General features: G+C 57.1%; 55 protein-coding genes (2 of these 55 cut by a window edge). 25 read left to right on the top strand and 30 right to left on the bottom strand.

Features of this window, described 5'->3' with window-relative positions:
* Positions 1–795, top strand: partial view of a bifunctional 2',3'-cyclic-nucleotide 2'-phosphodiesterase/3'-nucleotidase gene (locus IEX10_RS17535; protein ID WP_188678338.1) — the end only. It extends 1,185 nt beyond the left edge of the window; the window shows 795 of its 1,980 coding nt (coding positions 1,186–1,980); its start codon lies beyond the left edge, outside the window; it ends in the stop codon at positions 793–795.
* Between the two features lie 69 nt (positions 796–864).
* Here IEX10_RS17535 and IEX10_RS17530 read toward each other — a convergent pair whose 3' ends face one another.
* From IEX10_RS17530 to IEX10_RS17515, 4 genes are all read right to left on the bottom strand, one after another.
* The gene (locus IEX10_RS17530; protein ID WP_188678337.1) at positions 865–1,980 is read right to left on the bottom strand and encodes a M48 family metallopeptidase; all 1,116 of its coding nucleotides are present in this window, start codon (positions 1,978–1,980) and stop codon (positions 865–867) included.
* 17 nt (positions 1,981–1,997) lie between these two features.
* Positions 1,998–3,293, bottom strand: a complete 1,296-nt coding sequence (locus IEX10_RS17525; protein ID WP_229678614.1) for a DUF898 family protein — start codon at positions 3,291–3,293, stop codon at positions 1,998–2,000.
* Between the two features lie 131 nt (positions 3,294–3,424).
* A complete protein-coding gene (locus IEX10_RS17520) occupies positions 3,425–5,752 on the bottom strand; it encodes a DNA topoisomerase IV subunit A (protein WP_188678336.1) in 2,328 nt (775 codons plus the stop codon).
* A 96-nt stretch (positions 5,753–5,848) separates the two neighbouring features.
* The gene (locus IEX10_RS17515; protein WP_188678335.1) at positions 5,849–6,604 is read right to left on the bottom strand and encodes an SH3 domain-containing protein; all 756 of its coding nucleotides are present in this window, start codon (positions 6,602–6,604) and stop codon (positions 5,849–5,851) included.
* Positions 6,605–6,788: 184 nt separating this feature from the next.
* On the opposite strand from IEX10_RS17515, the gene IEX10_RS17510 reads away from it, so the two are divergent.
* From IEX10_RS17510 to cobO, 8 genes are all read left to right on the top strand, one after another.
* Positions 6,789–7,622, top strand: coding sequence for an SDR family NAD(P)-dependent oxidoreductase (locus IEX10_RS17510; protein ID WP_188678334.1), 834 nt, complete (start codon positions 6,789–6,791; stop codon positions 7,620–7,622).
* A 62-nt stretch (positions 7,623–7,684) separates the two neighbouring features.
* Positions 7,685–7,885 (top strand): twin transmembrane helix small protein, encoded by a 201-nt coding sequence (locus tag IEX10_RS17505; RefSeq protein ID WP_188678333.1) that lies wholly within the window; start codon positions 7,685–7,687, stop codon positions 7,883–7,885.
* 1 nt (position 7,886) lies between these two features.
* Positions 7,887–8,459: a cob(I)yrinic acid a,c-diamide adenosyltransferase gene (locus tag IEX10_RS17500; RefSeq protein WP_188678332.1), complete on the top strand. Its 573-nt coding sequence runs from the start codon at positions 7,887–7,889 to the stop codon at positions 8,457–8,459.
* A gap of 243 nt (positions 8,460–8,702) precedes the next feature.
* On the top strand, positions 8,703–9,464 hold the full coding sequence (locus IEX10_RS17495; protein WP_188678331.1) for an electron transfer flavoprotein subunit beta/FixA family protein: 762 nt from the start codon (positions 8,703–8,705) through the stop codon (positions 9,462–9,464).
* Positions 9,464–10,390 (top strand): electron transfer flavoprotein subunit alpha/FixB family protein, encoded by a 927-nt coding sequence (locus IEX10_RS17490; protein ID WP_188678329.1) that lies wholly within the window; start codon positions 9,464–9,466, stop codon positions 10,388–10,390. Before IEX10_RS17495 ends, IEX10_RS17490 begins: the two co-directional genes overlap by 1 nt.
* 138 nt (positions 10,391–10,528) lie before the next feature.
* Positions 10,529–10,939 carry a DUF1330 domain-containing protein gene (locus IEX10_RS17485; RefSeq protein ID WP_188678327.1) on the top strand — a complete coding sequence of 137 codons (411 nt, stop codon included), beginning with the start codon at positions 10,529–10,531 and terminating at the stop codon, positions 10,937–10,939.
* 63 nt (positions 10,940–11,002) lie between these two features.
* Positions 11,003–11,878 (top strand): 3-hydroxybutyryl-CoA dehydrogenase, encoded by an 876-nt coding sequence (locus IEX10_RS17480; protein WP_188678325.1) that lies wholly within the window; start codon positions 11,003–11,005, stop codon positions 11,876–11,878.
* Positions 11,879–12,013: 135 nt separating this feature from the next.
* Positions 12,014–12,622: a cob(I)yrinic acid a,c-diamide adenosyltransferase gene (cobO, locus tag IEX10_RS17475; RefSeq protein WP_188678324.1), complete on the top strand. Its 609-nt coding sequence runs from the start codon at positions 12,014–12,016 to the stop codon at positions 12,620–12,622.
* Positions 12,623–12,681: 59 nt separating this feature from the next.
* On the opposite strand, the gene IEX10_RS17470 is transcribed toward cobO, so the two are convergent.
* From IEX10_RS17470 to IEX10_RS20040, 5 genes are read right to left on the bottom strand one after another with little or no spacing between them, the layout of a single operon-like run.
* Positions 12,682–13,581: a hypothetical protein gene (locus IEX10_RS17470; RefSeq protein WP_188678322.1), complete on the bottom strand. Its 900-nt coding sequence runs from the start codon at positions 13,579–13,581 to the stop codon at positions 12,682–12,684.
* Between the two features lie 44 nt (positions 13,582–13,625).
* Positions 13,626–15,890, bottom strand: a complete 2,265-nt coding sequence (locus tag IEX10_RS17465) for a glycosyltransferase family 2 protein (RefSeq protein ID WP_188678320.1) — start codon at positions 15,888–15,890, stop codon at positions 13,626–13,628.
* On the bottom strand, positions 15,883–16,923 hold the full coding sequence (locus tag IEX10_RS17460) for a glycosyltransferase family 2 protein (RefSeq protein WP_188678318.1): 1,041 nt from the start codon (positions 16,921–16,923) through the stop codon (positions 15,883–15,885). The genes IEX10_RS17465 and IEX10_RS17460 overlap by 8 nt, the downstream gene beginning before the upstream one ends.
* On the bottom strand, positions 16,920–17,828 hold the full coding sequence (locus IEX10_RS17455) for a hypothetical protein (RefSeq protein ID WP_188678317.1): 909 nt from the start codon (positions 17,826–17,828) through the stop codon (positions 16,920–16,922). Before IEX10_RS17455 ends, IEX10_RS17460 begins: the two co-directional genes overlap by 4 nt.
* Positions 17,829–17,833: 5 nt before the next feature.
* Complete coding sequence (locus IEX10_RS20040) at positions 17,834–19,474, bottom strand: hypothetical protein (RefSeq protein ID WP_229678613.1); 1,641 nt, start codon at positions 19,472–19,474, stop codon at positions 17,834–17,836.
* A gap of 207 nt (positions 19,475–19,681) precedes the next feature.
* On the opposite strand from IEX10_RS20040, the gene IEX10_RS17440 reads away from it, so the two are divergent.
* Positions 19,682–20,218, top strand: a complete 537-nt coding sequence (locus IEX10_RS17440) for an NADPH-dependent FMN reductase (protein ID WP_188678315.1) — start codon at positions 19,682–19,684, stop codon at positions 20,216–20,218.
* 145 nt (positions 20,219–20,363) lie between these two features.
* On the opposite strand, the gene IEX10_RS17435 is transcribed toward IEX10_RS17440, so the two are convergent.
* On the bottom strand, positions 20,364–20,771 hold the full coding sequence (locus tag IEX10_RS17435) for a DUF1801 domain-containing protein (RefSeq protein ID WP_188678313.1): 408 nt from the start codon (positions 20,769–20,771) through the stop codon (positions 20,364–20,366).
* Positions 20,772–20,847: 76 nt separating this feature from the next.
* Here IEX10_RS17435 and IEX10_RS17430 point away from each other — a divergent pair, with 76 nt between their 5' ends.
* Together IEX10_RS17430 and IEX10_RS17425 are read left to right on the top strand one after the other, a co-directional pair.
* A complete protein-coding gene (locus tag IEX10_RS17430; protein ID WP_188678311.1) occupies positions 20,848–21,564 on the top strand; it encodes a helix-turn-helix transcriptional regulator in 717 nt (238 codons plus the stop codon).
* Between the two features lie 71 nt (positions 21,565–21,635).
* The gene (locus tag IEX10_RS17425; RefSeq protein ID WP_229678612.1) at positions 21,636–22,898 is read left to right on the top strand and encodes a lytic murein transglycosylase; all 1,263 of its coding nucleotides are present in this window, start codon (positions 21,636–21,638) and stop codon (positions 22,896–22,898) included.
* Between the two features lie 177 nt (positions 22,899–23,075).
* Here the strand turns inward: IEX10_RS17425 and IEX10_RS17420 are convergent, their stop codons facing one another.
* Both IEX10_RS17420 and zapE read right to left on the bottom strand, forming a co-directional pair.
* Positions 23,076–26,165 (bottom strand): ABC transporter transmembrane domain-containing protein, encoded by a 3,090-nt coding sequence (locus IEX10_RS17420; RefSeq protein ID WP_188678309.1) that lies wholly within the window; start codon positions 26,163–26,165, stop codon positions 23,076–23,078.
* A gap of 114 nt (positions 26,166–26,279) precedes the next feature.
* Positions 26,280–27,353 (bottom strand): cell division protein ZapE, encoded by a 1,074-nt coding sequence (gene zapE, locus IEX10_RS17415; RefSeq protein WP_188678306.1) that lies wholly within the window; start codon positions 27,351–27,353, stop codon positions 26,280–26,282.
* An 88-nt stretch (positions 27,354–27,441) separates the two neighbouring features.
* On the opposite strand from zapE, the gene IEX10_RS17410 reads away from it, so the two are divergent.
* Positions 27,442–28,695 (top strand): MFS transporter, encoded by a 1,254-nt coding sequence (locus IEX10_RS17410; protein WP_188678304.1) that lies wholly within the window; start codon positions 27,442–27,444, stop codon positions 28,693–28,695.
* A 31-nt stretch (positions 28,696–28,726) separates the two neighbouring features.
* Here the strand turns inward: IEX10_RS17410 and trhO are convergent, their stop codons facing one another.
* Positions 28,727–29,635, bottom strand: a complete 909-nt coding sequence (trhO, locus tag IEX10_RS17405; protein WP_188678302.1) for an oxygen-dependent tRNA uridine(34) hydroxylase TrhO — start codon at positions 29,633–29,635, stop codon at positions 28,727–28,729.
* A gap of 104 nt (positions 29,636–29,739) precedes the next feature.
* Between trhO and pncA the strand changes: the two genes are divergently transcribed.
* Both pncA and pncB read left to right on the top strand, forming a co-directional pair.
* Positions 29,740–30,348, top strand: a complete 609-nt coding sequence (gene pncA, locus IEX10_RS17400) for a bifunctional nicotinamidase/pyrazinamidase (protein WP_188678300.1) — start codon at positions 29,740–29,742, stop codon at positions 30,346–30,348.
* Positions 30,349–30,456: 108 nt separating this feature from the next.
* Positions 30,457–31,749 carry a nicotinate phosphoribosyltransferase gene (pncB, locus tag IEX10_RS17395; protein WP_188678299.1) on the top strand — a complete coding sequence of 431 codons (1,293 nt, stop codon included), beginning with the start codon at positions 30,457–30,459 and terminating at the stop codon, positions 31,747–31,749.
* A 15-nt stretch (positions 31,750–31,764) separates the two neighbouring features.
* Here the strand turns inward: pncB and arfB are convergent, their stop codons facing one another.
* Positions 31,765–32,178 carry an alternative ribosome rescue aminoacyl-tRNA hydrolase ArfB gene (arfB, locus tag IEX10_RS17390; protein WP_188678296.1) on the bottom strand — a complete coding sequence of 138 codons (414 nt, stop codon included), beginning with the start codon at positions 32,176–32,178 and terminating at the stop codon, positions 31,765–31,767.
* A 154-nt stretch (positions 32,179–32,332) separates the two neighbouring features.
* Between arfB and IEX10_RS17385 the strand changes: the two genes are divergently transcribed.
* Positions 32,333–32,683 (top strand): hypothetical protein, encoded by a 351-nt coding sequence (locus IEX10_RS17385; RefSeq protein ID WP_188678294.1) that lies wholly within the window; start codon positions 32,333–32,335, stop codon positions 32,681–32,683.
* A gap of 61 nt (positions 32,684–32,744) precedes the next feature.
* Here the strand turns inward: IEX10_RS17385 and IEX10_RS17380 are convergent, their stop codons facing one another.
* A complete protein-coding gene (locus IEX10_RS17380) occupies positions 32,745–32,987 on the bottom strand; it encodes an EF-hand domain-containing protein (RefSeq protein ID WP_188678292.1) in 243 nt (80 codons plus the stop codon).
* Between the two features lie 217 nt (positions 32,988–33,204).
* On the opposite strand from IEX10_RS17380, the gene IEX10_RS17375 reads away from it, so the two are divergent.
* Entirely contained in the window at positions 33,205–33,669 is a 465-nt protein-coding gene (locus IEX10_RS17375) for an RNA polymerase sigma factor (RefSeq protein WP_188678290.1), read from the top strand.
* A 318-nt stretch (positions 33,670–33,987) separates the two neighbouring features.
* On the opposite strand, the gene IEX10_RS17370 is transcribed toward IEX10_RS17375, so the two are convergent.
* Complete coding sequence (locus IEX10_RS17370) at positions 33,988–34,617, bottom strand: queuosine precursor transporter (RefSeq protein WP_188678288.1); 630 nt, start codon at positions 34,615–34,617, stop codon at positions 33,988–33,990.
* A gap of 186 nt (positions 34,618–34,803) precedes the next feature.
* Here IEX10_RS17370 and IEX10_RS17365 point away from each other — a divergent pair, with 186 nt between their 5' ends.
* Together IEX10_RS17365 and IEX10_RS17360 are read left to right on the top strand one after the other, a co-directional pair.
* A complete protein-coding gene (locus IEX10_RS17365) occupies positions 34,804–35,466 on the top strand; it encodes a DUF2268 domain-containing putative Zn-dependent protease (protein ID WP_188678286.1) in 663 nt (220 codons plus the stop codon).
* A 109-nt stretch (positions 35,467–35,575) separates the two neighbouring features.
* Positions 35,576–36,181: a TetR/AcrR family transcriptional regulator gene (locus IEX10_RS17360; protein ID WP_188678284.1), complete on the top strand. Its 606-nt coding sequence runs from the start codon at positions 35,576–35,578 to the stop codon at positions 36,179–36,181.
* A gap of 3 nt (positions 36,182–36,184) precedes the next feature.
* On the opposite strand, the gene IEX10_RS17355 is transcribed toward IEX10_RS17360, so the two are convergent.
* The 5 genes from IEX10_RS17355 to dapA all read right to left on the bottom strand — a co-directional run bounded on the left by IEX10_RS17355 (position 36,185) and on the right by dapA (position 40,335).
* Positions 36,185–37,369, bottom strand: coding sequence for an amino acid aminotransferase (locus IEX10_RS17355; protein WP_188678282.1), 1,185 nt, complete (start codon positions 37,367–37,369; stop codon positions 36,185–36,187).
* 21 nt (positions 37,370–37,390) lie between these two features.
* Positions 37,391–38,242 (bottom strand): 3-mercaptopyruvate sulfurtransferase, encoded by an 852-nt coding sequence (sseA, locus tag IEX10_RS17350; RefSeq protein WP_188678279.1) that lies wholly within the window; start codon positions 38,240–38,242, stop codon positions 37,391–37,393.
* Positions 38,243–38,365: 123 nt separating this feature from the next.
* Complete coding sequence (gene smpB, locus IEX10_RS17345; RefSeq protein ID WP_188678277.1) at positions 38,366–38,848, bottom strand: SsrA-binding protein SmpB; 483 nt, start codon at positions 38,846–38,848, stop codon at positions 38,366–38,368.
* Positions 38,848–39,366, bottom strand: a complete 519-nt coding sequence (locus IEX10_RS17340; RefSeq protein WP_188678271.1) for a P-loop nucleotide/nucleoside kinase family protein — start codon at positions 39,364–39,366, stop codon at positions 38,848–38,850. Before IEX10_RS17340 ends, smpB begins: the two co-directional genes overlap by 1 nt.
* Before the next feature lie 96 nt (positions 39,367–39,462).
* A complete protein-coding gene (gene dapA / locus IEX10_RS17335; RefSeq protein WP_188678269.1) occupies positions 39,463–40,335 on the bottom strand; it encodes a 4-hydroxy-tetrahydrodipicolinate synthase in 873 nt (290 codons plus the stop codon).
* Between the two features lie 148 nt (positions 40,336–40,483).
* Here dapA and IEX10_RS17330 point away from each other — a divergent pair, with 148 nt between their 5' ends.
* Positions 40,484–42,439, top strand: a complete 1,956-nt coding sequence (locus IEX10_RS17330; RefSeq protein WP_188678267.1) for a lytic transglycosylase domain-containing protein — start codon at positions 40,484–40,486, stop codon at positions 42,437–42,439.
* 6 nt (positions 42,440–42,445) lie between these two features.
* Here IEX10_RS17330 and IEX10_RS17325 read toward each other — a convergent pair whose 3' ends face one another.
* Together IEX10_RS17325 and mnmC2 are read right to left on the bottom strand one after the other, a co-directional pair.
* Positions 42,446–43,357 (bottom strand): DMT family transporter, encoded by a 912-nt coding sequence (locus tag IEX10_RS17325; protein WP_188678265.1) that lies wholly within the window; start codon positions 43,355–43,357, stop codon positions 42,446–42,448.
* 4 nt (positions 43,358–43,361) lie between these two features.
* On the bottom strand, positions 43,362–44,045 hold the full coding sequence (gene mnmC2, locus IEX10_RS17320) for a tRNA (5-methylaminomethyl-2-thiouridine)(34)-methyltransferase MnmC2 (protein ID WP_188678263.1): 684 nt from the start codon (positions 44,043–44,045) through the stop codon (positions 43,362–43,364).
* A 57-nt stretch (positions 44,046–44,102) separates the two neighbouring features.
* On the opposite strand from mnmC2, the gene IEX10_RS17315 reads away from it, so the two are divergent.
* Positions 44,103–45,182: an NAD(P)/FAD-dependent oxidoreductase gene (locus tag IEX10_RS17315; RefSeq protein WP_188678261.1), complete on the top strand. Its 1,080-nt coding sequence runs from the start codon at positions 44,103–44,105 to the stop codon at positions 45,180–45,182.
* Between the two features lie 3 nt (positions 45,183–45,185).
* Here the strand turns inward: IEX10_RS17315 and IEX10_RS17310 are convergent, their stop codons facing one another.
* Positions 45,186–46,001: an HTD2 family dehydratase gene (locus tag IEX10_RS17310; protein ID WP_188678260.1), complete on the bottom strand. Its 816-nt coding sequence runs from the start codon at positions 45,999–46,001 to the stop codon at positions 45,186–45,188.
* Between the two features lie 67 nt (positions 46,002–46,068).
* Between IEX10_RS17310 and IEX10_RS17305 the strand changes: the two genes are divergently transcribed.
* Both IEX10_RS17305 and IEX10_RS17300 read left to right on the top strand, forming a co-directional pair.
* Positions 46,069–46,470, top strand: coding sequence for a VOC family protein (locus IEX10_RS17305; protein WP_188678258.1), 402 nt, complete (start codon positions 46,069–46,071; stop codon positions 46,468–46,470).
* Positions 46,463–47,212, top strand: a complete 750-nt coding sequence (locus tag IEX10_RS17300) for a sulfite exporter TauE/SafE family protein (RefSeq protein WP_188678256.1) — start codon at positions 46,463–46,465, stop codon at positions 47,210–47,212. Before IEX10_RS17305 ends, IEX10_RS17300 begins: the two co-directional genes overlap by 8 nt.
* Positions 47,213–47,227: 15 nt before the next feature.
* Here IEX10_RS17300 and rnr read toward each other — a convergent pair whose 3' ends face one another.
* From rnr to IEX10_RS17275, 5 genes are read right to left on the bottom strand one after another with little or no spacing between them, the layout of a single operon-like run.
* Positions 47,228–49,450 carry a ribonuclease R gene (gene rnr, locus IEX10_RS17295; protein ID WP_188678254.1) on the bottom strand — a complete coding sequence of 741 codons (2,223 nt, stop codon included), beginning with the start codon at positions 49,448–49,450 and terminating at the stop codon, positions 47,228–47,230.
* Positions 49,451–49,507: 57 nt separating this feature from the next.
* On the bottom strand, positions 49,508–50,077 hold the full coding sequence (locus tag IEX10_RS17290; RefSeq protein ID WP_373287545.1) for a TIGR04282 family arsenosugar biosynthesis glycosyltransferase: 570 nt from the start codon (positions 50,075–50,077) through the stop codon (positions 49,508–49,510).
* Positions 50,078–50,094: 17 nt separating this feature from the next.
* A complete protein-coding gene (locus IEX10_RS17285) occupies positions 50,095–50,511 on the bottom strand; it encodes a GNAT family N-acetyltransferase (protein ID WP_308420717.1) in 417 nt (138 codons plus the stop codon).
* Positions 50,511–51,662 (bottom strand): succinyl-diaminopimelate desuccinylase, encoded by a 1,152-nt coding sequence (dapE, locus tag IEX10_RS17280; RefSeq protein WP_188678250.1) that lies wholly within the window; start codon positions 51,660–51,662, stop codon positions 50,511–50,513. The genes IEX10_RS17285 and dapE overlap by 1 nt, the downstream gene beginning before the upstream one ends.
* Before the next feature lie 52 nt (positions 51,663–51,714).
* Positions 51,715–52,389 (bottom strand): RluA family pseudouridine synthase, encoded by a 675-nt coding sequence (locus IEX10_RS17275; protein ID WP_188678248.1) that lies wholly within the window; start codon positions 52,387–52,389, stop codon positions 51,715–51,717.
* Between the two features lie 105 nt (positions 52,390–52,494).
* Between IEX10_RS17275 and IEX10_RS17270 the strand changes: the two genes are divergently transcribed.
* Entirely contained in the window at positions 52,495–52,905 is a 411-nt protein-coding gene (locus IEX10_RS17270; protein ID WP_188678246.1) for a nuclear transport factor 2 family protein, read from the top strand.
* A gap of 110 nt (positions 52,906–53,015) precedes the next feature.
* Positions 53,016–54,491 (top strand): matrixin family metalloprotease, encoded by a 1,476-nt coding sequence (locus IEX10_RS17265; protein WP_188678243.1) that lies wholly within the window; start codon positions 53,016–53,018, stop codon positions 54,489–54,491.
* Between the two features lie 45 nt (positions 54,492–54,536).
* Here the strand turns inward: IEX10_RS17265 and IEX10_RS17260 are convergent, their stop codons facing one another.
* On the bottom strand, positions 54,537–56,411 hold the 3' portion of the coding sequence (locus tag IEX10_RS17260) for a GcvT family protein (protein ID WP_188678241.1). It continues 573 nt past the right edge of the window; only the last 1,875 of its 2,448 coding nucleotides appear in the window; its start codon lies beyond the right edge, outside the window; its stop codon occupies positions 54,537–54,539.

Raw genomic sequence — 56,411 nt, 5'->3', positions numbered from 1 at the left:
GCGGACGATCCTTCCGTGCAAATCGTCTCTCAAGCGCAGACGTGGTACATTACCGAGATGATGAAAGGCACCGAATGGGAAGCCCTGCCGATCCTGTCCGCTGCTGCACCCTTCAAGGCCGGTGGACGCGGCGGGCCGGAGTATTACACCGATGTACCAAAGGGCGATGTGGCGATCAAAAATGTCTCTGACCTTTACCTTTATCCAAACACGGTGCGCGCCGTGAAGGTTAACGGCGCACAGGTTCGCGGCTGGCTGGAGCGTTCGGCAGGAATGTTCAATCAGGTGGAAGCGGGTAAGCCCGATCAAATCCTGCTGAACCCTGAATTTCCGTCCTACAACTTTGATGTGATGGACGGCGTGACCTATAAAATCGACCTCTCCCAGCCCTCGCGGTTTGATGCCAAGGGCACAGAGATTAACCCTGATGCGCAGCGAATTACTGATCTGATGTTTGACGGGAAACCAGTCACCGATGACATGGAATTCATCGTGGCCACCAACAACTACCGCGCCAGCGGCGGCGGCGCGTTTCCAGGGGCCAAAGGGGACACCATCGTCTTTGAAGGACCGGACACCAACCGCGATGTGATCGTGCGCTATATTGTCGAACAAGGCACCATCAACCCGACAGCCGACGGCAACTGGGGGTTCGCGCCGCTGGAAAACACCAGCGTTCTGTTTGATACCGGCCCCAAAGGGGCAGAGCGGATTTCCGATGTGAAGGGCGTTGATCTGGAACAGGCGGGCGACGGACCGGATGGATTTGCCCGCTACCGCATCACGCTCGGGTAATTTCTTCCGAAACAGGCTTGCATGACACCGAAAGGGCCGGATTTCCGGCCCTTTTCAATGCCAGCAGATTCAGTCGCAGATGTTTTGCAACGCCCGCCACTCGGTCTGTGTCAGAACCGGCGTGAAGGGACCGTCCCCAACCGCATCCGCAGCACGCGCCGCGTCCGCGCGGCCTTGCAGATCGGGGTGGCTCGCCAGATGGGACATGAAACCCGCCGTATCGCCATGTTCCTGTTGCAGCGTAATAAAAAACTGCGCGAAGGAATTGGCGGGCAGTCCCGCCGCCGCCAGCCGTTCATGGGCAAACACATCCGCGCCGGTTTCAGCCTGTTGTGAGTATTTTGCCGAGATCAACTGTTCAGCCAGCACCAGCGCCAGCGCGCCACCGGCAAAATCGCCGAACACCATCCCCAGAATACCCACCGATCCGGCAGAGCGCAGCATCAGCCGCGTCGGATCGCGGTTGACCACATGGCCCACCTCATGCCCCAAGACACCGGCCACTTCCTCGGGGGTTTGGGCCGCGTCAATCAGACCACGAAACAGTACCACCTGACCACCGGGCACAGCGAAGGCATTGATCATCTCGTGATCAAACACCTTCACCTTCAAATCATAGGGCACCTCTGCCGCGCCCACAATTCGCGCGGTCATTTTGCGCAGCGCCTGTGATCCGTTCGGACTTTCGCAGGTCATCTCCGCTTCATCGCCCCCCAGAAACGTGCTGATCTGGGCCAGCGCTGTGCGCCCCAAGGCGGCTTCTTTATCAGGGGGAATCATGGTGGCAAGCTGGTTGGCAAGCGATGGCAGGATCACGACCATGATAATCACAACTGACGCCGCCGCCCCGCCGGTCCACAGGAACAATTGTCGGAATTTGGAACGGGACACTTTGACCTTGGCCAGATTGGGCGCAATGGCGCGGATGATGTCTTCGGCGGGTCCGTGGGGCAGGATCAAACGGGCGATACCGTCCTGTCCCTGTCGCAAGACGATCCCTTCGTCCCGCGCCTGATCCGTCACCTCGCGCAGGTCAGCCACAGGCCAGATGATCTCGGGTCCGGTGTCGGGACAGATCACCAGAACCTCGCTGCCGTGACGGTGGTCGCGGTGGACCAGCACGCGGTGCTGGCGCGCCGAGGCCCCGTCGAAATACTTGCCCTTGGCCGGTTCTTCCGTTTCCACGCCCGTCCCTTTCGTTGTTAGATTGCCGCGCCCACATCCAGCGCATCGGCAAAGCCTTCGGCCTCAACCATTTCATCGCGGCTGCGTTGCTGGATGTCGTTCAGGGCGGCAGGGTTCAGGATTTGTGTCTCTTGCACGTAATGCTCCAGAACCGGCTGGCGCACGAAGATCAGGGCGAAAACACCGTAGAGCGTTAGCATCATGATGTAGCCCAAGATAGCCAGAAAAACCCCGATAGCCTCGGTCAGGCCGAATTGTTCAATGCCACCGAACTCTGTGAAATCCTCTAGCGCGAAAATGTCGGAAGACCCCAGAAAATTACCGGCCACAATGAAGAAAGCCGAAAACACCATGCCCGCGCAGGTCGACGACAGCAAACCGCCCAGAACGTAGGTCCAGAACACTTTGGACCCGCGCGGTGTGGCGTTGAACGCCACAGTATTGCCGAGCCGCTTGCTCCCTGCCATGATCCGAAAGGACGCGACCGAGTAGTAAACCACAGCGTAATAGAACCACAGTGCACCAAAGAACGACAGCACCAGCCAGACCGGCTGGCCTTGGGATGCAGCAAGCAGACCCGGTATCGCCATGGCCGCGGCGGCGATAAAGTAGTGTTTCATTGCGGGGTACAAATTCTGCCAGCGGCCGTGCTGCACGAACCGCGCATTGCCATACCACGTGCGGTCGATTTTATACTTCTCCAGCAGGAAAGTCTGGCGCGGCAGCAGTAAACCAAGGGACAGGATCGTCAGAATCCAGTGTCCTGTGGCCCGCCAGACATAGCCCCATGCCGCCGGTTCCACCCCAAAGCGCACGCCGCGCCACCGCGTGCGCGACAGGATATAACGCCGCGCGCGGTATTGGGCGTAAAAGATAAACGGTACCACCGCGACCAGCGTGGCCTGACTGGCAATAATTTGCAGCGCAGTGTCCTGCCCGCTGCCCGAACCGGACAGAAGCGAAAGACCTGCGAACATCAGCAGCAGTTGGAACAGCCCCAGATATACCGCCAGAAATGCCACCGCGATCAAGAAGCCGAGCAGCTTTTCCAACCCGTTGCCGGTGTATTCCATCGGATCACCACCGGGTGCTGTGGCTGACCAAAAGTACTTGCGCACACGGGTCTTGGCCCAAAACCGGTAAATCCCGAGCGTGATCAACGTCAGCAGTGCCGTTTTCAAACCGAGGCGAAACAGCGGCCCCTGCGTCCCGCGATATTCCACCGCCATAGGCGGATCAGCCGGTCCATCAGACGGACTATCCGCATGGGCGGTCAGGCGGGAAAACGGATCGTCGGACGTTGGGCTGCTCATGTTGGCCTTTCAGGAAATCTTGGGCTTCGGGGGATAATGCACGGCAAGCCCGAAACAGGAAAGCTGTAATCCACGGGCGCTCTGGGGATGGTAATCAACCGGCACATGATCCAGCGCCGGTTGATGTAATCTTAATCGGTGAACTTGTTGTCCCGCGGGAAGCCGCGCGGCGCCATGCGGCCCGCGCTCGCCCGTTTGCCAATCCACTCGTCAAGCTCGCTTTGTGTGCGGGTCCGCCCCGCTGGATCAAGCCAGCTCAACCCGTCTGCCAGATCAAAGGTTTTGGCATCGCTCAGTCCGCCGTCTTTATACTTTTGCAAGCGCACACCCTTGCCGCGACCCAGTTCCGGCAGTTCGCTGACAGGGAACACCAGAACCTTGCGGTTTTCGCCGACGCAGGCCACGTGATCGCCGTCAATCGGCGTACAGACCAACGCTTTGACTTCGTTGCGCACATTCAGCACCTGACGGCCCGTGCGGGTCTGGGCGATAACATCGTCCTCGGCCACAACAAATCCGTCGCCCGCACTGCTGGCCACCAGCAGTTTACGCCCCGGTTTGTGCAGAAACATAGTGACCATTTCCACTTCGTTGGGCAGCTCGACCATCAGGCGCACAGGTTCCCCCATGCCACGGCCGCCAGGCAGTGCGTTACAGCCAAGAGTGTAGAACCGCCCGTTCGATCCGAGCAGCAACAAACGATCCGTGGTTTCCGCGTGGAACAGGAAGCGGCCTTCGTCACCGTCCTTGAACTTCAACTCCTGCTTAAGGTCGATATGCCCTTTCATCGCCCTGATCCAGCCCATCGAGGAACAGACAACCGTGATCGGCTCCCGTTCTATCATGGCTTCCAGCGGCACCTCTTCAAACTCGGGCGCATCTTCCAGCAGCGTGCGGCGCTGACCACCTGGAGACTTCTTACCAAAGCGGGTGCGGGTCTCTTTCAGTTCTTCGATGATCCGCGCCCATTGCAGGTCTTCCGAACCGATCAGTTTTTCAAGCCCGTCGAGTTCGGCCCAAAGGTCTTCCCGCTCCTTGCGCAGTTCGATCTCTTCCAGACGACGCAAGCTGCGCAGGCGCATGTTCAGGATGGCTTCGGACTGCGGCTCGGTCAGTTGCTCTGCGTCCGGCCCGATCACATTGGAAGGCGCGGTATAATCTGCTTCGCTCATGGCTTTGGGGTGGTCTTTGGACCAATCCTCTAGCAGAAGGGCCGCTTTTGGATCTTCATCGTAACGGATAATGTCGATCACACGGTCAAGGTTGAGGAAAGCAATGATAAAGCCTTCCAGCACTTCAAGCCGCTTTTCAATCTTGTCCACACGATACTGGGAGCGGCGCAGCAATACATCGCGGCGGTGATCCACAAATGCGCGCAGCACTTCTTTGAGGCTGCACACTTTGGGTGTGCGGCCGTCAATCAGCACGTTCATATTCATAGAGAACCGCGTTTCCAGATCGGACTGGCGGAACAGGGTTTCCATCAGAACAACCGGATCAACTGTCTTGCTGCGGGGCTCCAGAACCAACCTTATGTCATCCGCACTTTCGTCGCGCACATCCGCGAGAATCGGGATCTTTTTGGCGTTGATAAGTTCGGCGATCTTCTCGATCAGCTTGGACTTGGCCACCTGATAAGGAATCTCGGTGACGACGATCTGCCACTGCCCGCGTGTCAGTTCCTCTTTTTCCCACTGCGCCCGCACACGAAACGCGCCGCGCCCCGTCCGATAGGCCTGCGCGATATTCTCGCGCGGTTCTACCAGCACGCCGCCGGTCGGGAAATCCGGCCCCGGCACATAATCCAGCAATTTTTCGTCCGTGGTCCCGGGTACTTTAATCAGGCGTATCGCAGCGGAGCAAAGCTCTTCGATGTTGTGGGGCGGAATATTCGTCGCCATGCCCACCGCAATGCCGGTAGAACCGTTGGCCAGCAGGTTCGGGAAGGAAGCAGGCAACACAACCGGCTCTGTCAAACGCCCGTCATAGTTATCGCGGAAATCAACGGCGTTTTCTTCCATGCCTTCCAGCATGGCTTCGGCCACGGCCGTCATCCGCGCTTCGGTGTAACGGGCCGCAGCGGGGTTGTCCCCGTCGATGTTGCCAAAGTTGCCCTGACCGTCGACCATTGGGTAGCGCACGTTAAAGTCCTGCGCCAGTCGGGCCATCGCGTCATAGATTGCTGCGTCCCCGTGAGGGTGGAAATCCCCCATCGTGTCGCCGCTGATCTTGGCAGACTTCAGATACTTGCCGTTGGAGGCCAGCTTCAACCGGCTCATCGCATAGAGGATGCGGCGATGGACCGGCTTCAATCCATCACGGGCATCCGGCAAAGCGCGGTGCATAATCGTGGACAGCGCATAGGTCAGATACCTGTCGCCAATCGCACGGCGCAGGGTCTCTACGGCAGTGCCACCACTGTTTTCAATTGAATCGGGATCATCAAACGTATCAGCCATGCAAATCGTGATATAGCCCCGCGAAATCCGCGTCCAGAACACAGTTCATCTTGACGCGAATTACTTGGCGGGGCGAATCTGCAATATCAGAGGCGTTTACGAAGCATCGCTGAGGAAGTCGCGGTGCATCCAAACCTCAAGACCGCTGGCGCTGACAATCACGCGGGACCAGTTGCCGTCGCGCTCACCGGTGTCTTCCACAATAGCGCCACGCTTCAGTTGGTCCAGAACCGCATTGTTAGTACCGGGTCCTGAGCGCGCATTCACAACGTTACCAGACACAGCCCATAACTTTGTCGGAACAGGCTCGACCGAGATCTCAGGTTCAGCCAGCACTGTCACTTCTGTGTTCAGTTCGGCCTCATCCTCTGCTGGCACGGCGGTCTGGGACGTGGCAGCGGTTTCAACCTTTGAGGAGGTACCAGAATTTACATCAGCACTGGCGATCGCGAGTGTCGGTTCAGCCACCGGATCGTTCTTCGCAGACGCAACTACAGTCTGAGCGCGTACCGCGTTTGGCTGCCAGCTCGCCGCCATAACGGTGAACGGCATTGTTGCAGGATCAGATGCCATGACATAACGCAGCTTGCCGGATTGGGCTTGGGGAGTAACTGGTGTTTGAAGTGAGGCCAGCTCAGCCGCCGCAACCGCCGCGTTCGCCGTTACCTTCAAATCCTGATCGGAACTGTCCGATACGATGTCTTTCCGATCAACCGATGCCAGTTCCACGTCTGCTCCGGCAGACCCTTTGGCCGCCTGAACCGATCCAACCGCGTTAATCGGTGTTTCGCTCCGGACGTAAAACACCGCCGCCAAACAAACCATAAATACTATGTTAAAAAAACGTGTCATGCGTCCCCCTTCCAGAACCTTTTCGCCAACCGCCCGCCACCCGTCGGAATAGGGGTTGACATGGAGCATGGGGCCAACTTTTCAAGAAAAACTTCACTAAACATTGATATAATTTCCGGCGTACTGGACCCTTCAAGCCTTCAAGAGTAAGCAACAGAATTCAAACTCAAGCGGGATATCGCCCATGCCTTCGAAATCCATTCTCATCACCGGCTGCTCCTCCGGCATAGGCTACGATGCGGCGCACACTTTACACAGAAAGGGTTGGCTGGTCTTTGCCACCTGCCGTACGCAAGAAGATTGCGACCGGTTGCGCGCCGAGGGACTGAACAGCTTCCGGCTAGACTATGATGACGAGACTTCCATCACCGAGGCGCTGCAAACCTGCCTGACGCAAACCGGCGGCACGTTGGACGCCGTATTCAACAACGGCGCGTTTGCGATCCCTGCCCCTGTTGAAGATCTTAGCCGCGACGCCCTTCGCCATATATTTGAAGCGAATTTCTTTGGCCATTTCGACCTAATCAATCAGGTCATCCCCGTGATGCGCAATCAGGGACACGGGCGGATTGTGAACTGTTCGTCCGTGCTCGGGCTTGCCGCGATGCGGTATCGCGGGGCGTACAATGCGACAAAATTCGCGCTGGAAGGCATGACAGATACCCTGCGGCTGGAACTGCGCGGCACTGGCATCTATACAATCCTGATCGAACCCGGCCCGATCCGCACCGATTTTCGTAAAAACGCGATCAAGCAATTCGAGCGCTGGATCGATTGGGAGAACAGCGAAATTCGGGATCAATACGAGGATAAGTTGCTGAGCAAGCTGAAGAAAACCAGTAGCAAACCGGATCGTGGAGAACTGGGCCCCGAAGCAGTGACCGAGAAACTGATCCACGCAATCGAAAGCGATCGCCCCAAGCCACGCTACTTTGTGACATGGCCGACCTATATGGCCGATATCCTGCGCCGCTTGCTGCCGACCCGCGCGCTCGACGGGATATTTGGACGCATGTAGCAGAAAGCTGTGGTCACGCGGCGCGAAGCGATTATGTCTAAAGCAAAGAGAGGCCTCCGCTTATGACAGTCTTTTACTACATCGTTATCTTCGCAATTCTTGCCGTGTTCATCGTTTTGATGATCGGTCTTGGTGCTTTCACCTCCGGCGGAGATTTCAACCGCAAGTACGGCAACAAGCTGATGCGCTACCGGATTATCGCGCAGGCTATTGCCATCATCCTGATCCTGCTGTTTGTTATCCTGCGCGGATCAGGGGGATAACATGGTTGTACTGAACAAGATTTACACCCGCACTGGGGATGGCGGGGATACGGCGCTGGGAAATGGCGCGCGGGTTGCAAAACACTCTGCACGGGTGACAGCCTATGGCACGGTGGACGAAACCAACGCCACGGTCGGCATGGCCCGCCTGCACGCCAGCGGTGATCTGGCCGAGGCGCTGTCGCGCATTCAGAATGATCTGTTTGATTTAGGCGCAGACCTTTGCCGCCCCGAAATGGATAAAGACGCCGACGCGGAATATCCCCCGCTTCGGGTGAACGATGAACAGGTGGACCGGCTGGAACGGGAGATCGACGGGATGAACGGCGATCTCACCCCGCTGCGTAGCTTTATCCTGCCCGGTGGCTCTGCCCTTGCAGCACATTTGCACCTGTGCCGGACCGTATTGCGCCGTGCCGAGCGGCTGGCTGTGGAACTGTCCACAGTTGAAAGCGTGAACCCTGCGGCGGTGAAATACCTTAACCGGCTGTCAGACTGGTTTTTTGTGGCCGGACGGGTGGCGAACAACAATGGCGCGGATGATATTTTATGGGTGCCCGGTGCGAACCGCTAGAAAATCAACAGCGCTCCGCGCGGGGATATTTGAAGAAAATGAACCCGCAGGCGGTGGCGCCTTGCGCGGTCCGACCGTGGTTTCCGAAACGTTCCTTATGGTTTTTGCCATAATAACTTGGCGTAAAACGGAGGCTCCGCGTCGATTTATCTCTATCGTTGCTGGCTGGTTTTTCGTAAATCCATTCAGGAAGATTCTTAATCCTGCTCCAATCCCGGAGCAATACAAACAGGAGAAACGCATATGAAGGTACTGGTGCCTGTCAAACGCGTGATCGACTATAACGTGAAAGTACGCGTCAAAGCGGACGGCAGCGGTGTTGATCTGGCGAATGTCAAAATGTCCATGAATCCTTTCGATGAAATCGCTGTAGAAGAAGCGATCCGTCTGAAAGAGGCTGGCAAAGCTGAGGAAATCGTAGCGGTTTCCATCGGCGTTAAACAATCCCAAGAGACCCTGCGCACCGCGCTGGCAATGGGTGCGGACCGCGCCATTCTGGTTGTAGCTGCGGATGATGTTCACACAGACATCGAACCTTTGGCCGTTGCAAAGATCCTGAAAGCTGTGATCGACGAAGAACAGCCCGGTCTGGTTCTCGCCGGTAAACAGGCGATCGACAACGACATGAACGCGACCGGCCAGATGCTGGCGGCGCTGACAGGTTGGTCCCAAGGCACGTTTGCCTCCGAGCTGGACATTGATGGCGACCACGCCACAGTGACCCGCGAAGTGGACGGCGGCCTGCAGACCATCAAGATCAAGATGCCTGCAATCGTAACGGTTGACCTGCGTTTGAACGAGCCGCGTTACGCGTCCCTGCCAAACATCATGAAAGCCAAGAAAAAGCCGATGGACGAGAAAACACCTGCCGATTACGGCGTGGATGTTGCACCCCGTCTGACGGTTGTCAGCACCGCTGAACCTGCTGCACGTGCGGCTGGTGTAATGGTTGCCGATGTGGCCGAACTGGTTGCGAAACTCAAAGACGAAGCGGGGGTTCTCTGATGGCTGTACTTCTACTTGCCGAAATCAACGATGGCGAACTCGCGCTGGACCAGACAGCCAAGGCTGTTTCCGCAGCGACGTCTCTTGGGGATGTGACTGTTCTGGCCTGTGGCGCAACCTGCGCAGATGCCGCTGCCGAAGCTGGCAAAATCGCCGGCGTGTCCAAAGTGCTCTGCGCTGAAGATGCGATCTACGGCCACCGTCTGGCCGAAGCCACGGCTGACCTGATCGTTTCCCTTGCGGGCGACTACAGCCACATCGTAGCGCCAGCAACGACAGACGCCAAAAACATCCTGCCCCGCGTTGCGGCCCTGCTGGATGCGATGGTGATCTCTGATGTGACCGGTGTTGTCGATGCGGAAACATTCGAGCGTCCGATCTATGCGGGCAACGCGATCCAGACAGTTAAATCCACCGATGAAAAGAAGGTTATCACCTTCCGCACCGCCGGGTTTGATGCGGCTGGCGAAGGCGGTTCTGCTGGCGTTGACACCATTGCGGCTGCTGGCGGTAACGATCTGTCCGAGTGGGTTGAAGACAAGGTTCAGGAATCTGATCGTCCCGACCTGACATCTGCCAAGATCGTCGTGTCCGGTGGTCGTGGTGTTGGCTCTGAAGAGAGCTTTGGCATCATCGAAGCGCTGGCTGACAAGCTGGGCGCGGCTGTTGGCGCATCTCGCGCTGCGGTGGATTCGGGCTATGCCCCGAACGACTGGCAGGTTGGTCAAACAGGTAAGGTGGTTGCACCGGATCTTTATATCGCTTGCGGTATCTCCGGCGCCATTCAGCACCTTGCTGGTATGAAAGACTCCAAAGTGATCGTTGCGATCAACAAAGACGAAGAAGCCCCGATCTTTCAGGTTGCGGACTACGGCCTTGTTGCCGACCTCTTCGACGCTGTGCCAGAGCTGACAGAAGCGCTCTGATCCGGTTTCAAATCTTTTGGAAAAGCCCGCCCTTTGTGGCGGGCTTTTTCGTTGGCGGCGATGACGTGGCGTTTTCTCCAAAAGGCCTTTGGGCGCGGTTAGGCTGATCAAATCAACCAGAACACAAGAAGGCCCGCCATGAATGTAGACCCCACCCGCGCCCAGTTTGATGCTTTCAAATCCTTGCCCCGCGATCAGCCTGTGAACATGCTGAACCTTGTTAAGCTGCGGGATCAGGCAGACTACAAAGACGGGCGCACCGCGACGGGGGAAGAGGCTTATAAATCCTACGGCGCCGAAAGCGGCCCGATCTTTGCCCGTGTCGGCGGTGAAATCATCTGGCGTGGCAGCCCGAAGGGAATGCTGATCGGTCCCGAAAGCGAAGATTGGGACGTTGCCTTCATCGCCCGCTACCCCACGCTTGGTGCCTTTTTGGAGATGGTCACAGACCCCGCATACCAAGCCATCGTCTTTCACCGGCAGGCCGCCGTTGCCGACAGCCGGTTGATCCCTCATCACGAGTTAGAGGGTGGAACCGCCTTCGGCTGAGCAATCCCTTGAAGCTTCCTTCGCAATGTGTAGATTGCTGCACAGCAGCATAAAGGAAGCTTCATGGAAATCAAAACAGTCAGCGTGATCGGTGCAGGCCAGATGGGCAACGGCATCGCCCATGTCTTTGCGCTCGCCGGTTATCAGGTGCGCCTGTACGACATCTCGCGTGAGGCATTGGACGCAGGCATGGCCGCGATCGGTAAAAACCTCGACCGCGCGATCGCCCGTTCATTGGTGACAGAGGAAGACAAGGCGCGCACATTGGGCAACCTCTCGCCGGTAAGCACATTGCAGGAATGTGGCGATGTGGATCTGGTGATCGAGGCCGCAACAGAGCGGGAAGCCATCAAACAGGCGATCTTTGAGGATCTTCTGCCTCACCTGCGCAAGAACACGATCCTGACATCCAACACCTCTTCTATTTCGATCACGCGTCTGGCGTCCCGCACGGACCGCCCCGAACAGTTCATGGGTCTGCACTTCATGAATCCGGTGCCTGTGATGCAACTGGTCGAGCTGATCCGCGGCATCGCCACGGACGAGGACACTTTCCGCGCGGTGGAAGATGTGGTTGCCAAAATCGGCAAGACCAGCAGCACCGCCGAGGATTTCCCCGCCTTTATCGTGAACCGCATTCTGATGCCGATGATCAACGAGGCGATTTACACCCTGTACGAAGGTGTAGGGAACGTGAAGTCGATTGATACCTCTATGAAACTGGGGGCCAACCATCCGATGGGGCCGCTGGAGCTGGCGGATTTTATCGGGCTTGATACCTGTCTGGCGATTATGAATGTTCTGCATGACGGTCTGGCCGACACAAAATACCGCCCCTGCCCGCTGCTGACAAAATATGTCGAGGCCGGTTGGCTGGGTCGCAAATCCCAACGCGGGTTTTACGATTATCGCGGGGACGAGCCGGTTCCCACCCGCTAATCCGCCGCGCGCCGCTTTGAACCTGTCGCTGTGCAATGCTACAGCGACAGGGTAAGCGGCGATGATACTGTAACGAACAGGCTGGCTCTGCGCCGGATTTGCCCTAAAGTAAGCGGGGCTTGAGGAGGAACTGCAATGACTGAAGATACCGAACGCCACGCGATGAAAATGGCCAAGAAGAAGGCTGCGCGCGACAAGATCATGGCCACCAAGACCGAAAAAAAGGGTCTGGTGATTGTCCACACCGGCAAGGGCAAGGGAAAATCCTCGGCGGCTTTCGGGATGATCTTCCGCTGTATCGCCCATGACATGAAATGCGGTGTCGTGCAGTTCATCAAGGGCGGCATGAGCACCGGCGAACGGGATTTGATCCTGTCGAAATTCACCGACATTTGCTCTTTCCATACAATGGGCGAAGGCTTTACCTGGGAAACTCAGGACAAAACCCGCGACACAGAGATGGCGCAGGCGGCTTGGGAACAGGCCAAGGATTTGATCCGCGATGAAAGCAACCACATGGTGTTGCTGGACGAGATCAACATCGCCCTGCGCTATGATTATATCGACGTGAACGAAGTGGTCGAATTCCTGACCAACGAGAAGCCGGAAATGACCCATGTTGTTCTGACGGGCCGGAATGCCAAGGAAGAACTGATCGAAGTGGCTGATCTGGTTACGGAAATGGAATTGGTCAAACACCCGTTCCGCTCTGGCATCAAGGCGCAGATTGGCGTCGAATACTAAAGCCTTTCAATGTTTCACAGCGCTTGTTTCACGCAATTGGTTTTACGTGAAACATTCGCTCAGAGCATTTCTGGATAGACAGGTCGCCGGATGGTTTGAATATTCTCCATCCGGTCGATGTAATAATTATCATCGTCATAGGCATCTGACAGCGCCTCTACCAATTCGGAGGGCCAAACTTCTGGCACGGAATCATTCGGTTTGGCTGGGAACTTCTCTTCAAACTTCTGCGCCAGTTTGCGCAGTTTAGGTTCATCTGTGGTCGGATGCTCTGCCAGATAGGCCTGCATCAACATGGCCCCCTTGAGGGACATCTCAGGTTGTGCATCCCCTTGTGCCGCCACAAGATCCTCTTTGTTGGCCACCCCTGAAAACGCCTGCGCGATGCTGCGCCAGATGTAGGGGAAATCCTCATAGGACCAGACGGTGATCGGTTGCTCGCTCTCCTTGCCCTGAACGCGGTGGAGATATTCGGACCAGCGCAGATCGGACGGGTCTGACTGATAGGCAAAATCCTGAAAGCTCTGATCCGGTTTGCTTTGGACCACCAGATTGTAACAGGCGGGTAGAAAGCTCGCCGGATTGCGGGTGGCAAAGTAAAGATGCACGCGATCCTCCCCCACCAGACGGTTCAGTTGCACAGCGGTAGAGCTGCCACGGGGATAGAGCGTGCCCTCTTTGGTCGGGCGCATCCATGAACCGCTGATCGCGGGGCGGATCACCAGAATGCGTTTCCACGGCTTGCCACCTGAAAGTTCCTGCATCAGGGTTTGCGCCGTTTCTTCATCCGCGTTGCCCTTGCGCAGGGCCTTAATAGCGGTGTTCATCGCCACTTCGGCCGTGTCCGCAGCGGGCATATAGATGCCCTGCCCCGCCAACAGATCGCTGTTGTGTTCCAGATGGGCCCGCAATTGTTCCTGTGCGGTCTGATGGGCGCCATATAAGATGCGAAGTTCCAATGGATATTCCTGTTCACTGCGTCCGGCTGCCTGCGCGGCAAAAGTTAATGGTTCGTCTCGCCCCGTTCAATGGTGAAAAAGAACTCCGCTTCGGGATCCTTCGCGACAACTTCGTCGGGCACACAATCCGGTCCTGTCAGAAACACATTAGCCCCGAAATGGGAATGAAGCCGTGAGAGTTTTCGCAATCGCGGGCCGGTCAGTTCCTTGTAAAAAGTGGTGTATTTCTCGGTGTTGCGCAGTTCGTCGATCTTGGCACGGTGCCGTTTGACGGACTCCGCATGGATCGCGGCAATTTCCGGATCAGCCAGCAGCTTGTCATACTCCGTCCGCAGTTTTGGCAGCATTCGCTTGATCGAGGTTTCTTCCTCGGAGTTGTTGTTCATCCGAAACCAATAGGCCAGCCCCTGATCACGATCCACGTGGTTCACCCGTCCGCGATCCCGTTTGACCAAGAAGCTTTCAGCGCTGCGCACCGCATAGTGGTTCAGCGTCACCAGGTCATAGCCGTAAGTTTCCGTCGTAGACCGCCACGCATTGCGGTAGATGTCCTTGGGCAGCCGCTTGCCCGAACCGTTGACCCAATTGATCTGCTCCCAAAGCTGCGGGTTCAGCCCTTTGGGACGGTGAACCCCCATCTTTTTGAACAGCCCGATGTTTTGGTAGAGCGTCTTAAACCCCCAAGCCTGGTGGGGTTTGTTGGCGAATTCCGGCGCGCAACGGTCAAACCGCTCGGTGATCAGTTCGTCGCGGTATTCGTCCACATCTGCGTTGCCAAACAGCCGCCACGTCATTGCGATCATATTGGCATCCGGCACCGCGTTGAACAGCGCGTCCAGCGTCCCGTCACCGCATTTAATATTGATAAATTCATCCACATCCATGCAGACATGCCAGCCCGCTTTCTGCATGATCTTTTCGCTCTCGGCGGCTTGCAAAGCGGCGTGTTGGGGCTTTAGCCCGGACTCTTTAAACGGATTGTCCCGATGCTGCACCAAGCCGCGTTTTTGCAGCAGGTCGAGCATGGTATCCGTGCCGTCCGTGCAATCATTTGTATAAACCAGAAAATCATCAAACCCGATCGCGCGGTGATAGGCCAGCCATTCCAGAATGAACGGGCCTTCGTTTTTCATACAGGTAATGATTGCTGCGCGGCCCCGTCCGGCGTCTTTCTCCGGTTTGATTTCCGGCATACGCACCGGCTTGGACCCGAACCGTTTACGGGCGAGTTTGATGAGCGGTTCATGTTCCACAAGACTGGATTTCGGAACGATCTTGGCGACCGAGGGTGTCGGGTGGCGCAGCGACATGTACCGATAAAACGGACGCACGGTTTTCACATCCACAGCTACATTACCGACACGGATCAGCCGCCAGATCGCATTGTCTGCGGCCTTAGCAGGGGCGATACACCAGCGTTGCTTCAGCTTTCGGGCATCAAACTGCACGCAAATATGATCGCCGAATTTGGCTGGCATATTTTTGCGGGTGCGCCACGGGTAAACATGCCGCCCTGCCAGCGGGATACAGCCAGAAGGTGCTGCAACGGCGGCGTCAAAAAGCGTGTTAGGCTGATCGCCTTCAACCATCAGATCGTAAACATCAATATTCGCCACAGCCCGCGCCGCATTCAGAAAACGATTGCGGATTTGTTCGTAAATCAACACCTCGCGCAGGGGCGCGGCCCAAGGGTCAGACGCGGGAATATCCATCCGGTCCTTGCCCGGTGCATCCGGCGCGCAGAACGGGTGGGATTCGGCGGGTCGATCCGGATGGCCAAGAGGCGTCGCACCGTCCAGCAACAGCACGGTACAAGGCTGTTCCAGCTGCTTCACCCCATCGCGCAACTTGCGCATGAAACCCTTGTCGCTGCCGGGCTTTGCCCGATCCAGAATAACCGCGCCCTGCAATCCGTGGTGCTGCGCATGATAGGCCAACCAGTCCAGAACCGTTTCAGCCGTTTCCCCGTTGCGGATAGACACTAAACAGTTCTTATCCGCGAACAGGCCCGTTTCCTGCTCCGCCGGTTCAATCACGACCGGCGTGTCGGCAAACACCATCTTCAGCGGGCCGGTCGGCGCATCCGCCTCGCAGGTCCACCACATCGCACCGCCAATGCTGCGGGTTTCCAGAACGCGCATCTCCTTGCCCGGAAACACCCGCAAAGTATCTGCATCGCTGCGAAAGAACAGATGCACGAAGCGCTTGCCCTCGCGCAGTTGCGACACAGCATCGAGCAGCACAATTCCTTCAGCTTCAACCACGCCGAGACTGCGCCTCAGCAATTCGTTTCCTGTCGGGTTAGCCATTGTACTGCATCGCTTTAATCTGGTTCTGTATGTATCGCTGCGCCCGTGCGCGCGGCGGTGGTGTGCTGCCCGCCAGCAGGCCGAGCCGCCAGATCATGCGGATGTTATCCAGATCCTCCAGCAACACCGCAATCCGGCGCTGGTGCTCTGCCACGCAGGCATCGTACCGCGCGGCCACGTCGGGCCGTTCGTGCAAGCGATCCCGCATCAACGCTGTCGCCGGTGCCATGCGCGAAATGCTGTCATCGGTGACTGCATTAAAGTTGCGTTCCGCCCAGTAAGACAGGTCAATCGCGCGGTCCATATGGTTGGGCAAGCCCCGCTGCGCCTTTAGCAAAAACTCTTGCGCGGAACGGACGGAATAGTGGTTAAGATAGGCAATCGGCGCATCGGCGTCGAGCAATCCATAAAGCGAGATCGCCTTGTCATTTGCCGCCACCCTCTCGGGCAAGGGCTGGCCACTGGACACATACCAGCGCGGCACGCTGTCTTTTTTGTTGCGCGGACGGTGGACGCCAAGCTGGCGAAAGGATTTGGGCCGAAACAGCGTTTTGTAAAGGTTGGCCAGCGGATAATGGATGTGCCGCGGGGCTGCCTGTGTGAACCGCTCCACCACGGGTGCGTCGCCAAACGCTTCCTGTCCGGCAGAGCCGAACAGTCGCCACGGAAAAGCAATCGCCTCGGCATCCGGCATCGTGGGCACCAAGTCTTTAAGCCTGGTGTAAGGTTCAGGCAGGTTCAGATATTCGTCGCAATCAAAGAACATCACCCAATCCGCAGACTTCACCAGCGGGTGGATCTTGGCAATGTTTAGCGCCTGCCATTGCACAGACTTTTCAGCGGTATAATCAAACGGCAGATGGGTGACGCGTTCGTCTGCGGACAGAGCCTGCAGCAGTTCTGCGCTGCCATCGTCACAATCATGGGTCAGCACCAACATGTGATCGAATCCGGCGGCCAGATGATGGGCCAGCCAGTCGAGCACATATGGCCCTTCATTGCGCAAGCAGGTGACGCCAAGAAAGCTGCTCATCCCGATTGCCCCGCTTCAAGGCGTTTGCGCCGGTTCTTGAACGCTTTTTGCAGCTTTGGCACCCAGACCTCACGCCCGCGTCGGCGCATGTAATTTTCCATCTGGGTTTTATAAAGGTAAACCGCGCCGCGATTGCGGATCATTTGGGCAAAGCGTTCTGCGTCCAATGTGCCGATCACGCCCTCCCCCATCACAGGCTTCAACGCGCCAAGCCTGCGCAGGAACAGGGCAGAGCGATGGCCGAACCCGTAGGCCCGCAACGGAACAACATTTGCCCCCGTAAGCCGCGCCGCATGCTGGCTGTCGCTTGGTTCATAAGGATCGTAAATCACATAGACTTTGGCGGCCGTATCAAGCGCGCGTGCCCCATCCCCGTAAGGCAAGGTCCAGTCGTATTCCTTGCCTTTTGCATAGCGGGTTTCCCAAGGGACAAGGTCTTCGCGCAGAGTGGATTGCGGGCTGAAAGCGATGACAGTTGCGCCCGGGACAAGGGCAGAAAACACCAACGCACCGAAGCCGCCCATCGACGCACCGGCCAATGTGACATAGTTGAACTGCGCAAAAAAGCCGTCATCCCGCAGCTTTTCCAGACGTGCAATTAGACGTTCATCGCGAAACCAGCTTGGCCCTTGGGCAAAAATCCCCAGATGGGACCAGTTGTTGTAATTGCAAAACCCCGATGCCCAAGCCTCTCGGTCATAGCCATCGTGTCCGGCCTCTGCCAGATTGTCAAAACTGATGACAAGCTGCCCGAGGCTGCGCTCCACATAACACAAGGAATGAGAGCCGAGCTTTTCGTAAAAGCCGTCCCGTTCCCCGTCCGGATAGATGTCACGATACCAGTCGGGGATTATCCCCCGTTCAACCTGTCGTTCCATCTCTTCGGATTGGATCTCTTCAGACATGGGAATTACCGTTTCTGGACAACCATCAACTGGTCCTTGCGGGATTTGTTAAAGCCAACCTGATAGATGAAACACCCCGAAATCTGTTCCCGCAGCGCGTTAAATTCGTCGGCAATGGCTGGATCGGAATGGGTAAACACCCCGTCTTTCTGATAGCCGTAGAACAGATCAGCCGTCTTGGTGATACCCTTCTGCTCCATATGGTTGGGTTGCCAGCGCAGGTTTTCAATGGTGTAAAACCCGCCAGAGGCCAACTTCGGGAACAGTTCCAGAAAGGCGCCCTGCTGGTGGTGGGAAGCATGGCTGGCGTCGTCCACGACAATATCCATCTGCGGCAGGCCTTTTGCAGCTTTCTGGATATTTTCACGGCTGTCCATGTCACAATTCACATAGGTAAAGCGTGGATTATCGAGCCAGCTAAAATCCGATATATCAAGGCCATAGACCTGTGCCTTAGGGAAATATTCCAACCACATATGGACGGAAGGCGCATCATTGGTGATCCGCTCTGCCGCGATTTCGTGCTCTGGCCCGCTGTTTAGCAAGCCCATTTCCAGCAGGTTCAGCTTGCGGCCGCGCAAGGGTAGGAACAACATCTGGTAAAGTTCTGTGTAGCGGTGTTTGGCAGAGCCTTTGTCCGTGCTGTATTTATTGGCAATGTCAGTCAGGTTGACCTGCCCGATCCCTGTCCGTGCGGATGGTTCCAGCGGCGCTGCTTTGGCAGCAACCGGCGCGGCGGGTTTCTTTTGTTTGGCAGGTTTCTCTGTCGGTTTAACCTTCTCTCCCTTTGGGGCTTTCGCCGCTGCCTGTTGTGCCTTTGACATAGGCAGAGGGGCTTTTGACGGGTCGATACCGTGCTTCTTGATCAACTGCCCCAACAGGCTTTTAGGATGGGGTTCACCGCCTTCTTTTTCAACCAGACGCGCACGCATACGGCGACCGTAAAGGTGAATGGAATAGGTGTTCTCGGTCACGTAAGGGGTGGTGTCGAAGTTACGCTTCAACATCATGCGGCGGTCTTTATAGGTGAAGGGATAGAGACCTTCTAGCGGCAAGGCATATTTCGCCTCACCGGTTTTATGCAGGAAATGCGTCACCGCGTGGGGGCCCCATACGCCCCAAGGCTGCTCTGACGCATGCACCGGATTACCGGCATCGCGGGCTTCTTCCAGTTCGCGGGTGTAATCGTCACCATACCATGTCGGGATTGCGAATTCGTCGGATGTGAATTCCAGCAGCTCCCCCAGAGTATCGCAATCGGACGGTAGGCCAAGCACACCGCCGTTAATATGTTTGTCTGACTCCCAGCCATAAAAATGCCCGTTCGGCGTTTCAAACCGCTTCATGCAATAAGCATCGGTATCCGCCCAGATGGTATCCTTGTTCTGTTCCAGCATTTTATAGCGAAACAGATCGGAATGAAGCGCCGGAGAGCCCGTGCGGGCGTGGGCCAGAAAATCGGTACGAGGCAGAACCGCGGCCGCATCGGCGAGTTCCATGCCCTCGGGCACATTCCGCAGGGGGCCGTAGTGGTACAGCTTTACATGATGACCCGCATCTACAAAGGATTTCAGGCACAACTGCTCTAGAAAGCTTAGACTGCCCTCCATCCACAATGCCGCAATTTGATAGTCTTTGCCTGCCACGATACTGTCCCTTTGTAGACCGCTGGTTCTTTTTTTCCATACCATAAGCGGCGCATGGGCAAGCTACAATCACACAGCCGCCACCAGCACCAATATGCCTGTTAATGTTGTAATAAGGCAAAACCGTGAACAGATTGTAATGCAGGCGGAAGGACTGGACTTATACGCCGCCCATTGTATTTGGGGGTGAAGATAAAAGGATTTAACATGGCTGACCCGAAACTTCTCGTTATTTGCGGCTCTTTGCGTGCCGGATCCCTGAACCGGAAACTGCTTGATCAAGCGGTGGCAGCGTTTGGCGCGGCTGATGTGACTTATGCCAACATTCGCTTCCCGCTCTATGACGGAGATCTGGAAGACGCCGAGGGCATTCCGGCAGAGGTCCTGACATTGCACGGGCAAATGCAGGATGCGGATGCCATCGTGATTGCGACACCGGAATACAATGGCAATATCTCTGGCGTGCTGAAGAACGCGCTGGACTGGGTCAGTCGCGTAAAGCCGATGCCGATGGGCGACACCCCTATTGCAATTATGTCAGCAACTGGCGGGCGGACCGGGGGTGTGATGACGCAAAATTCGCTGCGCCAATGCCTGACGCCCTTTCAACCGATCGTGTTGCAGGGTCCTGCTGTGGCTGTGGCTTCGGCCTCTAGCGCATTTGACGAGGATGGCAGCCTGAAGGATGAACGTTATACCAAGGCAGTGCAAAAGCTGATGGGCAAACTGCGCGCGATCATCTGAACAGTTGAACAATGGCGCGGCGACAGCAAACTGTCGCCCGACCAAATCATTGGTATTAAACAACTTCCCGATTTATCACCCTGCAAATATGAAGCGTCATACAAGACGCGTGATATATGAAGCTTCGTAAATGCAGGGTGATCCATTACACACTCACCCGCGCCTTGGGCGCACGCTTGTATTGCAGGCCGTGCAGGATCAGAAAACGCAACTTTTCCAATTCTTCCGGCCCCACCCGATCCAGATAGACCGCGCGGTTCCCGTCCAATGCAAAATCTCCGCCAAAAGCTGTGGCAAAACTGCCGATGATACTGCTCTGGCAATGGGCGAAAATCGCAGCCTGCCCCGTCTTTCCGACGCCTAACCGCAGGCTGCTGCCCCTCTTCACCAAATATGCTGGCTGCCCCCAACGCAGCGTTTCTGTCACCGCACCGGCCTCTACTGCGACCGCGCTGTCGAATATCAATCGGCGCACCGCAAGCAGCTTTTCCTGCTCTGCGGGCGGAAAACTGTTAAACGCGGCCTGAACCTCTGGTGGGGGGAATTGCGTCATAGCTGGCTCCTTTCGTCGTCAGTACATCACAGGCCTGCTGTCAAAAACTGTCAGCACTGTGTAGTATTCTGACACTATGGCAAAATCCGAACGCATACTCCAGTTGATGCAGCTTTTGCGGCTGCTCCCCGCTCCGGTTCAGGCGGCCCAACTTTCGGGCGAACTTGGTGTGTCTTTGCGCACCGTTTACCGCGATGTGGACAGTTTGCGCCGCGCCGGAGCGATCATCGACGGGGCTGCTGGCTTTGGCTACACATTGGTCGAAGACACCGCCATGCCGCCGATGCTGTTCAACACGGATGAGACCGAGGCGCTTGTACTCGGTCTGCGGGAAGTCATCGAAATCGGCGATCCGGTGCTTGCCGACGCTGCGCGCAATGCTCTGGCGAAACTCGCGGCGAGCCTGCCGGACCGACTGTCGCGCCAGATGCAAAACAGCGTGCTAAGCGCCAAGCGTTTCCACAGCCGCCCCGAAATCACCGTGGATGTGGCTACCATCCGGCAGGCCACCCGCGACGAACAGGCGATTCACATCCACTACGGCGATGCTAAAGGCGCACAAACGGAGCGCACTGTCTGGCCGCTCTCGATCATCTTTATGGATCAAACTTTGATGTTGCTGGCGAAATGTCAGCTGCGTCAAGACTTTCGCGCGTTTCGCGTGGATCGCATACAGAAACTCGCCCTGACCGAGCAATCCTTCCGCCCCCACCGCACCAGCCTTCTGCGCGATGCGCTGGCCACGATCCAGTCCGAAGAAGCGGCAGATCGCCCACCGCAAAATCCTACGTAATTCTTCTTTTGCCAAAAGGTTTTCCCCGTTATGCTTTGCCAAAAATCGGGCGATCAGAGCAGGAGCATCGCATGCTTAAACGTGGACTTAAATTTATGGCCGCACTGGCGTTTCTTCCCAGTCTGGCCTTTGGTGCCGCAGTGGAAACATCTCCGCTACCACCGGCCAAACCGGATCAAGGGGTCCTGATGGCACAAACGCAATCGGGCTTTGCGCAATGGGTGCGCAGCTTCAAGGCGCGGGCCTTGGCCAACGGCATTTCGTCCAGCACCTATGATCGTGCATTTCGGGGCGTAAAACTGAACACACGGGTCATCGCATCAGACCGCAAACAGGCGGAATTCTCACGCGAGATCTGGGATTATCTGGACACGGCCACATCCCCCAAGCGGGTCAAGAACGGCAAGGCGATGGTGCGTAAGCACAAATCAAAACTGCGCCGGATTGAGAATAAATACGGTGTGGAATGGTCCGTGGTTGTCGCGATCTGGGGGCTCGAAAGCTCCTACGGCGAGAATATGGGCGACATTAACATCATCGAGGCTCTGGCCACCCTTGCCTATGAAGGGCGCCGCCGCAAATTCGGGGAAAACCAGCTTCTGACCGCTTTGAAAATCATCCAAAACGGCGACATCACTCCGAACCGGATGATGGGCAGTTGGGCTGGCGCGATGGGCCACACACAGTTCATACCCACCAGCTATGACGCACTGGCGGTGGATTTCACCGGCGATGGCAAACGGGATGTGTGGGACCAACGGGATCCATCTGATGCACTGGCTTCTACGGCGAATTACCTGCGCCGCAACGGCTGGGTTAAGGGCCAACCTTGGGGGATCGAAGTACAGCTTCCAAAGGGCTTTAACTATGGCAACGCATCACTGAAGGTAAAGGCAACGCCTGCCCGCTGGGCTGAACTGGGCGTGCGCACAATGTCGGGCGGCAAGATCCCGAACTATGGAAGTGCAGCGATTCTGCTGCCTGCGGGTGCAGACGGACCGGCCTTTGCGGTGTTCAAAAACTTCTTTGTTATCAAGCGCTACAACAATGCCAACTCCTATGCGATGGCGGTCGGGCATCTGGCTGACAAGATAAACGGCGGTGGAGAATTTGTGCGGGACTGGCCCCGTGGACCGGGCGCATTGCGTCTGCCGGAAAAGCTGGAAGTGCAGGAACTGCTGTTGAAAGCGGGCTACGACATCGGCGAGCCAGACGGGATTATCGGCCCCAAAACACTCGACGCGATAAGCGATGTGCAGCGCCGTGCTGGTCGCCAGCCAACCGGCAAAGCCGATCAGGAAGTGCTGAAATTCCTGCGACGCGCCATTCGGTAGACAGGCACCCCCTCAAAACATGGAAACGCGCGACAACACCCGTCGCGCGTTTTTTAATTTTCGGCCCGCGATTGCAGCCGGTCAAACCGGAACGGTCCGGCGTTTCCCGCAGGTTCAGGATTAACTAACCCACAGCACTCTACGCCCTACCCCAAAAATTCGGCCGACCTGTAGCAATCACTCCCCGTCCAGTTCGGACAGGTCGAGCCCCTTTTTCACCGCGAACTCCCGCGTTGCGCGTGCGTTCTCGGCCGCGCCGATCAAATGGCCTGCAACGGTGCGCAACAGACTGGTCGCCACATTGGTATCGTTTTCAATCACAGCCAGCAATTCGGATGCGCCAATACGCAAGAACTGGGAATCCTCCAATGCGATCAGATCCATCGCCCGTTTCTCGTTCAGGATAATGGCCAGATCCCCGATCAAACGTCCCGGTTCGATTTCAGTCACCAACCGGTCCTCCGCACCCTCGCCCGCCCAGTAGATCCCTGCTTTGCCCTTCACACAGAGATAAGCCGCGTCCGGTGCCTGATCCCGTGCGAAAATGACCTGCCCTGATTTCGCCGGATACCACTGCGCACTAAAAGCGAGCAGTCTTTGTTGTTTCTGGTCGAGATTGGCAAACAGACCGGTCTGCGCCACCACCCGCAGCTTGCGTTTAAGATCCTGTTTTGCGTCTTCATCCGCAGGTTCTTCAGCCCGACGCACACCGTCGATACGTCCGTCCACAATCTCGACGTAGAGATCATAGAGATCAGGGTTTGAGAAATGGTTCTCGATGAATATCTTGGTAGTGTCGGGCATCAATGCCCCAATCCGCTCTCGCATCTGCGCACGTTTGGCCGAGTCATGACTGGCCAGAGCGTTGCCAAGGATGAGAATGTCGGGTTTCTTCAGTCCGGCCCGACTGAACGCGATCCTTTCGCGGAACACGCGCGGCAGGTTTTGCCCTCCCGAACCGGTGGCAAGATCGTAGATGGATTGTGCCGCCAGACGCCGCAAGCCGTGTTCGTTCAGAACCTCGACAACCAGATCTTCCACTTCTTTTTCACGGGCACCCGCCATCCGCGAAATCCGCCCGAAAATCGCGTTCCCGAGCACCGTCATCACAGGCATGTAGCGATCGGGGTGGATGGTTTCGAACAGACCGTCCAACTCTGCCACCATATGCTCTGCATTTTGCATACGGATGTCCAGAACCCGTTCCTTAAAACTGTCCGTAAAAGCTGGGCCGATCTGTTCAGCGCTAAACGCAAACGGCACCGTCAGCATCAGCGCGAACTCTTCCGGAGTTAGCGCATCGTTGCCTTGGAGGCGGCGTTTTTTCGTGACATTGCGCAGCTTGTGATAAAGCGCGTCATCCATATTCAACTGGCGGAACAACGGGTGATCGGTGCCATCTTCGCCAAACGTCGCGACCACCCCTTCGATCAGACTGGCGGACATTTCCGCCACTTCGTCAACGATGTTTTCTTTCTTGAGAATGCTAAAGAACTTGCGCTGCTCCGCGAGGCTTTCTTGCGTCAACATCCGCGTTGGCATCGCATACAACAGGTTACTGCCCAGCGGCGAGACCGGATTGAACTTTCGCGGATCGAAATGATGGACGATATCCCCGAGCCCCGCTTTTTTCAACCGTCGGGCAATTTCGGGGCGCAGTTCCACGATCTTCTCGGCCAATTCACGTTGATTCACCGGATCGAGCCGATGACGCAAGGCGCGGCGCACCATAAACTCGTCGATCCCCATGGCTTCACCCAGACTGAACCACCAGTCGCGGATTTCATCTTCGTCTTTGAAACCGGCGAGCGATGGGTCCAGCCAGCTCACACCAAGCGGATCATCACTGTTGCCAGCACGGCGGGCCTCTTCCTGCCAGCGGTGCATTTCAGGAAGAATGTCGCTGTCAATCAGGGGCTTGCGGCGGAAAGGCATTAGCAGGTTCTCACCCATTGTGCCTTGGAAAATTTGCGGAAAAGGGCTGGCATAGCCGATGCGGTTTGCCACCACGGATTGATGCAGGCTGTTCAGATCGTGCCCCGCAATCCGCACCCGCCCCCGCGCAGGAAGCACCTCTCGGGTCAGCAGATCGGCAAAGGCCAGCGCGGCGGTTTCGTTGGTCGTCTTGATCGCCACCCGCGCCCCTTTGGGGATTGTGAGGGTAATATCTTCGAGCACGATATCGCCTGCGTCATCGCGTACGGTAACATCATCCAGTACGACATCGCCGCGCAGGCTCGGGATTTCCTCCGCTTCGCCTTCAAACAGGCTGTCATCCACCAGCGTTTTTGGCGCAAAGCGTTCCGTTACGATCTGCCAGCGCAGCCCCATATCCTGCACTTGATTGTAATACATCAAAAGCTCCTTCCACGGCGACGACAGATCCTTATAGGCCGCAAGTGCAGCCACCAGAGCGCCCACCGTTATCTGACCCTTGATCGCCAGATACCCGCCGACCGAATAGAAAAAGAACGGTGTCAGCTGGTTGATGAAGTTATTGAGGAACTTCATGAAGAATTTCTTCTGGTAGATCTCAAACCGGATGTTGAACAGATTGCCAAGCCGGTCTGAAAACTGCGCCGCACGGTACCGCAACCCGCCGTTGGTGCGAATATCACTGACACCCGCCGCAGTTTCGCCGATATCAGAGGCGAGGTGCCGCACCTCTTCGATGCGGGATTTGTTCAGCAGGTTAATCTGACGTTGCAGACGCGGGATCAGCCATGCCTGTAACGGGATCAGCGCCACCGATGCCAGCCCGAACCAGAAGCTCTGGGCGAAAAGGAAGGCCAGAATAGTGATCATCTGCCCCGCCTGAAACACCGGCTGCGAGATCATATCCCCCATGAGACCGCCCATCGGTTCAGCCTCGGATGTGACCATCGCCACCAGTTCGCCTTGACTGGTCTGGCGGAAATAGGGACGCGGGAACCGCATCATTCGGGTCAACAACTGGAACCGGAACCGGCGTAGCAACCGTTCTGCCAGCACGCCCTTCATCGTGTTCAGGCGCATCTTCAGCAGCCCGTTTGCCAATACGGCGATCAGGAAACCGAAACAAAGAACCATCAAAAACTCGGTTTGACTGAAGGTAAAGCCGAAGTACGAAATATCCTCGCCACTGCCCCCGATCGCATCATTGATAATCCGCTTGGGCAGTTCCAAACTGATGTAAAGCACCGGAAATGTCACAATTGTCAGCGCAAGCAAAAGTAACTGGCGGCGCTTGGAATACTTCCAAATGTATCGGAACAGGCTTTTTTCCATTTAGGAATTCCTTAGGCGGCAGCAGCCGGCAATCAAGACACAGGTCGCAGACACCCGTCAACAGGGGCTACATTACCCGATCAGCAGAACAGAGCAATCAAACGGTTGCGTGAGTTAGGGCTTACCCCAGTCCGCACTCATCATTTCGCGCAGACGGCTGGCGGTGCGTTCAAATTCGAATGCGCCTTCGCCCTCTTCATAAAGCTTTTCCGGTATGGTTGCCGCACTGGCGATCAGTTTGGTTCGCGCCTCATAGAGGGCATCGACCAGCGTGACAAACCTTTTCGCCTCGTTGTTGTTCGCACGGCCCAGTCGTGGGATGTCCTTGAGGATCAATACGCGGATTGCCTCAACGATGGTAAGATAATCTCCGGGGCCAAGCGGCTGGCCGCACAGATCGCGGAAAGTCGCCATGGCCACGCCGTTGTGATAGGCAGGCAGCCGGATTTCGCGGGATTTATGGTGCAGCACCAACGGTTCTGCCTTGCTGCCCGCCACATCCGTCCAAACCCGCTGGATCGCCATTTCTGCGGCGTTATCAATTGGCGTGAAGTAGGTTTTATGCCCCTCAAGCCGGTTTTGTCGGTGGTCCGTTTCACTGTCGAGGTTGTAAACCTCCATCCGCTGTTTGATCAGGTCAATAAACGGCAGAAACAGGTTCCGGTTCAGCCCGTTTTTATAGAGATCATCGGGATGCCGGTTAGAGGTGGTTACGATTAACACACCGGCCTCGAACAGTTTTTCGAACAATCTTCCAACAATCATCGCATCGGTGATGTCGGTGATCTGCATCTCATCAAAGCACAGAACGCGGGCGGATTTGATGACATCGGCAGCCACCGGCTCTATTGCGTCTTCGACCCCGTTTTTGCGGGCCTCATGCATCAGGTTGTGGATTTCCTGCATAAAGGCATGAAAGTGAACGCGCCGCTTCTTGGGTTCGTCAAGACTGTCGAAAAACAGGTCCATCAACATGGATTTGCCACGCCCGACACCCCCGTAGAGGTACAATCCCTGCACCGGTTCAACCGCTTTGGAAAACAGGCCGCGCAGACCCTTTTTCGCAGGGGTGGCCGACAGCCGCGCAGTTGCGCCTTCAAACAGTTTCAGCACCGCGATTTGTGCGGGATCCTCGTGCAAGGCACCGCTGGTCACCCGCTGTTGATAAATTTCTGTGACGCTGCCCATAACAATTCTGCCCTTGCACAGATTGGTCGATTTTGCTCTGTCACCCCTAACAAGCCGTTAAGGGCTGCGCAACGCAGTTTGGATCCCCATGAAACATCAATCACAACCGCTTTTCACTCCGATCCTGATTGCGGGGTGTTTGATCCTGATGACCGGTTTCTCCCTGCGCGCCAGTTTCGGCGTGTTCCAGATCCCCATCGCGACGGAATTCGGCTGGTTGCGGTCCGAGTTTTCCATGGCCATTGCCATCCAGAACCTTGCATGGGGCATAGGGCAGCCCATATTCGGCGCAATCGCAGAAAAGTTCGGCGACCGCAAAGCCATCTTCCTAGGGGTATTGTGTTACGCTGCCGGATTGTTGCTAAGCAGTACGGCCACCACGCCGGGGGCACATCAGCTTTATGAAATCATCATCGGGTTTGGTATCGCAGGCACTGGCTTTGGTGTCATTCTGGCGGTCATCGGACGGGCGGCGAGCGATGAGAACCGTTCCCTTACGCTTGGGATCGGAACGGCGGCGGGATCGCTTGGTCAGGTTATTGGCCCGCCACTTGCCGCGATCCTGCTGGCCTATATGAACTGGTCACAGGTCTTTGTAATCTTTGCCGCGATCATTATGATGGTGCTTTTACTGCTGCCCATGCTGCGCGCGCCCGAAGCCGCCGGCACCGCAGAGCTGGAAGAGACCATGTCCCAAATCCTGCTCAAAGCGTTCAAGGATCCGTCCTATACCCTGATCTTTCTGGGGTTCTTTTCTTGCGGCTTTCAACTGGCCTTTATCACGGCCCACTTCCCCGCCTTCGTAACCGAGATGTGCGGTCCAATCGGGCAGGACAGCCTGCTTGCCGGTATGGGGATCACCAGCACCTCTGCGCTCGGGGCGGTGTCGATCGGGGTGATCGGACTGGCCAATATTATCGGGACGATTACCGCGGGTTTGTTGGGCAAAAAGCTGAGTAAGAAATACCTGCTGACCTACATCTACATCGGTCGTACCTTGCTGGCGGCGTGGTTCATCCTGACGCCCATCACTCCGCTGACAGTGTTGCTGTTCAGTTTTCTGATGGGGCTGTTGTGGCTGGCGACTGTGCCTCTGACCTCGGGGTTGGTGGGGCATATCTACGGGATGCGCTATATGGGGACGCTCTACGGAATCATCTTCTTCAGCCACCAGTTAGGCGGATTTCTGGGCGTCTGGCTGGGCGGCGCGCTGTATGATCTTTACGGCAATTACAACGTGGTCTGGTGGGTTGGCATCGGAGTCGGTGCGTTTTCCGCGATTGTGCATCTGCCGGTAAAGGAAATACCGCTGAAGCTGCGCGCGGCGTCACCGGCGGGTTGAGTATTTTTGGAACATTGAAGCCGGTGGTAGTTCAGGAGCCGATGTGTTGCTTGCCGCGTTTTTCGGCCAGAGCCACCTGTTTCTGACGTTCGCGAAAGCGTTCTTTGCGTTCTTCTGAATGGCTGTCGATGCACTGGTGGCAGGAGACGCCTTTTTCATATTCGGGTCGTGCGAAATCTTCCGGCGCAAGCGGCATCCGGCAGGCGTAACACAGTTCGTATTTGCCTTCTTCCAACCCGTGTTTCACCGAAACGCGGCTATCAAAGACAAAGCACTCGCCGTTCCAAGTGCTTTCCTGTTCCGGCACATTTTCAAGGTATTTCAGGATACCGCCCTTTAGGTGGTAAACGTCCTCGACGCCTTCATTCAGCAGGAAGTTAGTGGATTTTTCACAGCGGATACCGCCGGTGCAGAACATGGCGACTTTCTTATTGTGGAAGCGGTCCTTGTTTTCATCCCACCACGCGGGAAATTCACCGAACGATTTGGTTTGCGGATCAACCGCGCCTTCAAAGGTGCCGATGGCCACTTCGTAATCGTTGCGGGTGTCGATCACCACAACATCGTCACGGGTAATCAGATCGTTCCAGTCCTGTGCCTCAACGTAGTTGCCTACATTGGCCGTAGGGTCCACATCGGGCTGGCCCATTGTGACGATCTCTTTTTTCAGCTTCACCTTCATGCGCAGGAAGGGCATTTCCGAGGCATAGCTTTCCTTGTGCTCAAAATCCGCACAGCCAGGCAAGCCGCGGATATGAGCGAGCGCAGCGTCAATTCCGGCGCGTGGCCCTGCGATCGTGCCGTTGATCCCCTCAAAGGCCAGCAGCAGCGATCCCTTCACGCCACCCGCATCGCAGACGGCCTGAAGCGGCGCTTGCAAGGATGTGTGATCCTCAAAACGGGTAAAGTGGTACAGGGCTGCGACAACGATCTTTGACATGGCGCGCATATAGCCTTGTCTGGCAGGAAATTCCAGTGGCAAAGCAGCACGGTTGACGAAGCGCCCCCTGCACCACATAAATTCGGGATAACAGGGAGAACACCATGCCACAGGCCACAAGCACCGCTTTGATCATGATCGACATACAGAATGATTTCTGTCCGGGCGGAAGCCTTGCTGTGGAAGGGGGCGACCAGATTGTCGAGACGGTGAACGCCTTGCAAGACGACTATCCCGTGCGCATCCTGACACAGGACTGGCATCCGTCGAACCACAGTTCGTTTGCGGATAATCACGACGGTGCCGAACCGTTCTCCATGACGGAAATGCCCTACGGTCCGCAGGTTCTGTGGCCGCGCCACTGTGTGCAGGGGACGGCGGGGGCTGCGTTTAAAAGCGGGTTGAACACCGACACATCCGATTTGATCATCCGCAAAGGGTTCAATCCCAAGATCGACAGCTACTCTGCATTTTTTGAGAACGACCACGAAACCCCGACTGGTTTGGAAGGCTATTTGCGGGAACGCAAGATAACCAAGCTGGTGATGGTCGGTCTGGCCACAGATTTCTGCGTGCGGTTTTCAGCGGTCGACGCGATCAAGCTGGGCTTTCAGGTGACTGTGATCCAAGAGGCCTGCCGCGCCATCGACATGGACGGCTCGCTGGCGGTGGCGCTGGAAGAAATGGACAGCCTCGGCGTAATCCTAAAGTAGACCGGGCTTCAGCCCGGTAACACCACCCCTCACCCCACCACCCCCGACAGGCTGGACAAGCCGCCAAACCCCTGTTCTAACACAGTTCGGACAACCGGAGCCTGCACTATGGTCGATATCGCCACCCGAGTTTATAACCACAAATGGAAGATCGACCCGATCGTCCGCTCGCTTATCGATACGGATTTTTACAAACTACTGATGTGCCAGTCGGTGTTTCGCAACAAACCGGACGCGCAAGTGACCTTCAGCCTGATCAACCGGACCAAGACCATACGGCTGGCGGATATCGTCGATGAAGGCGTGCTGCGCGAACAGTTGGATCATGTGCGCTCCCTTCGGTTGTCACGGGGCGAAAGCACCTGGCTGCGGGGCAACATGTTCTATGGCAAGCGCCAGATGTTCCGATCCGATTTTATGGAGTGGTTTGAAAAGCTGCAATTGCCGGCCTATCATCTAGAGAAAGTAGACGGACAGTACGAGCTGACCTTTGAAGGGTCCTGGCCCGAGGTCATGCTGTGGGAAATCGCGGCCCTGTCGATCCTGATGGAACTGCGCTCGCGCGCGGTTCTAAAGGGGATGGGGAAGTTTGAATTGCAGGTGCTGTACGCCCGCGCCATGACCAAGCTTTGGGAAAAGATCGAACGTCTGCGCGAGGTGGAAAACCTGAACGTGGCAGACTTCGGGACACGGCGGCGTCATTCATTTATGTGGCAGGACTGGTGTGTTCAGGCCATGCACGAAGGGTTGGGCGATCGGTTCAACGGCACATCTAACTGCCTGATTGCCATGCGCCGCGAGGTTGAGGCCATCGGGACCAATGCCCATGAACTGCCGATGGTTTATTCCGCGCTGGCCGACAGCGACGAAGAACTGGCACAGGCCCCCTATCAGGTGCTTGCAGACTGGCAGGAAGAACACGACAGCAACTTGCTGATCATGCTGCCCGACACCTATGGCACCGAAGGTTTCCTAGAGCGTGCGCCGGAATGGCTCGACAAATGGACCGGCATCCGCATTGACAGCGGCGATCCGGCCACCGGCGCAGAGATGGCAATCAACTGGTGGAAATCCCGTGGACAAGACCCGCGCGAGAAGCGGATCATTTTTTCCGACGGGTTGGACGATCGCAAGATTATCGAACTGGCAAACCAGTTCACCGGTCGGGTGCGGGTCGGTTTTGGCTGGGGCACCATGTTGACCAACGACTTCCGCGGCCTTGTGCCTGATGACGCGCTGGCCCCGTTTTCGCTGGTGTGTAAGGCGGTTTCCGCCAACGGGCGCCCGACTGTGAAGCTGTCGGATAACCCACGCAAAGCGATGGGGCCTGCGGATGAGATCGCGCGTTACAAGCGGGTCTTTGGCGTCGGGGATCAAACGGAAATGGAAGTGGTGGTCTAAGCGCCAGCAGCGGGATTACTCATCCACCTTACCGCGCAGTTTTTTCACCGCACCCCTTTGTTTTTTCCCTTCCAGTCGGCGACGCTTGCTGCCAAGCGTAGGGCGGGTCTTAATACGGCGTTTGGGGACTTCTGTCGCTTTACGGATCAGCTCCGCCAGTTTCTCCCGTGCATCATCGCGGTTCATTTGCTGGCTGCGGTGGGATTCAGATGTGACGATCACCGCGCCGTCCTTTGTCCAGCGGCGCCCGGCCAATCGCTTTAACCGCGCCTTAACGGCTCCTGTCAGGTTCGGGGATCTCTCTGCCTCAAATCGCAACTCCACAGCGCTGGAGGTTTTGTTGACATGTTGCCCGCCCGGCCCCGATGCACGATGAAAGCTTTCTGTGAGTTCCCATTCCTCGATTGATATGCTATCAGTTACGTACATTTCAGAACCAGCCTTCCCTTTGATTTGCTACGCTTTAAGCCGACTTTGGTTCCATAAACCGTCATCACTATATTGATAACAACCGTGTGTGGTCCCGTCCCCCGATCGCTCCTACATGTAATCCATCGCAAGACGGAAACGAAAGGAACGAGACATGAAAACTCTTATTACAACAACAGCAGCTGCAGCAATCATGGCATCCGTGACCGCCGCACACGCAGACAACAAAGACAATGAACGCTATGACGCCGTAACACCAGAGACAACTCTGAATGACACCGGTGTGCAAATTGACGACAACGCGCGTTACGACGCTGTGACACCGGATCAAAAGCTGAACGACACATCAGCGAAAATCCAGAACAACGAGCGTTATAAGGCCGTTACTCCTGGCACTGAAGACGAAGATGTGTCTCGCAATTACGGCACCGAGTTCGAGCGTGTGAACGGCCGCACCCAAGATGAGATGACACGCTCCGAGTATCTTAAAGAAACACTTCGCTAATATTTAGCGACCTTGTAAAAATAGGGCCGGTCCTGATGGACCGGCCTTTTTTTGTGTGCGATCAGCTTTCCGCCAAAACGCCGTCTTCTGCTGTCGCGGCGTCATACTCCGACGGGTCAATCAGCCCGTCTTTGTTTGTATCCACTTCGGTAAATACAGCCGGATCAACACCTTCATGACCAGCAGTGAATTCTTCCACGCTCAGGGCGCCATCGGCGTTGGCATCCATTTCGGCCATATTGGAAGCTTGCGCAATGGAAGCAGTGGCAAGGATCGCGGCGAAGGTCATTGTTGTTTTACGCATAGGTATAACTCCTGTTCGTTTTCGACGAGAGACGCGGATTGCGCTCTCTACAGACAAGGACGAAATCCGGGGGTGGTTTATTCCCACGCTCAATTCAGGGTGGCAGAAAACAGCCAAGACCGATTGGCAGTATTTGGCCGTGGGCGGGAACCCTCCTAACGACATTGTCGCAAAACCACGTAGCTAAAGGGGGCAATTAACCAATCGGAGCCGCGCCATGAACCGCGATAAACTGTTTGACCATCTTGAAGATCTCCTTGTTTACGCCCACCACCTGACCCGCAACCGCGATCAGGCGGAAGATCTGGTCCAAGACGTTGTGCTGCATATCCTCAGCCGCGAAACCTGCCTGTCCGATGTGGAACACCCGCGCCGTTATATGGCGGTGATTTTGCGTAACCTGTTTCTGGACCAGACCCGTAAGAAAGGACGTGCGCCGTCTCATGTGCCGATCGACGATCAGGACCCTGAAGATGAGAATGCGGATGTTTATGGCGCTTTGGCCTGCGCCCAGACCCTCGCTGCAATCGGCAGGTTGCCGGAAGAATACCGGACCGTGATGCGGTTGCGCGTGGATGCGGGCCTGTCCTATTCGGATATGGCAGAGCAGTTGGAGCTGCCCATCGGCACCGTTATGTCACGGATGAGTCGCGCGCGATCCAAGTTGCGCGATTATCTCTGACTGCACCAGAAGCCGGAAATGGAAAGAGCCCTGCCGAAGCACTGGCAGGGCTCTCCTCGAGAGTTGGAGGTGGCAAGCAAGATTGGAAAATCTTGAAACCGGATGGGTGTATAGAAGGGCTGCCCTCTAGACGCTCACCTCGCTTTTAACCTTCACCAGCTGCTCCTGTTTCCCAATAATCATTGGCACCTCCTTTCTGATTGTTTCACGCGTGAGTTGTTTTGAACCCCGCACCAGAATCGTGCCACGACTTTTGGAAATCACAAAGCGTTTTTTACAACTTTAACCAGATTTTGTGGTTAAGAAGTTATCTCCTGCCTAAATATTGGCCTTCTTACCAGACAGCGTAACGGCGAGATAACGGAACGGTATCAACGCAATCACAGCAAGCGAAAGCTTCACAAACCAGTCCGCAACCCCAAGGCTGACCCACAACGGAGCCAATGGACCAACCCCCAGCAATGGCAAAACCTCACCGGCCCAAGAGACATCGTTCGCAGGCTCGATAAAGGTCAGGCTCCCCGCGAAGGCAATCGTAAAGAACAACGCAGTGTCGAGCGACGAACCAATGAGCGTAGACGCCAGCGGCGCGCGCCACCATGCGCCGTCCCGCAAACGGTTAAAGATGAAAACATCTACGAGTTGTGCGATCAGGAACGCCGTGCCCGAGGCAATTGCGATGCGCAGTGTGACCAGCGGCCCGAATTCACCGATGATCTGCGTGCCGATGAAAGAACAAAGGATTCCGACAGCAAAACCGGCCAGCACCACTTTGCGCGCAGCTTTGACGCCATAGACGCGGTTGGTCAGGTCAGTCACCAGAAATGCCAGAGGGTAGGTAAATGCGCCCCAGGTCAGCCAGTTGCCGAACAGGAATTGCACAAGAATATTAGAGGCGACAACAACTGCCGCCATGGCGATGACGCCAAGGATAAGGCCACGAGACATATTTTTCTCCGTTTTGAAAAGGTAGCGGACACTTTTTCCCCGGTATTGGGGCTGGCGGGGCATACCGCCTCCGCGCGGGCTTGGCAAGTGACAGTTTGAAATCCGGTAAATGGCACGCCGCGGCCCTTGGCATGGCAAAATGATCCACTATGATAGGGCAACTGCCATCCACGCTGGGAATGAAACGTGAGCAATTGGACCTTACATTGGCTGGATGCCACGGGCGATCTTAGCGCGTGGAAAGACCGGATCACCGGACAGATCAACGACGCCTACGGTTTGATGTCTCCATTCGTCCGCCCCTCGCAGATGGATGTGCTGATCGAGCGGGGCAATGAAACCGTGACGCCGGAAACCGGAATGTCCGCCCATGTGACCCGTCCGAACCTTAGCACGTTGATCTTTGACCCCTACAACGAGAATTTCGCCGACACATTGACCAACGGTCTTGTGCAGCGGCAGATGGTAAAGACCGCCCATCTTGCCATGCGGGCTGCGGGGCCGGGCTATGGCTTTACGCTGGGTGGGGCAATGGTCAGCGAAGGGCTTGCCGCCCAGTTCGTGCGACTTGTGTTCGACTCCCCCCGTGAACCGTGGGACTGCGCCTTTGATGACGATGAACTGGTAAAGCTCTGGCCGGATCAGCGCACAATGATGTCCACCAAATTTGACCACAGCGAGTGGTTTTCCGGTGCGGGCGCCTATCCGCGCTGGCTCGGCTATACCATGGGCGCGCGTATTGTTGAAAACTGGCTGCTCAGCGGTGCGGACCTGACACCGGAGCGGCTGATCAACGTGCCCGCCCCCAAAGTGCTGAACGCCGTGGCAGCGCAGGCTTTGGTTTCGTGAAGCCAACCCACCATTAAGACCTCCTCATCCTTGATTTCTGTACAAAATAATACGCTTTGCGTTCTTCCGTACTATTCTGTACACTACCTGTCAGAACAGGGGGATAATCGTGGAAACCGCCAAGCAAAAAGACCGCCGCACGCGCATTCAGAAAGCCGCTTATACCGTTCTGGAAAAGAAGGGCTACAAAGGCGCTTCTATGCTGGATATCGCGCGGCAGGCGGGGTGTTCGAATGAAACGCTTTATCGCTGGTATGGCAATAAACAGACATTGTTTGCCAGTCTGGTCGCAGAAAACGCGGCGACAGTCAAAGCGCAGTTAACCCAATCAATTCAAGAGGATGGCGACACGATAGAGGAGCTGCGGTTGCTTGGTCCGCTACTGCTGGAACTCGTCACCAGTCGCCGCGCCATTGCATTGAGCCGTGCTGCGGCGGGGGATGTATATCACACCGGAATGTTGGGCGACGCAATTGCGCGGGAAAGCAAAAACACCATCGCCCCGCTGGTCGAAAGCCTGATCCGCATCGCGCTGGATCGCAAATTGCTGCATCGCAGCAATTGCAGCGAAATTGCGGATATGTTTCTGACAGTCTTGATCGGGGATACCCAAATCCAGCGAGTCACAGGCGTTATCCCCGAACTGACAGAGGCGCAAAAAGAAGACCGCACAGACAAGGCCTGTGCGGTCATCCAGAAACTTTATGGTACCTAAAGCCTAGCCACCAACAGCGACGACAGCCTTGGCAATCTTCGGAATAGAAGCTTCGGACAATCCGGCCACGTTGAAGCGGCTGTCACCGATCATATAAATGCCGTGATCCTCGCGCAGTTTGGTGACCTGTTCTTCGGTCAGCCCCAGACGAGAGAACATGCCGCGGTGTTCAGCGATAAAGCCGTAGCGGTCCGAACCTGTTTCGTCGCGCAGCGCATCCGCCAGCTTCTTGCGCAGACCGAGCATGCTGGTGCGCACCTCTTCCAGTTCGGCTTCCCAATCGGCCCGCAGTTCAGGGTCGCTTAGAACCATCGTCACCAGCCGTGCACCGTGATCCGGCGGAAAGCTGAAATTCAAACGGTTCAGGCTCGACAGCATCCCTTGGGTCAGACCGGCGTTTTCGGAATCCCGCGAAATGGCAATCACCAGACCGCAACGCTCGCGGTAGATGCCGAAGTTCTTGGAACAGCTTGCCGAGATCAGAACCTCGGGGCATTTTTCCGCCAGCAAGCGCACACCGAATGCGTCTTTTTGCAGCCCGTCACCAAAGCCCTGATAGGCGATGTCCACAAACGGGATCGCTTCTTTTTCAAGCAGCAGATCGGCAACCTGTTGCCATTGGGTTTCGTTCAGGTTGGCGCCGGTCGGGTTGTGACAACAGCCGTGCAGGATCACAACGTCACCGGCTTTGGCTTCTGCCAGATCCGCCATCATACCATCAAAGTTCACAGCACCCGTATCTGCGTCAAAATAGGCATAGGTCCGCATCGGAATGCCAACGCCTTTGACCATCGCAGGATGGTTTGGCCAAGTTGGGTCTGACATCCAGACAGTCGCATCCGGAGAGGCCACTTTGATCAGTTCCAGAATCTGACGGATCGCCCCTGTGCCACCGGGCGCGTGGGCAAAGGACAGGCGTTCTGCTTCAACTGCGTCGCCAAGCACCAGATCAGCCATTACCTTGTGAAAGCCGCCATCCCCGATCAACGCGGTATAGCTTTTGGTGGTTTCCGTATCCCACAACAACTGTTCAGCCTTCTTGACCGCCCGCATGATCGGCGTGTTGCCGTTGGCGTCTTTATAAACACCGACACCAAGGTCGATCTTTTCAGAGCGCGGGTCGGCGCGGAACATGCCGCTGAGCATGATAATCTTGTCAGGCGGTTGCTGTGTCAGGTTCTCGAGCATTGTCGTATCCTTAATCGGGCCTTAGCCCTGTTCTACTTTCAAGTCGTTGTAACTACCCCATTCCGCCCATGATCCGTCATAGAGCGAATGGTCCCGATGGCCGATAATCTCTAGTGCAAGCGACAGAATCGCAGCGGTTACACCGGATCCACAAGTGGTGATTACGGGGCGGTTCAGATCAACGCCGGCATCAGTAAAGACTGCGCGCAGGTCATCGGGGGATTTGAAGGTGCTGTTCTCGTTCAAAAGGGACTTGAACGGCACGTTCTTGGAATTCGGGATATGGCCGGAACGCAGCCCCTCGCGGGGTTCCTCGGTCTCCCCACGGAAACGCTCTGCCGCGCGGGCATCTACGATTTCGGCTTGGTTCAGTTTGGAGGCCAGCGCCACCTGTGTCACATCCTTGACCAGCGTTGCGTCCCGCCGTGCGGTCATGTGACGGTCGCGGATCATGGGGGGTAGGTCTTCGGTGGGGTGGCCTTCGGCGATCCACTTGGGCAGGCCGCCATCCAGAACGGCCACGTCCATCTGGCCCATATGGCGGAACAACCACCAGACACGGGCAGCGGAAAACAGACCTTCGCTGTCATAAACCACCACGCGGTGTCCGTCACCCACACCAAGGGCGCGCATACGGGACATGAATTTTTCAGTAGGGGGGGCCATATGGGGCAGGTCGGAATTACTGTCAGACACATCGTCTATGTCAAAAAAACGCGCACCGGGGATGTGGGACGCGTCGTAATTCGCCTTGGCATCCCGTGGATCGCCCGGCAGATAGGTGGTCGCGTCCAATATGCGCAAATCCGGTGCATCCAGATGCTGGGCCAACCAGTCGGTTGATACGATGGTTGTTTGATCACTTTGTGCCATAAAATACCTCTGCGCTGTTCCCTTGGGATTATCCCTGCCTGTAACAGGTTTCAAGTGTTGGCTGTCATAAGAAAACAGACGCGCAGCTTTGCCAAGGGGAGAATTGCGCTCCGCCCCTGACGATCAGCTGTTGTCCCGCAAAAGCCGTGCCTTCTGCTTCTGCCAGTCCCGTTTCTTTTCAGTTTCGCGTTTATCCGACAGGCGCTTACCTTTGGCGATGCCGATCAGCAGTTTCGCCAAACCTTTGTCGTTGAAGTAAAGCTTTAGCGGAACAAGCGTCATGCCCTTCCGACCAATGCTTTGCCACATCTTGGCCAGTTCCCGTTTGGAAGCCAGAAGCTTGCGGCGGCGGCGCTCTTCGTGGTTGAAGGATTTGGCCTGCGCATAAGGCTGGATCGCGCTGTTCACCAACCATAACTCGCCGTCTTCAACCGTTGCGTAGCTTTCAGCAATATTGGCCGACCCAAGCCGCAAAGATTTCACCTCGGAGCCTTGCAGCACCATGCCACACTCCACCGTATCTTCCACGGCATAGTCATAGCGCGCGCGGCGGTTCTCCGCGACGAGCTTGTTGTTCGGATCGGCTTTCTTCTTCTTTGCGGCCATTAGTCTGTTATCCTGACACCGTGCAAACGGTGCATTTCTTCTTCGCTCGGGGCTTCCCACATGGCGTTGATCCCGTCGAACATTTCTCTCGTGACCTCAAATTGAAAGGTCTCGGCCTGTTCGGCATTACGTTTCAACACCCGCTGCCAGCGTATTTCCGTTGGAACATCTACATAATGTAATTGCGTGGAAAAACCATGCTCTTCTGCCCAGTTTTCAAAAATGCCCCGCTCATGGCTGTTGGTCAATCCACAGTCGAAAATCACTGGAACGCCCAGCGGGACCAACTGCTCGGCCATCTTGCGCATCTGGTGGCAGTTGCGCTGCACACGCTCATAGAACCACTCGAACCGCAGCTCTGCGGGTTTGTCCTGATTGTGCAGCCGCTCCATCCATTCATCTATAGCAAAGCGCACGCCGCGCAATTCCTGTGCCAGACGGAAGGAATAGGTGGATTTACCGGCACCAGTGCAACCGGCAATCAAGTGAACATCACAGGGTTTCTTATGTGCAGTCAAAATATCATCCATTCAACAAAAACGGCGGCAGCATTCCCTGCCCCCGCCGTAAAATTCAAATTTTCAACGCAGCGCAGGCGCGCGTGACAGGTCGGATCAGTTGATCAAACCGGCCGTGCGCATGGCTGCATCCATCTTGGCTTCAGTCTCTGCCAGCAGTGGCGTCAGGGGCAGACGCACCTCGGCAGAGCAATGGCCGAGCTTGGACACACCGTATTTCGCACCCACAAGGCCCGGCTCGGTGAAGATAGCTTCGTGCAACGGCATCAATTTGTCCTGAAGCTCCAGCGCTTTGGCATAATCACCGGCCAGAGTAGCCTCTTGCAGGTCAGAACACAGTTTCGGTGCGACGTTGGCCGTGACCGAAATACAGCCGACGCCGCCTTGGGCGTTGAACCCGTGAGCGGTGGCATCTTCACCGGACATCTGGATGAAATCCGTGCCGCAATGAATGCGCTGAGCACAAACGCGGGACAGATCGGCGGTGGCATCTTTCACGCCGACGATATTGTCCAGCTTGGCCAGTTGCCCCATGGTTGCGGGCGTCATATCCACCACGCTGCGGGGCGGGATGTTATAAATGATGATCGGCAGGCCGACCTCGTTTACCGCTTCGAAATGGGCGATCAACCCGCGTTGTGTCGGCTTGTTGTAATACGGCGTCACCACCAGCGCACCATCCGCGCCGATGTCTTTGGCGTATTGGGTAAAACGCAGGGCTTCGTCCGTGTTGTTCGAACCAGCACCCGCAATCACAGGCACGCGGCCTGCTGCGGTTTCCACCACAACTTTGATCACATGCTCGTGCTCTACATGGGTCAAAGTGGGGCTTTCGCCGGTTGTTCCCACAGGAACCAGACCGTGAGTCCCTTCGGCAATATGCCAATTGACCAAGTCCTTGAGCGCCTTGTCATCCACCTTACCGTTCGAAAACGGGGTGATAAGCGCGACATAGGAACCTTTAAACATGGGCTTGGCCTCCGGTTGGGATGAATTGAGTCGGGTCCAATTAGCAGGGAAATTAATGAAACGGAACGACGAAAAATTGAATTGCTTCGTCAAAGGGGTGAAATACTGTTGTTACACGCTATCATTAGAGCGTCTTTGGGGGTGTTGTATGCGTTTTTTGATTATCCTAACGGTTTCACTGCTGGCTTTTGCAGCGCCGCGCGGTGCGGTAGGCCAGTCTGCGACCAAGGTTGACACAACCGGGGTGGAGCAGGCTCTTGCCGCGATCGCGGCCCGCAAATGGGATCAGCTTGACGATCTGATGAACGGGATCAGCGATCCTGTCGCGCGGGCTCTGCTGGAATGGCAACGCCTTCGACGAGACAACGGGAACTGGTCGGAATATGTAGAATTTCTAACGGAGCATCCGGACTGGCCGGGGTTGAAATCCCTGCGGGCCAAGGGCGAGGTGAAAATCCCGACCGACGCCGAGCCAAAAGTGGTCATCTCCTATTTTGCCGCTGAACAACCGCAGACGGGCATTGGCGCGGTACGGCTCGTCAAGGCCTATGCAAAGGACGGACAGCCGGACAAGGCCCGTGCCGAGGCGATCCGCGCATGGACGACACTTTCCCTGACCACCACGTTAGAAACAACCCTGCTGGCCGAATATGAAGACACGCTAAAGCCCCATCATATTGCACGGCAGGACATGCTGTTATGGCGGGGGCGTATCTCGGCCGCGCGGCGAATGATGCCGCTTGTCCCAGAAGAGCGGCAGACTCTGGCGCTGGCGCGGATTGCGTTGCAGGAAACAGCCGACGGTGTGGATGCAGCGATTGAAAGAGTCCCCAAGGCCCTGCAGCTTGATGGCGGACTGGCCTATGATCGCTTCATGTGGCGGGTCAAGAAAAACCGCTGGGACGATGCCGAGGCACTGCTTGCTGAACAATCCGCCGATGTGTCCAATCTGGGGCGCGCCGAGGAATGGGGCAACCGCCGCCGCACCTATGCGCGCCGCGCCATGCGGGCGGGCGATCCCGATCTGGCCTATTGGCTGGCCAGCCAGCACGGGCTGAGCGAGGGCAGCGATTATGCGGACCTTGAATGGATCGCAGGCTATGTAGCGTTGCGAAAGCTCGCAGCTCCCGAACAGGCAGCCATACACTTTGAAAACCACTATAACGCGGTCCGCACCCCGATCAGTCTCGGGCGGGCGGGCTATTGGCGGGGACGTGCCGCCGAAGCGCTTAAGGACTTCGACAAAGCGGCAGAGTATTTCCGGCAAGGCGCGGAGCATCAAACCAGCTTTTACGGGCAGTTGGCCGCCGAGAAAATCGCAGCTGAACCAGACATCCAGTTGACGGGCACCGGAGAGGTTAAAGATTGGGCTGACAGCCCGCTTGCAGCCTCCAGTCCCGTTCGTGCGGGTCTGCTGTTGCATGCCATTGACCGGCAATACCTGATGCGATGGTTCTTTTCCCACGTAGCGGAGACCACTTCGCAGGAACAGACGACCCATCTGGCCGATCTCGCCCTGTCGCTTGACCGGCCCTATGTGGCGCTGGCCGTGGCAAAAGAGGCTGCGAAGCGCGGGTTTATTCTGCCCCGCAGCTATTTCCCTGTGACGGAACTGGCCAAACATTCGGGCGATGTGGCCCCCGAACTGGCGTTGGCTATTGCGCGGCGCGAGAGCGAGTTGAACCCCGAAGCGGTTTCTCCGGCGGGGGCGCGGGGCTTGATGCAGGTCATGCCCGGAACCGCCAAGGAGGTGGCAAAGGACATAGGTGTCGAATATTCCAAGACCCGACTGTCCGAAGACTGGCGCTATAACGCGCAGCTTGGCACGGCTTATCTTGCGTCCATGCTGGAACGCTATGACGGGTCCTATATCCTCGCCTTTGCTGCCTATAATGCCGGCCCCCACCGCGCAGACCGCTGGATAGAAGAATTCGGCGATCCCCGTGCTCCGCAGATCGACCAGATCGACTGGATCGAGCACATCCCATACCGCGAAACCCGCAACTATGTGATGCGGGTCAGCGAGGCACTGTTCGTCTATCGGATGCGGCTGAGCGGCACAGCAAAGCCGTTGCGCCTGAGCAAGGATCTGATCGGCGGCTAGCCCGCGTCAGGTGCCTGTGGTCCCCGACACTGTCTTGGCGCGCAAGGCCGCCCGCCGCGCACGGTTCTCCCGCCAGAGCGTGAAAAGCCCCGCCGCAACAATGATCGCCGCGCCAATCGCGGTAGAAAACGGCAGGTGCTCTCCGAAAACCAGAACCCCGATGAAAGACACGAACACCAGCTGCATAAAGGCGAAAGGTTGCACCACGCTCGCCTGCGCCATTTCATAGGCTTTGATCAGCAGATAATGCCCCAGCGCACCAGTCACACAAAGCACCGCCATCCAGATTTGATCCTCGGGCAGCATCGGTTCCCAAAAGAAGGGACCGATGGCTGTCATAACGACAAAGCCGCTGATTGCCGTCCAGAAAAAGCTGGTCTCTGCACTGTCTTTGGCGGCTGCCATACGGGTCAGAAGGTGATACAGCGCAAACAATAATGCCCCCGCAAAAGACACAAGCGACAGCGGCGAGAACACTTTCACACCGGGTTGCAGGATGATCAGCATTCCAACAAAACCGACACCGATCGCCGCCCAGCGCCGCCAGCCGACCTTTTCCTTCAGGACCGGACCGGACAGGGCCGCAATCAGCAGGGGATAGACCGCGAAAATGGCATGAGCCTCGATCAGGCCGAGCAGGGTGAACGACAGGATCGTTACAAGAATTTCTACCGCCAGTACGAAGCCGCGGAAGAACTGGAAAAACGGCTGGGTTGTGCGCGCATCCCCGAACAGACTGCCGCTGCGGATACGGGACACCGCCATCAGCACCAGCAAGATGAACCAATAGCGCACCATCACAATCATAAAGACGTTATAGGTATCCGCCAGATGGCGAGAAATACCGTCCTGCGCCGCAAACACGAAAGTCGCAGCAATCATCAGCCAGATACCGGCGCGCGGGTTGTCTTTGGTCATCGTTCTATCCGGATTCGAGGGAACCTCGGGTCATGTGGCGCTTGCGGCCGTACCCTTTGACCCTTGTGACGGCAAACCCGCCGGATGCCAAGGCCCGACGCACGTGTCCAGCGGCGGTATAGGTGGCAAAACTGCCAGCTTTCGCGGTGTGCCGTGCCACTTCTGCCATCAGTGCCTCCCCCCAAAGTTCGGGGTTCTTCGCTGGTGAAAACCCGTCGAGGAACCACGCATCTGCCCTCCCCGACCAGCGCGGTAGGGTTTCGCGGGCGTCTCCGGTAACGATTTCTGCGTGCAGTGTCTCGCAGTGAAGCTGTCCTGCGCCGTGATCCCAAGCCCGTGCAAACCGCGCGGCATAATCCGCCAGCTCCGGCCAAGCCGCCTGCGCCTGTGCAATATCTGCGGGGGCCATTGGGAAAGCCTCAAAGCTGGTGTAGCGCAGTGGGGTTGTCTCGCCCGCATCTTCCCACGCCTTCCACGCGCACAGCAGGTTAAGTCCGGTGCCAAAGCCCAGTTCGGCAATGTGAAAGCCCGCCGCAAACCGATCTGGCAGATCGTTCCCCGCAAGAAACACATGGGCGGTTTCCGCGATGCCGTTTTCCAAAGAGAAATAAGGATCGTCGAACTGCGTCGCTACGGGGATTTTCCCGTCCCGCCAGCTAAGCTGTGCATATTCATTCTGGTCGCTCATACCCGATTGCTTTAGGTCAAGCGCCAGACGAAAGAAAGCCGGGATAGGGGTGATCGAATGCGGGTAATTGTTGTGGGGGCCGGAATCTGGGGGCTGGCCAGCGCCTACGCCTGTGCGCTACGCGGCGACACGGTCACGGTCTATGAGGCTGGAGAGATCGGCAGTGGAGCCAGTGGCGGGATTGTCGGCGCGCTTGCCCCGCTGGTGCCGGACCTTTGGACGCCGAAGAAACAGTTCCAGCTGGAATCCTTGCACAGCGCAGAAGATTTCTGGTCGGAAATTGACGGAACCTCCGGCCTGCGCTCCGGCTATGGGCGTATCGGGCGGTTGCAACCGCTGCAAACCGAACGCAGCCGCGAACTGGCCGAGGCCCGCGCGCAGGAATCCCGCACGCTCTGGCGCGGGCAATACCACTGGACGCTGCAACCCTGCCCCGAACTGATCGCCCCAGAAGCGGCACCGCTGGGGGTGATCCACGACACCCTCTCCGCACGCATCTTTCCGGCACAGGCCGCCCGCTCGCTGGCCAAAGCCTGTATCGCGCGGGGTGTGAGGATCCTAGAAAACCACCCTGTCGCAAGCGTCCATTCCGGCGCGATCATCGGCGCTTTTGGCACTGTAGAAGCGGACGCCGTCATTCTGTCCGCCGGATCGCAAGGCTTTCGCCTGATGGCCCCCTATGTGCCCCTACACGAAAAAACCGGCGTCAAAGGGCAAGCCGCCTTGCTAGACGCGGATCTGGTCGGACAGCCACAGGTTTATGCGGGCGGTGTCTATGTGATCCCCCATGAAAACGGCACGGTCGCAGTGGGATCGACTTCGGAAACAAGCTGGGATTATCCCGAACCCGATGAAAAACTGGACCCCGTGATCGCGCAGGCCCGTTCCATGATCCCCGCACTGGCAGACGCCCCCGTTCTGCAACGCTGGGCCGGTATCCGACCAAAGGCGCGGCGGCGTGACCCGATGGTGGGGAAACTGCCGGAACTGGAACGGGTGTTTGCAGTATCGGGCGCGTTCAAGATCGGGTTCAGCCTCGCCCATAGTCTTGGGACGGTCATGGCCCAAATGATCCGCGACGAACCCTACGCCATCCCCAACAGCTTTACCGTAGACTGGCATCTGGCGGGCGGCTGACCCCTAACCTGCTGTCGCGCTCATACACATGCGCCCGTCGGGTCCGCGCACCCAAAGCGCCAGCCCGTCTTCCCCTTCAGGGCGCGCGCAAAAGGTCGCTTCTTCAAAATCAAACAGCGGCGCTGTGGCGCGAAAGGAAAAGCTGGACAGTTCCCCCAACATGCTTTCGGCAAGGTTCACCAGCATCTGCGCAAGGATCGGGCCGTGAACCACCAGCCCGGCATAGCCCTCGACCTCCTTCGCATAATCGCGGTCGTAGTGAATGCGGTGGCCGTTGAACGTCAGCGCGGAATAGCGGAACAAATCGGTGGCCGAGAATTTGCGGCTTTGGCTGACGGTCTCATCTGTGGGCGCAACAGGTGGAATAGGTTTTGGCGCATCCGGCGCGGCCTCTGCACGGTAGAGCAGGGACTGGGTTTCAGACAGGCACAGTTCGCCCCTTTGGGTGATCCTATGTTCCAGCGACACCACAGCCAACTTGCCGCTGCGGGCGTCTTTTTCCTGAACGTCTGTAATCGTCGTGCGCTTCACCGCAGGTTCGCCAAGCCGGATTGATGCGTGAAATTCCAGCGCGCCGCCTGCCCACATCCGTCGTGGCAAGCCAAGGTTCGGGATGAAATCCCCCGTGCGGGGATGCCCGTCGCGGCCCAGATCGGCAGGGCGTTGCGGCTCCCAGAAATAGGCGTAATGCCAAAAGGGCGGCAGCGCATCGCGGGCCTCTGGCACAGGGCCGGACAGGTCCAGCGTAGCCTTCATCGCAGCCGCGCGCGCCGGATCGAGTGTATCGGAGATTTCGACAGTTCTACCAATTGCTTCCATAACCTGTTCTTCGCCCGATTGAGCAGGTATAGGCAAGGGGTGAATTTATTAAGACGGCGGATATTTTATGACGAAACCGGAACTTACAGGCTTGGACCATCTGGTCCTTACAGTCGGGGATATGGATGAAACCGTTGCCTTTTACACCCGAGTGCTGGGGATGACAGAGACGCAATTTACCGTTGCAGACGGCAGCATCCGCAGTGCATTGGCTTTTGGCCGCATCAAGATCAACCTGCATCCGGCCGATGCGCCCTTTGCCCCCCATGCCCGCACACCGGCGCGCGGCTCTGCCGACCTGTGTTTGCTTACAAACGCGCCGCTGGACGATTGGATCACGCATCTGCAGCACTGCGAGGTAGCGCTTCTGGAGGGGCCGGTTCCCCGCACCGGAGCACAGGGTCCGATGAGTTCGGTCTATCTGCGTGATCCGGATGGCAACCTGATCGAAATCGCCTCCTATGACTGACCTTTTTGCGGTTCTGGATATTGGTCTGGGCACGTGGTTCGCCTGTTTCTGCGCGGTGACACTTTCGTCCTTTGTGCAGCGCCTGTCCGGTCAGGCGTTTGGTATCGTTGCCGCACCGCTGATTGCGCTGGTGGCGCCCCAGTTTCTGCCCGCGGGTTTGCTGCTGCTGGGAATCTCTGTCGGTCTGACCTCTACTGCGGTGGATATTTCCGCGATCAACAAGGCCGAGATCATTCCCGGTTTCTTTGGCCGTGCGCTTGGCGCGGTGCTGGCGGCGATGGTGGCGGCGCAGATTACGGACGTGGACATGATCGCTGGACTGACAGGTCTGGTGGTGCTGGCTGGCATCGCGCTCAGCTTGTCGGGCATCCGTGTACAGATCCGCCCGCTGTCGCTGACACTGGCGGGCATCACTGCGGGATTAATGGGCACGATTACAGCTGTCGGCGCACCGCCCATGGCGCTGTTGTACCAGCACGAACCTGCCAAACGCTCCCGCGCGATGCAGAATGCGTTCTTCTTCTGGGGCATGTGCGTATCAGTGCTGGCCCTTGCGTGGCAAGGGCTGGTGACAGGGCGGCATCTTATCTTCGCCCTGTCCCTGATCCCTGCAATTGTGCTGGGTCTATCGGCGTCCATGCCGCTGGCCAAACGGATGGAGCGTAAGGCCCTGCGGCCCTATGCGCTCGGCCTGTCTGCTATTGCCGCCATCACCCTGATCCTGCGTCTGCTGCTAAGCTAAACCGCGCGAACTCCGTCACCGTTTCTTCTTCTTGCGCCCCTTAACCAGCTTGCGCTTTTTGCTGGGCGCTCGACGGCCACTGTCGCCTTTGGGCATGGGTTTGCCGCCCACTTCGATCAGCTCCAGCAGCAATCCACCCGTCATAGGGGCAGCTTCGGCCAAGCGCACAGTTGCAGGCATCCCAACCGAAATCACCCGACCAGAACGATCCCCTTTTAGTGATTTATTCTCGTGATCGTAGACCCAGTATTCACGGCCCAGATTAGACAATGGGATCATCCCGTCCGCGCCGGTTTCATCCAGCTTTACGAACAAACCAAACCGCGCGATGCCGGATACGCGACCAGAAAACTCGTTCCCGACCCGTTCGGACAGGAAAGCCGCAAGGTAGCGGTCCGTGGTGTCCCGTTCCGCCAGCATAGAACGCCGTTCGGTTTGGGAAATCCAGTCGCCGGTGTCAGACAGACCTTCCGCATCTTCGGGGCGCAACCCGTCCTCGCCCCAGCCATGGGCCGTGATCAGCGCACGGTGGACCAGCAGATCGGCATAGCGCCGGATCGGAGAGGTGAAATGCGCATAGCGTTTCAGGTTCAGACCGAAATGGCCGAAATTATCCGTACCGTAATAGGCCTGCGTCATCGAACGCAGAACCGTCAGGTTGATAACCTCCGCATCCTCTGTGCCTGCCGCCGCATCCAACAGCTTGTTTAGGTTCGCGGTCTTTAGCACCTGCCCTTTGGGCAAAGTCAGACCCGCGCTTTCAGCGGTTTCGCGCAAGGATTCCAGTTTTTCGGGCGAAGGTTCTTCATGCACCCGGTACAACAGCGGCTGGCGCTTTTGTTCCAGCGTTTCAGCGGCACATACATTGGCCGTTACCATGAATTCTTCCACCAGCTTGTGTGCGTCAAACCGATCACGGAACGCAACGCTTGTGACCACGCCTTCATCGGACAGAACGATCTGGCGTTCGGGCAAATCAAGGTTCAACGGTTGGCGTTCGTTGCGGGCTTTCGTGGCGCTGGCATAGGCGGCAAACAGGTCTTTGATCGGACCCGCCAAGGGCTCGGTCGCGCTGTCGTATTTACCCTGCGATGCAGCCTGCGCCTGTTCATAGGACAGGGACGCGGGGGAGCGCATCAACCCGCGATGGAATTCGTGATGCAACCGGCGGCCCTTGGCGTTCAGCACAATCCGCACGGCAATGCAGGCACGGTCCACACCTTCATGCAAGGAACACAAATCCCCTGAAAGCGCATCGGGCAGCATTGGCACAACACGGTCGGGGAAATAGCTGGAGTTGCCCCGCTTGCGGGCCTCTTTGTCCAGTTGCGAACCGGGGCGCACGTAATGGGCCACATCAGCAATCGCCACCCAGACCACGTGACCGCCTTCGTTTTTCGGATCATCGTCAGGAATGGCGCAGATTGCGTCATCGTGATCCCGTGCATCGGACGGGTCGATGGTGAACAGCGGCAGCGCGCGCAGATCGGTCCGGTCGCCCAGCGCCACAGGCTTGGCGGCTTCGGCCTCTGCCACCACATCATCGGGGAAGTGGTCAGGGATGCCGTGCTGGTGGATCGCAATCAACGAAATGGACTTGGGCGCCATCGGATCTCCCAGACGCTCCACAATCCGCGCCTTGCCAAGTCCGGCATGGCGCTGTTTGCCGATCTGTTCGGCTTCGACCAGTTCGCCGTCCTTGGCGCCGCCAGCCTCCGCCCCCGGCACGATAAATTCACGGTCTGCTTTCTTGTCTACCGGCACCAGCCGTCCGCCCTCAGAGCCGACACGGTAAATCCCGAGAATGCGCTGCGGGCCGGAACCGATCCGCCGGATCAAACGGCCCTCGTATTTCACATCAGGGTCGTTTGACGGTGACAGGCGCAGCAGCACCTGATCGTTGGCACCAAGGGCTGGATCGCCCTTTTTGGCCATGATCAGCGCACGGGGGCCATCGCCTTCCCCGTCCCATTCCAGCGGCTTGGCAAACAGATCGCCGTTTTCATCCGGTGGCAGCACCATCATCACGGACACAGGGGGCAGCTCGCCCGCGCCTGTGTAGTTGCGCTTCTTCTTCTCGATATGACCTTCGTCGGTCAGTTCTTTGAGAATTTTTTTCAGCTCTATCCGGTCGCTGCCTTTGATCCCAAAGGCCCGCGCCACGTCCCGTTTGCTCGATTTGCCGGGGTTGTCCTTGATCCACTCTAGGACTTGTTCTTTTGTAGGTAGTTGTTTCATGTCCCTGCGATACCACGGTGCAGGGGAAAGGTCATTGGCAAAACGCTGTGCGGCGGTTTACGGCGCAGCGACTGTGGCAAGGTCAGAGGCGCGGTCCACATCCTGCAATTCCGCCACCATCGCACAAGACAATCCGCCGAGGCTTTTCAGCGTGTCGGCACGGGCAAATTCACTGCTCCAGCGCACGCCTTTGAACAAATCGCGCGGCGCGGGGCGGGCGTTTTTCAATCCGATCAGCCAGTAGCCCCCGTCAGGTGCAGGGCCAAGCACCGCATCATGATCGCCCAGCGCCTTGAACGCATCGGCAATATGGCGAGGTGTGATACCTGGAATATCAGCACCAATCACCAGCACAGGCCCCGCAACAGGGCTGCGCAGGGCACGGCCCATCCGATCGCCAAGATCACCGCCCCCCTGTGCCATACGTGGCAGGTTTGACGGCCAGAAACGGCCTTGCGCCCCCGCATGATCCGGAGACACCGCCAGCACAGTCTGCCAACGCGGGTCCGCTGACAGGCGGCGGATCAACCGGCGGGTCTGGTGGCGGAACCACCATGTGGCAGGAATTGTGCCGATGTCCCGACCCAGCCGCGTTTTCACACGGCCCGGACGGGGTTCTTTAACCATAATATAAAGCTGTGGCGTCACAGGCCCCGTTCCATCATCAGATGGGGAATACCAGCATCGTCAAACACATCCCCGTAGCTGGCATAGCCGAGCCTTTCGTAAAACGACAAAGCACGCGTTTGCGCCCCGAGGATCGCCCGCGTGGCCCCAGTCGTGCGGGCCGCATCATGGCAGGTTTCGATCAGAGCAATCCCGACCGCCTTGCCCCGATGCTCCGGCAATACACAGACCCGCCCAATTTTGGCCGTGGTGCCATAGGACAGAACCCGTGCGCAGCCCACCGGATCGCCGTTATATCGGGCGATCACATGAGTCGCCTCGCCGTCCTTGCCGTCAATTTCCTCGGCCTCTGTGACGCCTTGTTCCTCAATGAACACCTTGCGGCGCAGGGCAAAGCAACTGTCCAGATCGTCCGTAACCTCAACCCGCAACATCAGGCGAAGTAATCCGTCAGAATGCGACTGTAGATGGACTTCAACTGTTCGATCTGGGCGACTTCGACGTGTTCATCCACTTGGTGCATGGTCTTGCCCACCAGCCCGAATTCCACCACCGGACAATGGCTTTTGACAAACCGCGCGTCCGAGGTGCCCCCCGATGTGGACATCACAGGCTCCACCCCTGTCTCCGCCTTCACCGACTTGGCGATCAGCGTGGACAACTCCCCCGGCGGAGTGAAAAAGCTCTCGCCCGAAACTTTGGTCCGCATGTCAAACGAGATGTCGAACAGGCTCGCCACCCCGTCCATTTCGCGCTTCAGCCAGTTGGTCAGCGCGGTCGAAGTCCACGTGTCATTGAACCGGATGTTCACAGTGGCCTTACACTGGGCCGGAATAACATTGTTGGCCGGATTGCCGGTGTCGATGGTGGTCACGGCAAGGGTGGTCGGATCGAAATGCTCCGTCCCCTCGTCCAGCGTATGGGCGGCGAGTGTCGCCATCAGTTGCGCCATTGCTGGCAGCGGGTTCTTGGCGCGGTGTGGATAGGCGGAATGGCCCTGCACACCAGTTGCAGTGAAAAATGCCGTCATCGACCCGCGCCGCCCGATTTTCATCATATCGCCCATTTCATTCGGGCAGGTGGGTTCCCCCACAAGGCAATGATCAATCCGCTCCCCTTGTGCGTCCATCCAGTCCAGCAGCGCGGTTGTTCCGTCCAGCGCATCGCCTTCTTCGTCGCCCGTGATGGCCAACACGACAGACCCATCCGGCGGACTGTTGCGCACAAAATCAATCGCAGCGGCGGCAAAGGCGGCCACGCCGGATTTCATATCCGTAGACCCGCGCCCGTATAGAATACCGTCCTTGATTTCCGCACCGAAAGGATCAACCGTCCAGGCATCCGCATCCCCCACAGGCACCACATCCGTATGGCCGTTAAATCCGAAGGTTCGCCCATTCGCCCCCTGCCCCCAGCGGGCAAACAGGTTGGAAACGCCGCCCCGATCCACCCGCGTGCAGGTGAACCCCGCACCGGACAGCAGCTTATCCAGCAGCACCAGCGCGCCGCCTTCAACAGGGGTGACAGAGGCGCACTTCACAAGGTCAGCAGTCAGTTTAACGGGATCAATCGGTTGATGGGTCATAGGGTATTCTCCTTTGCGCACAGACCTACCCCCGCCACGGCGCGGCATCAAGTCAGGGGTTCGTAAATTCCCGTGCAAAGGCGCAAGGGGCCGCTGCGGTATAAGCCGCCCCACTTGTTGGCAGCTCACAGGTCAGTTGATAGGCATGGAGATGCAGGCGAGGGCTGCTTTCGGCCACATCAGGCGTTGCGTAGAACCTGTCCCCCACAATCGCGTGGCCGATATGGGCCATATGCAGACGCAACTGGTGGCTGCGCCCTGTCAGCGGGATCAGTTCTACCAATGTCGTCTGCGCCAGCCGCCGCATCACCCGCCAGTCCGTGCGCGAAGGTTTGCCTTCGGGATCAATTTTTTGCAACGGACGGTTCGGCCAGTCCTTCATCACTGGCGCATCAATTGTACCGCTTTCCGCTCGCGGATGCCCCGAAATTTCCGCGATGTAGGTTTTCGCCGCGCTTCGGGTTTCAAACTGCCAGTTCAACGCCCGCTGCGCCGCCGCTGTGCGGGCAAAAACCATCACGCCGGATGTGTCCATATCCAGCCGATGCACCAACCGCACCTGCGGATCTTCGGCCTGCAACCGGTTTAACAGGCTGTCTTTATGTTCGGGCAAACGTCCCGGCACAGATAGCAGGCCCGCAGGTTTGTCCACAAACAACAGATCATCGTCACGGTAAAGCACCTGCACCGGATCAGTCGGGGGCATATATTGGAACGGCGGTTTCATCGCCCCGCCATATACCCAACGCTGCAAAAGGGAAAGTTGCGCAAGGTCAGGCTTGCCCGAAAACAGATCACCCTCCTAAGCTGTCTGCAACAAAGGAGGACACCCATGCACCCGACCATAGAAAAATTCACGGAAGTTGCCAGCAAAGGCGACGAAGCCGGAATGCTGACCATACTGGCCGATCAGGTCGAATTCCGCCCCCCCACCTACTTCGCCACTTGGACCGGCAAGGAACCTGTGGCTGCTGTGTTGGGCCATGTGGGGCAAGTGTTTGAAGATTTCAAATACCGCCGCGTAATGGGCGAAGGCAAAGATTGGGCGCTGGAGTTCCAGTGCAAGATCGGGGAGCTCGACGCTGTTGGCGTGGACCTGCTGACGCTGGATGACGAGGGGAAGATCATCAACTTTGAAGTCGTGATGCGCCCCTATAAATCCATCGGTGCGCTGAAGGACGCGATGATGGCTCGGGTCCAGACAGACGCCCGCTTTCTGGAGTTCCGCAACGCGCTGAGCTGAGTTTCGCCAGCCGAACAACTGGCAGGTGACACGCGGACCATTCCTGCCCTATAGATCTTGGGACGGCGGTGCATATCGCGCACCGCCCTAAATAAAATTCAGGTATTATTATGGAAATTTCAAACGAAGTTCTCTCGCTTCTTGGCACTGACATAGACCGCCGCTGGAACATCGAAGCTCCGCTTGGCACTTCTGTGGTTGTCACTTACAGCTTTCCCGCAGAACAAAACGCCTATGACACCGACGAGCGGCCCGGTTTCGCCGGCTTCACGGAAAGCCACATCGCCCATATCGAACAGGCGCTGACCACTTGGGGCGATGCTTCGGGGATTGATTTCGTGCGCGTGCCGGAAAAGATCGGTGGTGACATCCAGATGGCCATGTTTGACATGACAGGAAACCTGAATTCTGTCGGCAATCAGGTCTCCGGTTGGGGGTATTACCCGCAATACAGGTACGCAGAGTTCGTGGACGGCGAATGGCTACTAGAGAACACCCACCACAATATGGGCGGCGATATTTTCATGAACGCCAATTTCTATCAGGCAGATGCCAATTCTATGGCCCCGGGCATTCGCGGGTATTCGATCCTGATCCACGAAATCGGCCATGCCATCGGTCTGAAACACCCGTTCGAACGCGAACCCGTGATTGATGACGCCTATGACAGCGGCATTTACACCGTGATGTCCTATGACCGCTCCCGCTCCACCACCACACTCGGCACTTTGGATATCGAAGCGACCCAACTGGTTTATGGCACCGCCGATTTGCAGGCCCGATGGGTTGGCAAATACAAAGCGGTTGAACAGTCCGGCACGAACAGCGGCGAGTGGCTTTTGGGGCGGGACATCAATGATATTGTGATTGCCAAAGGCGGTAATGATGTGATCCGCACGAAGGAAGGCAACGACCGCATTTATGACGGTTTTGGCAATGACACGGTAGATGCAGGTGCCGGCAAGGATTTCGTTTTCGCAGGCGCTGGCAAGGACAGCTTTGACGGCGGTGACGGGGTAGACACCCTGTCCTACGAAACCGCGCGGGGCGTGATGGTTAATCTGGCCACCGGCGCTACGGGGCGCGGTGCCAAAGGCGACAGCGTTACCGGCTTTGAAAAGCTGGAAGGCTCTGACAAGGGCAAGGATAAACTGACCGGCACCGAGGGTAAGAACACGCTCAAGGGGAACGGCGGCAACGACAAACTGTTCGGTCTTGGCGGACGTGACCTGCTTGACGGGGGCAATGGTGCGGATCGTCTTTTTGGGGGTGCAGGCCATGACAAACTGATTGGCGGCGCTGGCAAAGACCGGATGTCCGGTGACCGCGGCAAGGACAAGTTGGAAGGCGGCAGTGGCGCGGATATCTTTGTCTTTGCGCCGGGTTTTGGCAAGGATGTCATTCTGGATTTTGAGGACGACAAAGACACCATCGACCTGACCGGTTTCGGTTTTGATACAGTCGAAGAGGCTCTGACCCGTGCAAATCAGAACGGCGATGACGTAGTGATCAAATTCCCCGCCCGCACCGTGCTGACGGTTCGCGACACCACGCTCGAAGCGCTGGCTGATGACCTGATCGTATAAACCGCGCGCAGGCACCCCGTTTGCGGGATGCCTGATGTGATCGGGTTACGCTTTGGCCCGCTCGCCTTTCGGGTCATACCAAGGGCGGGTTTGGGCCTCGGCCGCAAAGCGCACACCGGCGACTTCGATCTCAAAACTGGACCCGAGAAGCTGGTCCAGCGTTTCGCCCTTACACGGCACATAACCCATCCCGATCGCCGCGCCGAGCGTGTGCCCGTAACTGCCTGACGACAGATACCCGACAATTTCGCCGTCCCGAACAATAGGTTCGTTATGATAGAGCAACGGTTCAGGGTCTTTCAGGCGGAACTGCACCATGCGCGCGTTCAAGCCCGCCTCTTTCTTGGCCAGCACCGCATCGCGGCCGATGAAATCGGGTTTGGAGGTTTTCACCGCAAACCCCAGTCCAGCCTCAAGCACGTGATCTTCGCAGGTGATGTCATGACCAAAGTGGCGAAAGCCTTTTTCCAGGCGGCAACTGTCCATCATATGCATCCCGCACAGCTTTAGCCCCATATCCTGCCCCGCCGCGTGCAACGTGTCAAACGCGTGACCCGCCATATCGGAAGACACGTAAATCTCCCAGCCGAGCTCCCCCACATAGGTCACGCGATGCACCCGTGCCAGCCCCATGCCGAGTTCGATCTCTTGCGCCGTGCCGAAAGGGTTAACAGCATTAGAAAAGTCGTTGGGAGAGACCCTTTCCAGAAGTGCACGGCTGTTCGGTCCCATCACCGCCAGCACACCTTCACCTGCTGTCACATCAGTAATCACCACGCGGAAATCGCCAGTGTGGCGTTCCATCCATGTCTGATCCGCCAGTCGTGTCGCTGCGGGTGTCACCACCAGATAGGCGGTTTCGGACAGTCGAGTGACGGTCACATCTGCCTCAATCCCCGCACGACTGTTCAGGAACTGCGTGTAGACGATCTTGCCCACAGGCACCGAATAATCCCCGCCCCCGACATAGTTCAGGAACACCTCGGCATCCGGCCCTTCCACACGGATTTTCCCGAAGGAGGACATATCATACATCCCCACGTTTTCACGAATGGCGCGGTGTTCGGCAGCGGAATTTTCAAACCAGTTCTGCCGCTTCCACGAATATTCGTATTCCGCCTTCTGCCCTTCATTTGCAAACCAGTTGGCCCGCTCCCATCCGGCGATTTCGCCCATCACAGCGCCCTGTTCCAACAGGTGATGATGGAACGGCGTGCGCCGCACCCCACGCGCCGTAGCCTTCTGGCGATAGGGGAAGTGATCCGCATAGAGCAGCCCCAGCGTTTCCTTGGAGCGTTCAAACAGATAGTGTTTGTTGCCCTGAAACGGCTGCATCCTGCTGATGTCTACATCCCCGAGATCAAAGGGTTTCTGCCCTTCATCCATCCATTGCGCCAGCGCCATGCCCGCGCCACCTGCCGACTGGATACCGATGGAATTAAAGCCCGCCGCGACCCAGACATTGTCCATCTCTGGTGCCAACCCCAGATGATAGGCATCATCGGGGGTAAAGCTTTCCGGACCGTTAAAGAATGTGTGAATTCCTGCCTCAGCCAGCATCGGTATACGTTCGCAGGCGGCTTCTAGGATCGGCTCGAAGTGGTCGAAATCCTCGGGCAGTTGGTCAAACTCGAAATTGTCGGGGATGCCGTTCATGCCCCAAGGTTTGGAATTCGGTTCAAACGCGCCCAACAGATATTTGCCTGCATCTTCCTTGTAATAGGCGCATTCGTCGGGCACCCGCAGCACGGGCATCTGGGTCAGACCGGGGATCGCTTCGGTGACGATATAGAAGTGTTCGCAAGCATGGAGCGGCACGTTCACCCCTGCCATACGGCCCAGTTCATGCCCCCACATGCCACCGCAATTCACCACCATATCCGCCTTGATATGGCCGCTCTCGCCATCCTCTGCCACCCA

Source organism: Neptunicoccus cionae (genome assembly GCF_014643735.1).
GTDB classification, from domain to species: domain Bacteria; phylum Pseudomonadota; class Alphaproteobacteria; order Rhodobacterales; family Rhodobacteraceae; genus Amylibacter; species Amylibacter cionae.
The sequence above is the reverse complement of the archived record's forward strand: the minus strand, read 5'-3'. Positions and strand labels throughout refer to the sequence as shown.

Bases quoted from the DNA above. Each gene is read 5' to 3' on its own strand.
- IEX10_RS17525 (WP_229678614.1), bottom strand. From the start codon at position 3,293: ATGAGCAGCCCAACGTCCGACGATCCGTTTTCCCGCCTGACCGCCCAT.
- IEX10_RS17520 (WP_188678336.1), bottom strand. From the start codon at position 5,752: ATGGCTGATACGTTTGATGATCCCGATTCAATTGAAAACAGTGGTGGC.
- IEX10_RS17515 (WP_188678335.1), bottom strand. From the start codon at position 6,604: ATGACACGTTTTTTTAACATAGTATTTATGGTTTGTTTGGCGGCGGTG.
- IEX10_RS17510 (WP_188678334.1), top strand. From the start codon at position 6,789: ATGCCTTCGAAATCCATTCTCATCACCGGCTGCTCCTCCGGCATAGGC.
- IEX10_RS17505 (WP_188678333.1), top strand. From the start codon at position 7,685: ATGACAGTCTTTTACTACATCGTTATCTTCGCAATTCTTGCCGTGTTC.
- IEX10_RS17500 (WP_188678332.1), top strand. From the start codon at position 7,887: ATGGTTGTACTGAACAAGATTTACACCCGCACTGGGGATGGCGGGGAT.
- IEX10_RS17495 (WP_188678331.1), top strand. From the start codon at position 8,703: ATGAAGGTACTGGTGCCTGTCAAACGCGTGATCGACTATAACGTGAAA.
- IEX10_RS17490 (WP_188678329.1), top strand. From the start codon at position 9,464: ATGGCTGTACTTCTACTTGCCGAAATCAACGATGGCGAACTCGCGCTG.
- IEX10_RS17485 (WP_188678327.1), top strand. From the start codon at position 10,529: ATGAATGTAGACCCCACCCGCGCCCAGTTTGATGCTTTCAAATCCTTG.
- IEX10_RS17480 (WP_188678325.1), top strand. From the start codon at position 11,003: ATGGAAATCAAAACAGTCAGCGTGATCGGTGCAGGCCAGATGGGCAAC.
- cobO (WP_188678324.1), top strand. From the start codon at position 12,014: ATGACTGAAGATACCGAACGCCACGCGATGAAAATGGCCAAGAAGAAG.
- IEX10_RS17465 (WP_188678320.1), bottom strand. From the start codon at position 15,890: ATGGCTAACCCGACAGGAAACGAATTGCTGAGGCGCAGTCTCGGCGTG.
- IEX10_RS17460 (WP_188678318.1), bottom strand. From the start codon at position 16,923: ATGAGCAGCTTTCTTGGCGTCACCTGCTTGCGCAATGAAGGGCCATAT.
- IEX10_RS17455 (WP_188678317.1), bottom strand. From the start codon at position 17,828: ATGTCTGAAGAGATCCAATCCGAAGAGATGGAACGACAGGTTGAACGG.
- IEX10_RS17440 (WP_188678315.1), top strand. From the start codon at position 19,682: ATGGCTGACCCGAAACTTCTCGTTATTTGCGGCTCTTTGCGTGCCGGA.
- IEX10_RS17435 (WP_188678313.1), bottom strand. From the start codon at position 20,771: ATGACGCAATTCCCCCCACCAGAGGTTCAGGCCGCGTTTAACAGTTTT.
- IEX10_RS17430 (WP_188678311.1), top strand. From the start codon at position 20,848: ATGGCAAAATCCGAACGCATACTCCAGTTGATGCAGCTTTTGCGGCTG.
- IEX10_RS17425 (WP_229678612.1), top strand. From the start codon at position 21,636: ATGCTTAAACGTGGACTTAAATTTATGGCCGCACTGGCGTTTCTTCCC.
- IEX10_RS17420 (WP_188678309.1), bottom strand. From the start codon at position 26,165: ATGGAAAAAAGCCTGTTCCGATACATTTGGAAGTATTCCAAGCGCCGC.
- zapE (WP_188678306.1), bottom strand. From the start codon at position 27,353: ATGGGCAGCGTCACAGAAATTTATCAACAGCGGGTGACCAGCGGTGCC.
- IEX10_RS17410 (WP_188678304.1), top strand. From the start codon at position 27,442: ATGAAACATCAATCACAACCGCTTTTCACTCCGATCCTGATTGCGGGG.
- trhO (WP_188678302.1), bottom strand. From the start codon at position 29,635: ATGTCAAAGATCGTTGTCGCAGCCCTGTACCACTTTACCCGTTTTGAG.
- pncA (WP_188678300.1), top strand. From the start codon at position 29,740: ATGCCACAGGCCACAAGCACCGCTTTGATCATGATCGACATACAGAAT.
- pncB (WP_188678299.1), top strand. From the start codon at position 30,457: ATGGTCGATATCGCCACCCGAGTTTATAACCACAAATGGAAGATCGAC.
- arfB (WP_188678296.1), bottom strand. From the start codon at position 32,178: ATGTACGTAACTGATAGCATATCAATCGAGGAATGGGAACTCACAGAA.
- IEX10_RS17385 (WP_188678294.1), top strand. From the start codon at position 32,333: ATGAAAACTCTTATTACAACAACAGCAGCTGCAGCAATCATGGCATCC.
- IEX10_RS17380 (WP_188678292.1), bottom strand. From the start codon at position 32,987: ATGCGTAAAACAACAATGACCTTCGCCGCGATCCTTGCCACTGCTTCC.
- IEX10_RS17375 (WP_188678290.1), top strand. From the start codon at position 33,205: ATGAACCGCGATAAACTGTTTGACCATCTTGAAGATCTCCTTGTTTAC.
- IEX10_RS17370 (WP_188678288.1), bottom strand. From the start codon at position 34,617: ATGTCTCGTGGCCTTATCCTTGGCGTCATCGCCATGGCGGCAGTTGTT.
- IEX10_RS17355 (WP_188678282.1), bottom strand. From the start codon at position 37,369: ATGCTCGAGAACCTGACACAGCAACCGCCTGACAAGATTATCATGCTC.
- sseA (WP_188678279.1), bottom strand. From the start codon at position 38,242: ATGGCACAAAGTGATCAAACAACCATCGTATCAACCGACTGGTTGGCC.
- smpB (WP_188678277.1), bottom strand. From the start codon at position 38,848: ATGGCCGCAAAGAAGAAGAAAGCCGATCCGAACAACAAGCTCGTCGCG.
- dapA (WP_188678269.1), bottom strand. From the start codon at position 40,335: ATGTTTAAAGGTTCCTATGTCGCGCTTATCACCCCGTTTTCGAACGGT.
- IEX10_RS17330 (WP_188678267.1), top strand. From the start codon at position 40,484: ATGCGTTTTTTGATTATCCTAACGGTTTCACTGCTGGCTTTTGCAGCG.
- IEX10_RS17325 (WP_188678265.1), bottom strand. From the start codon at position 43,357: ATGACCAAAGACAACCCGCGCGCCGGTATCTGGCTGATGATTGCTGCG.
- mnmC2 (WP_188678263.1), bottom strand. From the start codon at position 44,045: ATGAGCGACCAGAATGAATATGCACAGCTTAGCTGGCGGGACGGGAAA.
- IEX10_RS17315 (WP_188678261.1), top strand. From the start codon at position 44,103: ATGCGGGTAATTGTTGTGGGGGCCGGAATCTGGGGGCTGGCCAGCGCC.
- IEX10_RS17310 (WP_188678260.1), bottom strand. From the start codon at position 46,001: ATGGAAGCAATTGGTAGAACTGTCGAAATCTCCGATACACTCGATCCG.
- IEX10_RS17305 (WP_188678258.1), top strand. From the start codon at position 46,069: ATGACGAAACCGGAACTTACAGGCTTGGACCATCTGGTCCTTACAGTC.
- IEX10_RS17300 (WP_188678256.1), top strand. From the start codon at position 46,463: ATGACTGACCTTTTTGCGGTTCTGGATATTGGTCTGGGCACGTGGTTC.
- rnr (WP_188678254.1), bottom strand. From the start codon at position 49,450: ATGAAACAACTACCTACAAAAGAACAAGTCCTAGAGTGGATCAAGGAC.
- IEX10_RS17290 (WP_373287545.1), bottom strand. From the start codon at position 50,077: ATGGTTAAAGAACCCCGTCCGGGCCGTGTGAAAACGCGGCTGGGTCGG.
- IEX10_RS17285 (WP_308420717.1), bottom strand. From the start codon at position 50,511: ATGTTGCGGGTTGAGGTTACGGACGATCTGGACAGTTGCTTTGCCCTG.
- dapE (WP_188678250.1), bottom strand. From the start codon at position 51,662: ATGACCCATCAACCGATTGATCCCGTTAAACTGACTGCTGACCTTGTG.
- IEX10_RS17275 (WP_188678248.1), bottom strand. From the start codon at position 52,389: ATGAAACCGCCGTTCCAATATATGCCCCCGACTGATCCGGTGCAGGTG.
- IEX10_RS17270 (WP_188678246.1), top strand. From the start codon at position 52,495: ATGCACCCGACCATAGAAAAATTCACGGAAGTTGCCAGCAAAGGCGAC.
- IEX10_RS17265 (WP_188678243.1), top strand. From the start codon at position 53,016: ATGGAAATTTCAAACGAAGTTCTCTCGCTTCTTGGCACTGACATAGAC.